Raw genomic sequence first — 57,671 nt, forward strand, 5'->3', positions numbered from 1 at the left:
CAGGTACATTGGTTAAAGACGGCAACTCTGCATTTCCCATACTATAGCAGCGAGCATGACTAGATTACCCCTGCCAACTCCCCATCAAGTTTGTCGAGCTTGGCGATCAAATATTTAGTCTATTACTGCCGGAATAATACATTCCTTAATCAGTGTCCATCTATCACGAGGATTCATCATGAATTCGGATGCAATGGCTACGACCAGGTCTTTGTCTGGAATGCAACAAATGACATTACCGCCATCGCCTAGTGCTGAGTATGCATACACGCCGTCCTCTTCGCGTAACCACCATAGATAACCGTAATGATTGGTGTTCATCGCTATTGATTCGTCAATCCATGTCCCCGACATAATCTGGTTATTGTCCCAAATGCCACGGTTCAGGTAGAGAACACCAAAACGTGCCATATCACGTGGACTTAGCGTAAGCCCCCATCCTCCTGTGGAGTTATGGTTTGGGTCTTTCACCCACCCTTTCACATTCTTCCCGAATAAATCCTCAAACCCGAATGACTTCATTTCATAATCCGGGATTTCTTTCATGCCGATGGGTGTAAATAAGCGTTCGTTGGCAAACTCACGGGCACTTTGTCCTGTGCTGCGAGTGATGATGGCTGAAAGCAGATGCGCCCCTGCGGTGGAATACTTAAAAGCTCCAATACTTCCTTTTTGGCCTAGCATATCCAGCGTATACGTTACCCAGTCAGGCTGCATACACATCTTGTCCAGCGGTTCGTGCCAGTCCTCAAATGGATAAGGAGCCGTCATCGTGAGAAGATGGCGTATGGTGATTTCTTGTTTCTGCTTATCAGCAGCATCGGGTACATATTCGGGGAAAAAATCCAGCACCTTCTGATCTACATTTTTTATATATCCAGCATCTATGGCAATACCAATAAGGGCAGATATTATACTTTTCGTTACAGATGCCACATGGTACGTATCATCCGGGCCATAGCCATTATAATATCTTTCATAAGCAATAGATGCATTTCTCACAACAACAATACCGTTTATATTGCTGTACTCGGCTTTTATCATAGGTTCAAGCTCTGACAGCTTTTCAGGGTCTATTCTCAAGGTTGCCGGCGCTACGGCTTGCCATTCTGTCGTTGGCCAGTTGTTTATGTTCATTATAGGTAGTACCTCTCTTAAAGAGTTTTTTTAGCAAGCGTTAAGGAAAATGTCAGGTCTTGCTTCTATTTTTTCTTTACAGGAAAATACACCTCGGTAACCATATCCTTATGAACGGTGGCTTGAATGGGGTCGGTTACATATACTTCATATGGTGATTTCACCAATTCATATCCTTCCTTTTCTACCCATTCCCTCAGCTTGGCATATACCGATGTCAATTCTTCATATGAACCCTTTACAACAGACTTCGCACAAAGGCCTCCAGGCAAATCTCTCGTTCCCTTTACAGCCTCTTCTATCGGGATAGCAAACTCTGTATCATTGCCGGCAGGATTGTATTCAGGGCTGTGATAAATCGTCATTGGAGTACCTAGCAAGATGAGTTTTTCAGCAGCAATCTTTTCATAGAGCCTGCTAAAATACTTTCCATATCCTGCAGCATAGTCATCGCTACTCATCATCCGGCGCATATAAAGGATATTCATTGGCTGGGTTTCAACAAGTTGTACTTCTATATTGTCAAGGTATGACATAATCGGTGTGCCCTTCTCTAAAGTTAAAATATCATGAGTCATTAGTTTGAGGATATGTTCAAGAGCATTCAGCTCTTGCTGTATTTCCCTTCTCTTGCGATTAAGGGCGGAACAAAGAATCTCTTCGGATTGATCCTCTTCCCATTCCAGAATGGATTTAATTTCTTCCAGAGAAAAATGATAAGATTTCAATCGGTTAATAAAGAGCATCTTTTTTAGTTGCCGGATGGAATAATACCGATAACCGCTTTCAGGATTTATCTCATCAGGATGAATTAATCCAATTTCATCATAATATCGAAGCGTTTTTGTAGATACTCCGCATATCTTTGAGAATTCTCCAATCGATAGCAAGAGGTCACCTCCATTCTTCGTAGTTTTACACGGACTACATGCTTTCCAGATCTTTGTTCCATTTCACTGTACACCTTCCCCTAATGGAAAAGTCAAATGCAAAAGTATTGAGTTTGGAGATTTTCACAAATAATAAAAAGTGGAAATTGACATGCTATATGTGATGAATCGCAAGAGAGTCCAGAGCAACCCCGGAGACTTTACCGTAGCAGTCGGAAGGGCACTCTTTGGGGGTTAGGCTCCTTATGTTCATCCTAGAGACAGTAGAAATTCAGTAGTGGAGGATTACATGATGCGAAAAAAATCAAACATTGCCCTGATTCTTCTGCTCTCCATCCTGCTCATCCTATCAGGATGCGGAAACGTAAGCAAGAAACCGGAGAAGAACGCGGGCACGAACAACACTGCGCAAAAAGAGAAGGATAAAGGGAAAAAAGATGCTGCGTCGGGTGCATCGATGGCGAGTTATACGCCGCTTGAGGAGCTAAAAAAGAGTTACGACATCGTGATCGTTGGCGCGGGCGGCGCAGGCATGACTGCCGCGCTTGAAGCCAAAGCCGCAGGCATGAATCCAGTCATTCTCGAGAAAATGCCGGTTGCAGGCGGCAATACAAGCAAAGCGTCTTCCGGCATGAACGCATCGGGAACGAAATTCCAAAAGGAGCAGGGCATTTCGGACAATAATGATTTATTTTACGAAGAGACATTAAAAGGTGGACATAACACGAACAATAAGGATATGCTTCACTTTTTCGTCGACAATTCAGCCAAAGCCATCGAGTGGCTGGATTCCATCGGCATCACATTGAACAATATCACGATCACGGGCGGCATGAGCGAGAAACGCACCCATCGTCCCAAAGACGGCTCCGCCGTTGGCCAGTATCTTGTGACCGGCTTACTGAAGAACGTTCAAGAGAAGAGCATCCCGATATTCGTCAATGCCAATGTCAAAGAAATTACGAAACAAGCTGGAAAAGCGAACGGGGTGAAAGTTGTCTTCGGTCAGAATGGCGAAAAAACGATCGCTGCGAAATCCGTCGTGATCACGGCTGGAGGATTTGGCGCCAACATGGACATCATCGCCAAGGTTCGGCCAGATCTAGAAGGCTATGTGACGACTAACCAAAAAGGAAGCACCGGCGACGGCATAAAAATGATCGAAAAAATGGGAGGCAACACGGTCGATATGGAACAGATCCAGGTTCACCCGACGGTGCAGCAGGAAAACTCCTACCTCATCGGCGAAGCGGTACGCGGTGAAGGCGCAATTCTCATAACGAGCAAAGGCAAACGGTTCATTAACGAGATGGCTGCTCGTGACAGCGTAACCGAGGCGATCACTAAGCTGCCGGAGAAAAACGCTTTCCTTGTATTCGATTCAGGCGTCAAATCACGCTCCAAAGCCGTCGAACAATATGAAAAAATGGGCTTTGTGAAGACAAAGGACACAATCAAGGCGCTGGCTGAAGAAATCGGCGTACCGGCGGATCAATTACAAAAGACCCTCGATAGCTGGAACAGTGCGGTAAAAAATAAAAAAGACGCCGAGTTCGGCAGAAAGACGGGAATGGATTATGACCTTACCGCTGCGCCGTACTACGCCATCAAAATCGGCCCAGGAATTCACTACACGATGGGCGGTGTGCGAATCAACACGAATACGGAAGTGTTGGACAAAGACGGAAAAGCGATTCCGGGTCTTTTTTCCGCGGGTGAAGTTACTGGAGGTCTGCACGGAGAGAACCGAATCGGTGGTAATTCAGTCGCGGAAATCATCATATTCGGCCGTCAAGCCGGTATTAAGTCCTCTGAATACGCCAAAATGGTAAAATAAGAGATTAAAACTGATAAAAGGGAGCTCCGCAGCGTACAGCGGGTGAGCTCCCTTTTATAAACTGTCAGCTATATAACCAAGTCGCGTCGAACGGATTGGAAAATACGGTGTAAATCATCGTCTATAAATATTGCGCTGTAACTGAGCGCTTACAATCCAGAATACCCAGTGGTGGCCCTTCGTATAAGATTTCTCCGCCACCAGTACCACCATCTGGGCCCAAGTCAATGATCCAATCACTATTCCGGATTACGTCCAAGTTATGTTCAATGACAACAACTGTATTGCCCTTCTCCACGAATTTATTGATGCTCCTCAGGATATTGGAGACATCTGACCTATGCAATCCAGTCGTCGGTTCTTCAAGAATATAGATGTTCCCCTTTGTGTTTAGTTCCTTTGCCAGCTCGAGCCGTTGGCATTCCCCACCGGATAACGTGTCCAGCGGCTGCCCTAACGAGAGATAGCCAAGACCGACTGTCTCCAGGCTTTTTAACTTTCTCCGAATGTCTTTCGCTTCAAAAAATTCCAAAGCATCTACCACGGACATCTCCATGATCTCAACATTATTCTTGCCATTGTACAAGTATTGGAGCACCTCTTGTTTGAAACGGCTACCTTGACAATCGCTGCATTACGGATGGATGACATCATGTCAGTAAAGGTCGCCGGATTGGAGCGGCTGTTGGCGTGCACCGGGCTTTGGTCAATGCGGATTGCCTCAGGGAAATCTTTAGCAAAAATTTCGTTTACGAGTGTGCTTTTACCAGACCCGGCAACTCCCGTAACAGCAGTGAACACACCTTTCAAATTATGAAGGCTGCTTTTTTGGCTTTCAAGAAACTCGGAAACCGGCCTTGGTGTTGTATTTATTTCTGCTTGACTGCTTACATATTTGGCTGTAAGCGTACCTGAAGACAATAATCCCTGGTAACTGCCGCTATACATAATTCTTCCGCCACCGGAGCCTGCATTCGGTCCAACATCTATGATATGATCTGCAATTTGAATGACATCAGGATCATGTCAGCAGAAAATAAAGTATTAGACTGGATGGCTTTATTCCACGCGGCTTTTCTAATTGTCATACCGTCAAACTCCATAAAATAAGTTATAGACTGAACCTTGAAATTGAAACAGCGACAGCCAAGGACGAGAAAATAAAGTCCTAGACTGTCGCTGTTTTATTGAACTAACGTCCCTCTATGAAGAATCACCTTTCTCTTAAATGCTCGCGTTTTCTTAGAATTTGACCATGTTGCATAGTTAAAAGACAACTTATTCATGGATTTGATTTGAAGGTGATGTAAATTATGGGGCTACAGGAAGCGCAAAAACATCCTCACCTAAACCTCTTCTCTGTAAAAAGTGGTTAATTCGGTAAAGTATGGTTGCACCTATGGATCCCCACATTGGCTCATGGTGGTCAACCCTCCCATGTCTCACAGAGTCTACGCTCCCACATTCCTTCATTCAACCTGTCCATGAGGTGGAGGTCAGATATGCTGCCCGACAGGATCTTCGTCCGTATGTTAGTGCCGTTCCGACTCATCCGTGCTTTAGTTGTCAGTTGTTTGTTACGACTTCAATTTCTAAGAAGATGCTGCTGTATTTAAGCTGCTAGTGGTACTTCCATGAATCGAGGGATATCCTGCATCATTTTTTCTTCACTGAATTCATGTCCCTTTTTCATGATGCCGAACAGGATCCGAATAAGCTTGTTACACAGGGCGATGAGAGATTGCATCTTTTTCAGCGGATTATCTGGCCGCTTGGTATAATACTCGTGCAATGCTTTAAAAGCTCCGTTCTTCGCTACCAGTGGCATCACGACACGGAAGAGCAAGGCTCGAAGTCGCTTCCTGCCTCTCTTCGTAATTTTGGTCTGTCCTTTGTGTTTGCCCGATGTATTTTCCCTTAAGTTTAATCCTGCGAGTTTTACGATCTGCTTGGGATGTCGGTACTGACGGATGTCACCAACTTTAGCCAGGAATCCGGCTATTGTATCCCGACCAATCCCTTTAATCGCCAGCAATTTCTGAACATATGGGATTTGCTTCATCAGCTCTTCCAACTTTGCATCAAGCTCTTCGAACTTACATTGGAGCAGTTCGTACTGTACCAATAGTAGCTGAAGCTCCATCTTGGCTAGCTCTGCACCTTGTTTCATGCCTATTGAACGACTGGCCGCGGCTTTCAGGCTCTTCACGCGTCCCAGGCCGAGTCCACGCTTGGCAGCTTCCCTTAGATGTCCCAGCAAAAACTCGTCTGACCTTGAAACAAGTTCATGCGGCAGCAAATAAAGGCTGAGCATTTGAAGGGCCGACTTGCATTCCCAATCCTTAAAAACTGTAAGTAATTCCGGAAAGTACCGATCCAGCCAGTTATGAACACGTCCTTGTACTACACGCAGGTCAGTCGATAGATGATCGCGAATTTTCATGGCTTCCCGCAGCTCTGCATAGATACCTTGGGGAAGATTCGGTACGGCGTATCTTCCATCTTTGACTAGCTGTGCGATGACTTTAGCGTCTTTAGTGTCATTCTTGGTCGGTGAGTTGTCATCCAGTTCTTTGCTTTTCTTCACATGCAGTGGGTTCACCACGACGCATAAAACTTGTTGTTCTTTTAGGTAATGTGCAAGGTTCAACCAGTAATGACCAGTCGGTTCCATACCGACTATGACCTCCTTGCAGGTCTGTTCTTTCATGATCTTCTGATACCAGCCTACGAATAACTCAAACCCTTCCCGACTGTTCTCAAAAGTAATTGGCTTCCCATACTCGACTCCGCGGAAGTCTTGTGCGCGAGCCACATGTTTGAACTTTGCAATATCTACACCCACGATGAGTGTAGTAGAAGTGATTTGATTAATTCGTTCATTTTGAGTAGAATGCATCTTGTAGTCTCCTTGGTTTGTTTTTGGTTCCGGTCGCTGGCCAGCATATGGGACCCATAAACATCATACCAAGGAGTCTTTTTGTTTCTCAAATCTCATATTTCTTCATTATAGGAATGCTGCCCGTTAGCGTAATGGGGCGTTACTAGTCTAATACTTTATTTTCTTTTGACAGATCATGCTCCACGACTAATACGGTATTTCCCTTGTCACGCAATTTGACAAGTAATTCATTTAATCGGTATACATCGCTTGGATGAAGGCCCGTGCTTGGTTCATCAAAAATATACATTAACCCTGTCAAGGTACTAGACAAATATTTCATCATTTTTACCCTTTGGGATTCACCGTCGGATAAAGTTGGTGTTTCTCTTGTCAGCGTCAAATAACTCAGCCCAACATCACAAAGATTTTTTAACCGTTCCACAATGCCGTGCACAATGGGTTTAGCCATAGGCACATTGATCTTCTGAAGAGCCTCAATTAACTCATCTAACTGCATGGATGTTAGATCGTAAATGGAATACCCCATAAGTTGGGAAGACATAACTTTCTCATGATATCGTGACCCGCCGCATGCAGGACATGTGCAAGTTGACCACGACTTTTTGGGGTTCCGCAAAAGTCCATACCATGAGCATGTCCCATAAAGGAACGCCTGCCGATGGTCCCCCATCAAACATTTCATTTCACAATAAAACTCTAGTATATTCTATCTCTCGAGAGGTTCCCCACTTCAATCATTTAAATAGACAATATACAAGTACATGGACTATTATAATTCTATTCGCATTCAATCGATACTAAATAACCCGTCGATCGATTGTTTATCGACGACGGGTATTTAAACAACTTACAAATTATTAATCCCTGTCTCACAATCGGGGATCATTCCCTAATGAGTTGAGGGGGCAACTTTAAAGCATTAGAACACTTGGGACAACAGCAGATGAGCAAGCAAAATTTAATTTCGGTAAATATGTCCGATTTCTTATCTTGTGCATAGATAACAGTAAGAAATACTGACACAACGATTCCTCATTTTTCATCACCGAACAATAGCCGTCGGTTGATAAAAATGTTATGTTGTTTACACTGAATAAGATTAATTCAGAGCGTCTAGCAATCTTTTTAACTCCGCTTCTTCCCTCAGTTTTATGGTTTCAAATGTCTCAATAATATTAATAATATAAGAGACGTCATTAGTTATATTATATTTTATAGCAGAGTTCCTCATATTTAATACTTCCTCTTCAATTCCTTTAAATTTGTTATATAACTCATTATTGTCAGTGGTGATAATGTTATTTTTAGCTAAATAATTTATTCTTTCAAGCATAAGCTTTTTGTGCTCCCACAAAACATGCAGGCTTCTTAAGAATCCTCCCTTATGTACATCAGTACCATCAAGAATACGTTCATAATATTGTTTCAAATAATTATATGTCTCTAAACCAAAGACATTATTATCATTATTATAATTTAAATAACCTACATTAGATTTTGAGTTTAAGTATTCATAAATTTGTTTGGAAACAGCATTTTTATCAAAAACATAATTATGATTCTCGTTAAATTTCAACAAAAAATTGGAGTTATCAGGATTATCCTTGAGTTCTCCGTTGGATAATAACTTTTCAATCGAATTATAGGCTACTGCAATTTCATCGAATGGAATCAAACTAGTCACAAATTGCATTTCGTTATTGAATCCGTATGTATAAAATACTTTTTCGTGTAGATTATACCCAAAAATTAATAAATGATGGGGAAGATGATTTTTCTTAAATGTTGGTTTGTTATGGATATAATACTCATCAATAAAAGCAACTACATAATAACCAAGATTAATACACTCGATGTAGAAATCCACAATATCATTTGTAATATTTCTCAAAATATCATTACCTAATCTTGTAGTAATAAGGAATGGATTGTTGTAAAATTCATATTGACGTCCTCTAAAAAAATTAAAATTGAATTCAGATTTATTTTCATAATAATGTTTATTCACAAAAACTTGTATGAAATTCGAATAAAACCATTGAATCGTTTTTTCTTCTGTGGCTGTAATCGATAAGGTATATGGCCATCTCAAGAAACCTACTAATGGTGACTCATTAATAGGTAATACTTTACTGTAATTCATCATAATATATTCTCCTTTTATGACAGCTTTGGTCTTATTGCATTTAGATAAAGTACGGTATTTACTTTTCAATGAGCTGATAGATATGATCCCCTTACGGTTAATAATCAAGGGTGGTTAGCATAATTTCTTTTACAATATATTTGCGCCCCTTGCAGATATGTACATATTCTTCAATACATATCATTCAATTCTTCTTTTAAATACTAAGTTTCAAATATCCCCACCCTTCCTACACTGGACATGAGCAGGGATTTTTAAAACTTTGTTAAACACTAAAAGGTTTACAATTCCTCCAATTCTTCTTCATTGTACATTTATTTACTTTATGTTTGAAGCAATTACATATTTACTTTTTACTAACGAAGTTAACCATTCATTTGTAGTGTTAAAATTAAAGCCTTTATTCTTTGCATAAGAATTACACATGTACCATGAAAATTCACTGTCATAAGGACCTTTGTTTTGAGCAATTAGGTTTTGAGACAGTTTAATCTCTTTCCCCATAGTGTTAGCAATTGCTGTTAAGAATCCTTGTGTCGTCAAGGCCTCATCGGAACAAGCATTTATTGGCCCATCTATGTCTCTGTTATTAAACAACCAAGTTAAAAAATCCGAAGCTTCCTCAGAAGAAATGAAAGACATCTTAGCCTGTAAATTTGAAACATTAATTCGGGTTTCATTTCTTATATGGTTAACATAAAAATCAAGTCTATTGGAGTAATCATCTCTTCCTAGAATATAAGGAAATCTCACTGATGTAACTGGGAACGTAGCCTTCTGTCTGAAAACTGCTTCCGCTGATTTTTTGCCCTCAATGTAATCATAATCAAACCTATTCTTCCATTGAAATTGGTATGTGGAAGAATCAAAGTCGGATTCTTTTAATGGTTGATTATAGAATCCGTATACTGCCTGAGAGGAAATATTGAAATAATGGTTTATTCTTTCTTTAAATATTTCAACTGACTCTAAAGCATCCACTGCATTAAAACATACAAAATCGCATACAATGTCCCATTCCTTATTACCTAGGGCCTCTTGCATAGAATTAGTGTCACACCGATCTACGATAATTCGCTTAACTGTATCCCCAAAACTATCAACTGTTATTCCTCTATTAGCAATAGTTACATCATAGTCTTTAAGCAAAAGCTTCTCTACAAGTAATTTCCCTACAAAACGAGTACCACCTAGCACAAGTACTTTCTGCATATTACCTCCATTTTTTATGACAGTGCAAACCAAAAGAAACTAAGTTGTTATAAATATTTTAGTATGATTATAAATTACCTCTTCGTGCTTGTTCTCGTTCTACTGCTTCGAACAAAGCTTTAATATTTCCATTTCCGAATCCCCTCGAACCTTTCCTTTGTATAATCTCAAAGAACAAAGTAGGACGGTTAGTAATTGGCTTACCAAAAATCTGGAGTAAGTATCCTTCCTCATCGCGGTCGACAAGAACTTGAAGTCGTCTTAAATCATTAATTGATTCATCTATTTCCCCAACCCTTGAGTTAAGTGCTTCATAATATTCTTTTGGAACATATAGGAATTCAACTCCATTTTTCTTTAAAGAATTAATACACTGGATAATATCGTCTGTTAACAAAGCTATGTGTTGAATACCAGGACCGTTATGATATTGTAAAAACTCATTTATTTGTGAATTTTTCTTTCCTACTGCCGGTTCAATAATAGAGAGTTTTACACGTTCACTACCATTCTTTAAGATTTTTGTCATCAATGACGAAGATTTCGAGCTAATCTCATCTTTAGTAAATGAATTTAATAAATCGAATCCAAAAATTTGTTCATAATAGTTAATCCATTCGTTCATATTTTCTACGCATATAGCAAGATGATCGACCCTTAAGAGATTGGGTTGCTCTTTATCACTAACAATTGAATCGTCAATCGCAACAAAACCTGGCGCAAAAACTCCGGAGTAATTTTTCTTTTCAACAAAGGTATGCACCACTTCACCAAAAGCTTTTATTTTTGCATATGCATAATATCCTTCGCCTTCCATAATTGATACTGGCTCTTCTACTACAATAGCTCCCTTATGTACTGCAAATTCGTATGCTTTAGACAGATTCTCGACGGTGAACGCAATATTACTAATGCTATCCCCATGTTTTTTTACATAATCCGCAATGTAACAGTCTGATGTATTCGCAGCTGTAACTACTATAGTAATTTCATTGTTTGAGAGAACATAGGATGTATGTTCTCTGTTCCCCGTTTCCAAACTACTATACGCAATAGTTTTAAAACCAAAAAGTTTTTGAAAGAAAAAAGCTGCTTGTTTAGCATTCCCTACATAAAGTTCAAGATAGTCAATATCATCAATTGCAATTTGTTTTTTCTTATCAGAATTAATTCCCATACTAACATCTCCTTTTATTAAACTGAGATAAGTTGTTGAAAAACTCCATTGACTTTTCGCAATTGTTCAGGCTTACCTTCTTGAACAATTTGCCCAGAATCAAGAACATAAATTTGATCAGCACTCAGCATTGTTTTCAATCCATGCGTGATAACGATCAAGCATTTAGATAAGGATAACTGTTTAATTGCCAAGTTTATTAGTTCTTCTGATTTAGCATCTAAAGCAGAAGTAGCCTCGTCTAAAATTATTATTGATGAGTTTCTGACTAAGGCCCTTGCTAACGCAATTCGCTGTCTTTGTCCTCCTGACAAATTAAAACCATTCTCTCCAATTTCAGTTGAGTAACCATTCTCTAGTGCCTCAATAAATTCATGTGCGTTAGCAGCAATTGCAGCTGAAACTATTTCCTCACGACTAGCCTCTAAATTACCCAATCGAATATTTTCTTCTATACTGCCATTAAATAAAAATGCATTTTGGGGAACAAACGATATTTCCTCTCGAATCTCTTGTGTTGATATATTACTATAGGAAACATCATTAAGATAAATGTCACCCGCAGTTGGGGCATGAACACCCATTAATAACTTAGCTATGGTTGATTTTCCACTTCCACTCTCCCCCACTAGTGCGATCATCCCCCTTTCTGGGAATGTTATATTTACATTATTTAGTACTTGTTTTTCGGAATTCAAATAATTGAAACTAACATTATTAAATCTAAGACTTACACTAGCAGTTGAGATTACCTTTGGCTTCTCAAGGAGAATATCCTCTTGTTCTAAAAAAAGCTGTTCTAGTCGTCTCGAACCAGCAAGCGAAGTTTGTAATTGCGCAAAAACTCCTCCTATTTGCAAGAAAGAGGACGACACACTTATGCTTAACTGCACTAATGCCGTAAGTGTTCCTAAACCAATACTACCATTAGAGAGCATTATTGCACCCACTGCAAATGCTCCACCAAAGTTTATAAATCCAATCAAGTAATTCGCACATTCCAGTTTAGCAACCTTTTTACCTCGAGATACTTCTAAGCACACATTTCCTTTATTCACCCTATTAAATTGTCCAACAACAATGGAGGATAAATTAAACATCTTTATAACATTTACTCCTGCTATTATATCGAGCAATCGAGCAGTCCTAACAGCAAGTCTCCTTTGTATGGAATCACTTATTGAACGTAGTTGTTTTGAATAAAAGCTAATGACTATTGCAGAAAGTACTCCAATGCTAATTAGAAATAATCCAATTTTCCAATTAAGTAATAACATTGAAATAATAGAACTAAGACTAATTATGATATGAAATACAATTGCTTTAATTTGTGAAGTGAATAAAGTTTCAATTGCTCTAATATCATTATTAAAGAGAGAAAGTAGGTTTCCGCTGTGATGTTGTTGAAGATAGTCGCTCGGCATGCAATTAATTTTTCTGAATGTTGCCAACATAATGGAATTCATTATTTTTTTCACTGATCGTTGATATAAATAATAAAAGATAGGTGAGATAGTCACTAGAAGAATGATTGGAACTAAGAAAAACAATGAACTTCTGATTAACAAGTCTCCACTTAACGTAACTGATGCATCAAATAAATCCTTCCATGCAAATGCTTGCAAAACAATTAAACTTGCAGTGACAGCACAGTCCCCTACTATGCCAAATGAATACACAAACAATTGAGGTTTTAAAAATGACCATAAGCTATATTTTTGATGGTTCATGCACCAACCTCCTATTATCTCATGCAAAAGAAGAACACAATTGTTGATATAGCTTACATGAACGTAACAACTCTTCGTGGGAACCTCGCGAAATAATCCTTCCCTTATCCATTACGTAAATCTCATCTGCCTGCATTATTGTAGATAATCTATGTGTGACAATAACTATTGTTCGACTCCCACGTAATTGTGAAATCGAATTTTGTATGTATTCCTCTGAAATTTTGTCAAGTGAAGAAGTAGGTTCATCAAAAACTATGATCGAAGAGTTTCTTACTAAAGCCCTTGCTACTCCTATTCTTTGTTTCTGGCCGCCTGATAAGTTAACTCCATTTTCCAGAATCTTTGTTTCAAATGCATTTTCCATTTCCATAATAAAATCTGATGCATTGGAAGCCTGTGCAGCATTCATAATCTCCGATTCAGAAGCATTTAATTTTCCATAACGAATGTTCTCTGAGATCGAGACAGGGAATAAAAAGGTTTCCTGTGGCACGAAAGAAACTTTTTCCCTTAGTATTGCAAATGTATCTTTACTAAATTCTGTACCAAATATCTTAACTGTCCCTTCTTCTGGTTCATAAAGCCCACACATTATTTTAATTAATGTACTTTTTCCACTTCCACTTGGACCTACGATAGCTATCATATGATTAGCACTAACATGTAAATCAATTTTATTCAGAACTCTGTTTGAGTCATTATAGGTGTAAGAAACCCCATCTAACATAAGTGAAAAATTTGCCGCTTCTTGATCATTCGCCATTGTTGTTCTCTTTTTTTCGTCCCATTCTTCTGGAAGACGGATAATTTCACTTATACGCTTGAAAGCTGAGGATGCTTGCCTTAAATTACTCAACAACCAAGGTAATGTGACAGGAGGCCTAACCAAATATTTTAACAAATATATAAAGGCTAGTAATTGTCCTGGATTCAGCTCATTATGTAAAGTTAAGTAACCACCATACAAAATTGTAATTGCATATGGAACAGCTTGTGAAACCATACTAATAGGTGGTATAAGTGAACGCAGCCGTTCGATTTTTAGAAAAGAATCCATTGAACTATTTAAGCTTTTTTCGAAATTTTTAATTCTATGATTTTGTAAATTAAATGTATTAATTACTTCCATTCCATCGATACTTTCTTTTACAAATGCGCTTACATCCCCCATACGAATTTGATATGTTTCTGTTGATTTTCCAATGAATTTACTAATGTAATTGGCTAAAAACATAAACGTTGGTATAATGATCACGCTAACAATCAGCATTTTCCAGTTAATAAATAATAAATAGCAAAAGGCCGCTATAAATACAAGAGGTTGATAAAGTAGATTCATTAAGTCATTCTTCAAAAAATTCTCAATTAAAGAAGTATCATTGGATAACTTTGAAGCAATATCCCCTGATTTTTGTTTTTCTATGTAAGACAAAGGGACTCTTGGTATTTTAGCAACGAGTACTTCCCTCAAATCTTTTATAGTGAGTGTTGCGGTACGAATACTATAGTATTTAGAAAAATATGTTGTAAATACCCCTATAATTACCGTACCAATTAATATAGCTATTATTACCCATAATTCTTGATCAATCGAAAGTGCTTTTTCAATCATCCTATTGATTAAATCTCCTACAATCACATCAAGAATAACCGTAACTAGCAACGATCCGGATGCTAAAATGGTCCACTTTTTGTAGGGTCGGAGATATGAGATAATTCCCCTTGCAAATTCTGATAATTCCGAATTCACTAATGTTTGCTCCTCTCATAAGAGATTGGGGTGAACCACTTTACGAGGTTCCCCCCCCATGTGTCCTGTTCGTGATTAAACCTTCATTTTTTCTTTTATGTGGTTGGCAAGATTTTTTATTGTTGAGTACTTATAAATTGCCAAATTATCAAACTTCAATTTCCTTTTCTCTAGTTCTAACTCTAATCTAACTGCCCCAATCGAGTTCCCTCCAATTTCAAAAAACTTATCATTCGTACTAAAATTATTGATTCCAAGAATTCCTCCCCAAATTTCGTATAAAGTAAATTCTAAGTCATCCATTTTTTCGTTCTGATTAAATTCAACCTTTTCTACTGGAAGAGGTAGTTGGCCAATATCGATCTTTCCGTTTTTATTTAGGGGCAGATCACTCAAAAACACATAAAAAGAAGGAATCATATAATTGGGCAAATATTTTGAAAGATACTCACGTATAGTTTTTTCGGTTATTGCATTCCTGCTCACTATATAAGCACAGATTGATTCCTCACCAGATACAATCACTTTAGTGACAAAGGTTTTTCTAATAAAGGTATTCGACATTAGAATATGTTCAATCTCGCCAAGTTCAATTCGATATCCCCTAATTTTCACTTGGTGATCTATCCGCCCTAAGTACTCAATACTGCCATCCGGCAGCCACTTACCTAAATCACCCGTTTTATATAACTTTCCAGCCATTAAAGAGGGATCATTAACAAATTTTTGATTTGTTAACTTTTCATTATTTAAATAACCAAGAGCTAAACCAATTCCTCCAATATATATTTCTCCTGGTATCCCTATCGGTTGTAATTGACCATGATGATTAAAAATAAACAACTTTTTCCCTGGAATTGGTTCACCAATTGGTATTTGTTCAGAATATTGATTTTCTTGATTACAGTCCCACACAGTCGTAATGACTGTTGATTCTGTTGGCCCATATGCATTTACAAGTTTTACCTTACCTGCCCATTTATCCACAAGATCCTTGTTTAGCTTGGAGCTTCCAACCACTACTTTACTTAAAGTCTTAATTTTCTCTGGATCCATATAAGTTAAATACGTTGGGGGCAAATGCATAATCGATATCTTATTCTCATTAATATAATTAGCCATAAGACTAGGAGAATTAATGATATCTTTCTTCATTAAATATATAGTTGTCCCCGTTGTTAAACTCAGATATATATCTAGTACAGCAGCATCAAATGAAAAGCTAAAAATCTGACCAAATCGTTCGCTTTCACCTTTCAGTTCTAACTTATTTTTGAAATATGTTATTAGATTCATGATACCTTCATGCTTGACCAATACCCCCTTAGGTCTTCCTGTAGTTCCAGACGTATAAATGATATAAGCTAAGTCATCTTGATGTAACTCAATTGAAGTAGTTCGAAGTAATTCATCACAACGAATATCCTCAATATTGACTAAATTCTCTGATATGCCCAACTCTTTAGAAATACTTGATGATGAAAGTGTGACAATAGAAGCACTGTCATCAATCATATATTTGATTCTATCAACTGGTTGTTCTGGATCAATCGGCAGATAAGCTCCACCAGCCTTAAGAACTCCGAGTATTCCAGTAACAAAATCAATTGATTTTTCTAAAATAATGGCCACAACTTTGTTTTTTGATACTCCTCTCTCTCGTAAACTATGTGCTATTTGTTCGGCTTTGTTGTTTAATTCTTCATACGTAATACTGCGTTCACCACTGACAATTGCGACTTTTTTATTTAATGTACGGCTTTTTTCCTCAAATACACTGATTACTGTCTCTATTTCTTCAAATTCAGTTTTTTCTACCATTTTAATTGAGTTGTTATAGAGAAATTCTGTTTCTGCAGTAGAAAGAATATTGGTATCTTGAATTGTCTGTAAAGGATTAATTGTTACTGCATTAAGAATATTAATAAAATGACCTAACATTCGTTCAATAGTTTCTTTCCTGAACAACGCTGAAACAAACTCAAAGCTTATTTGGGCGCCACTTTTCAACTCACTTACATTTATGCTAATGTCACATACGCATGTTCCTCTGTTAAAATCTACTGATGATACAGAAAGATCTCCAAAATGTAATTTTTCGAATTGCTGGTTCTGGAGTGTAAGCATGACGTCAAAAATCGGATTTCTTGTAATATCCCTTTCTTTCTCAACCTTTTCAACTATTAATTCGAACGGATATTCTTGGTTATCAAATGCTGTCATAGCACGCTTGGTTACATTGGTTAGGAAGTCTGCAAAACTTTTATTAGCCTCAGGATAATTCCTTAATACTATTGTATTTACAAATAACCCTACCATTTCAGAAACATCAGCATGTCTTCTCCCAGACACAGGAGAACCTACTATAATATCTTCTTGACCTGTATATTTTGATAAAAGAACATTCAGAGTTGACAATAAGACAAGGTATACCGTCGAATTATATTTTTTAGCCAAATCTACAATGGAGGTATATAAATCACTTCCGATCTCACAAACTACACGATCACCAATAAACTCTTGTACATTTGGCCTTGTATAATCTATTGGTAAGTTTAATCTAGGTAATTCAGAATTTAATTCTTTTAACCAAAACTCTTCAGATAGAGTAAGTTCATTATTATCTAATAAATTTTGTTGAAATTCTGCGTAGTCTTTGTATTGTACTCCATTATCAGGTAAATTCTTCGATTCGTAGATATCCATTATGTCTTTAATTAATATGTTGGATGAGATGCCATCAGAAATAATATGATGGATATCAAAAAGTAGTAAATGTTTTTTCTCATCTACTTTTACTATTTCCATTCGTAAAAGCGGGGCTTCATCTAAACGGAAAGGCCTAACAAAATTCTTCATTAGTTGGTCAGTGCTACATCCTAAAATTTCCGAATAAGGCACTTCAAACTGAACATTATCATTAACCTTTTGATAAATAGCACCATCTTCAATATGAAAACTCGTACGAAGAATCTCATGTTTGTCAACTAAGCGCTGAAAGACTTCACAAAAATATGATGTATCCAAATCACCTTCAATCATCATTATATTAGGCATGTTATATACAAGTTGATCAGAATTCAGATGATGGAGAACATACATTCTGTGTTGTGATGAAGATAGTCGGTAAGCTTTTTTATTTTCTGTTTTCGGAATAGACTTGAAAATTGATTTGTGTTCGTTATCAATAATATGAGACAACTCTAATATGGTTGGATTTGTAAACACCTCTCTAACTGCAAGTTCTAAATGAAATTCTTTATGAATTTTGCTTACAAGTCTTGTCGCTGTTAAAGAGTGTCCTCCTAATTCGAAAAAATTATCATCGATTCCGATATGATCAATTTTTATTATTTCTTTCCATATTCGAATTAAACGATCCTGAACAGCTGTCACTGGAGCGATTATTTTGCGTAATTCTCTATGTTGACTTTGACTAATAGATGGTTCAGGCAAATTAGACCTGTCGATTTTACCATTAATCGTCAATGGAAGTTTGTTTAATTTAATAAAAAATGATGGAATCATGTATCTTGGAAGCTGCTCCGATAGATATTGAAATAATTCAGAAGAAATGTCTTCTTCATGACTATAATAAGCACAAAGATACTTTTCTCCTGTTATATCAATTTTATCCACAATCACAACTTCTTTTAATCCAGGATATTTAAAGAGTTTACTTTCAATTTCACCCAGCTCAACACGATATCCCCTTATTTTAACTTGATGATCTATTCTACCTAAAAACTCTATTTCTCCGCTTGGGAGATATCTCCCCTTATCCCCCGTTTTATAAATCATACCTTTTCCAATTAGATGATTTGGGAAGAACGCATTCTTGGTTTTAATCTGCTCACCATTGTAGCCTCGTGATATACCTACACCGCCAATATACAGTTCTCCACAAACCCCTTTAGGCACAATTTCTTGATTATCATCTAGGATATAAAAATAAGTATTATCTATTGGTTTACCATAAGGAATGCTTGTGAAGTATTCCTTGCTGAAATCAACAATATGAAAGTTTGACCAAATTGTTGCTTCTGTCGCCCCTCCCAGGCAAACTACCTCCGCTTTTGGGAAAAAATTATTAATTTTTGTTGGTAGTTTAACAGGAATCCAGTCACCGCTAAGAAATACCAAACGTAAACTATGCTGTTTATGAACCAGACTACTATTATCCTCAAATAATTGTATAATCTGATTTAATGTACTTGGCGTAGAGTCCCAAAAGGTGATTTGATATTCCATAATCATGTTTTTTAGAAGCGCAAGATCATTACTTTCTTCTTTTGTGGACATCACAATTTTTCCACCAACCGAAAGAATTCCGAAAATGTCATATACAGATAAATCAAAACATATAGAGGTTATAAATAACATTACATCTTTTTCATTTATATTAAATGTTCGATTTACCCAATAAATCAAGTTGACTACAGAATGATGTTCGATCATTACACCTTTTGGGCGACCAGTTGATCCTGAGGTATATATAATATAAGCAAGTTGATGTGAGTCAATTTGTAAATCTAAATTATGTGAATCAAAAAGAGATAATTCAAAATCGTTAAACTTTATAGTCCCAGCATTCTTAAAGTCCTCATTTGATATGACATATTTAATATTAGCATTCTCTATAATGTCACATTTTCTTGTTTTGGGATAATCTGGTTCTAAAGGTACATAGGTAGCACCAATTTTCAAAATAGCTAGCAATGTTCCTATCAGATCTATACTCCGTTCAAGACAAACGCCGATATTGTCACCAATGTTCACCCCATAATTCAACATAAACCTAGCAAGTCTATTGGAGTGTAAATTTAATTCATGATAGGTTATCTCTTTTTGATTGCAAATTATTGCAACGTTATTAGGATTCTCTAGTGCTTGTTTTTCAAATAATTGATGTAAGGTTAGAGATTTTTCATAAGGATAGTCTGTATCGTTTTTTTCAAATAGAAGTTCTTCTTTTTCGAACTCTGATACAAGAAGTTCTTGGTTGAATATCTCTCTTTTGCTATGTATTAATTCCTTAAGAATTCTTTCATACAACACAGTTGCTTGTGATATATCATCTGATTTGAAATATGCCGGCGCATATTTAATTTGAAACCCAAAATACTCTGGTGTTTTCAAAACTTCAAAATCAAACAAAGTATTAGTCATTTCATTCCTTATCAAATTTAATCCAATATTTGCACTTCGAATCAAATTACTATTTCTCAAACCATCCATTACATGGAAATCCATGTAATTAAATAATGTATCAAAAATAGGATTATATTGACCATTACCAGACTCGCCAACAAGAGTTGAAATATCAGCTAAAAATAATTCATTACTTTTGATACTCTTAATGTGATTTTTAACTACCTTCAAAAAGTTTAGTTTATCCAAATCCTTATCAATTTGAACACGAATTGGGATTGTATTCAAGAAACATCCCAATATTTTCTCACCGTCTTCAATTGCAGGTCGATTGTGTGTAACAATGCCTGTAACTATATCCTTCTCAGAACCAATTACATGTAATAAATATAAATATGCACCTAGACAAAGTTCTTGAATTGTACAATCGTGATTTGAGCAAAATTCAACAAGTTTATCATACAAATCAGTTCCAAGTGGAATTGAAGTAATTAATCTACCATTTTTATGACTGATTTGTTTATTCGTATAATTAAATGGAAGTTTATTTCTTGTGTAATTATTCATATATTCTAACCAAAAGGACTCTAATTCCCTTTGATTTTTATAGGATAAATTAGACAATACATAATCTCTATAAGAGGACTTTAATTTATTTTGTCTTAGCTCCCTCCCATCAATTACATTGCTATAACAATTCAATAATTCCGTGTATAGTGATGCAATACTCCAACCATCAAGAATAGCGTGATGACAAGAAAAAATTATACATACTTTATCTTTAGATAATTGAAAAACTTTTACCCGCCATAACAATTTGTCAAAAGAATAACCTTCCTCCAAATCTTGCTTTAAAAAAGCATTTATTATTAATTCCTGTTTTGTTTCATCCATACTTGATAAATCATCATATGTAATTATTGGAGATATATTATGGTGAACAAGTTGAAATTGCTCTTCAGTAATAAACGTAGTCTTTAAAATTTCGTGTTTGTTCGCCAACTCTTCCATAACTTGTTTGAAAACCTTAAAATTAAAATCTACTACTTCGATAGGAAATGTAAATTGATCATGGTAAATGGGCTCATTCGGTTTTAATAATGAGTAATAGACCATACTTTGTTGAATATTGCTCATTGGGTATATATCAACAACATTTTCGAATGCAATATTATTTCCAGCTAAAATATCACGTTTCTGTTCTGAACTTATTTCATGAATGCATGCTTCCTCTGGATAATTCACTTCAATTTTTTCACGAACAAAAACAGATAATTGTTGAATTGTCTGATGTTTATAAATATCTTTAGTAGATATCTTACAGGTAAATGTTTTATTTATTAACGCAACTAGCCTGATCACACGTATAGAATCCCCACCACTATCAAAAAATCCCGTTTGAGGGAGTATATGCTCTAATTTCAGAACATCTTTCCATATGAGAACTAATTTCTTAGTTATTTCATCCTTAATCCAATCATTTGAGTCAGTATCAAAAGACTGCTCTGGTATCAATAGTGATGCTAGTTTTTTTCGATCTATTTTTCCATTGTTTGTAATTGGCATTTCGACTATTCGCTCAAACAAGCTCGGTATCATATAGCTAGGTAAGATTTTCTGTAAAAATTGTGTTATTAATTCTTTCTTTACTTCTTCTTTAGACACATAGTAACAATATAATACTTTATCTCCTGTTTGATATTCTTTAAGAGTAACAACTGCTTCACGTATACTTTCATATCTAACTATTGCTTTCTCTATCTCTCCAACTTCAATTCGGTACCCTCTTACCTTAACTTGCTCATCACTTCTACCAACGTATATAATCTCTCCATTAGGCATCCTTCTTACCAAATCACCAGTTTTATACATCAATTGTCCAGGTTTAAAGGGGTTAGAGATAAATCTTTCTTCAGTTAATTCAGGGCGATTTAAATACCCACGTGAAACTCCTTCACCAGCTACATATAGTTCCCCAATAGTATTTATAGGACACAACTTATTATTTTTATTCAGTACATAAACTTGTAAAGTTGAAATAGGCCTACCAATATTGCTAATGTTATTCGTAATAGTTTCATCATCAAGTTTTTTATATGTTACATGAATTGTTGTCTCAGTAATTCCATACATATTTATTAACTCAACATTAGGGTACATATCTTTGAAAGGCTTAATAAGAATAGGATTAAGTGCCTCACCTCCAAAAATCACACATCTTACACAAAGATCCAATTTTGTATCGGGTAAACCATGATTTATTAAACTATAAAAGAATGTAGGAGTTTGATTTAAAACCGTTACTTTTTCCCGTTCTAATAGATATGCAAATTCTACAGGATCGCGAACTATATTATCCGGAACTATAACTAAACGTCCCCCATACAATAAAGCTCCAAACATTTCCCATACAGAAAAATCGAACGAAAAAGAGTGAAACATTGTCCAAACGTCTTGATTATTAAAGTCAAATCTGTTTCTATCGTTAAATAATAAGCTAACCACATTTCTATGAGTTATTTGCACACCTTTCGGATTTCCTGTTGTGCCAGAAGTATAAATGATATAGGCAAGACTTTCTGCTTTTGAATGGTCAATGCAACCCAGCGGAATGTCACTTAAAACTACATTTTTACATTCCTCAATCAATAATCGCTCAATTGAAAAATTAATTTTTTCGTTATAGTGTTGATTAGTAATAATTAATTTTGCTTTACTGTCAACCAACATATAATTGACACGTTCATTCGGAAAATTCGGATCTATAGGCAAATAAGTCGCCCCTATTTTTAGAACTCCTAATACACTAACTATCATATCCAAGGAACGGTTAAGCATAATGCCTACAATATCCCCATTTTTTATTCCCTTTAAATAAAGGCTATTCGCCAATTCTGTTGCTTTAGTATTTAGCTCCTCGAAAGATAATTTTTCGTTCTCAAAAACGACAGCTGTTCTATTACCATTTCTCGTTACTTGTTTTTCAAATAAACGGTTGATTGTCATCTCTTTATCAAAAGAGGCCATCTCTTGATTAGATATATTTTCTTGCTCTTGTTGCGATACTATTTCCAAATTCATTAATTTTTCATCGTAATTAAGAACAACGTGTTGAAGAAAAGAAATCAGATTATTTGTAATGTTAACGATATACTCATTACTATAATGATTTGAATTATATTCAGAGATAAGATGTATATTATCATCCGTTTTTATAAACTGAAACATGAGTTGATGCTTATATTCTCCCTTTTTGTGTACAGTTTCTTCGTTATTAGCTAAACTGACCACTGTATCATAACTATCTTCATGTATAGTTGTTTTCTTTACATATATATCTCGTAAGTTTAATATTAGTTGCTTAAAAGTAATGCTCTCTTCAATATCACAATGTACTGGGATAAAAACTCGATCAAGTTCTAAACCAAGTTGTATATTATTATCATCTGTATAACGATGGAGCAGGTAGGCGATTGCTGCTGATAGCGCTATCAGCAGTGAATCGTTAGAATTATTAGTTAATTTATTTAATACATCAACTAACTCAGGAGTTAGAATCTTGTTGTGATTAATGTACGCAAACTCATTTTTCTTAATATTCAAATCAAAGGGAAAATGACTGGTTTTCTGTATAGAATAACCAGTAATCGTTTTTTGTTCTTCTATCTTATGCAATGTACACTCCTCCGAACACTAGAAATTAAATACAATATCAGTTTTTTTATCCATTTCATTCCTCAAGTATAAAGTACTTATTTCGAACTGAGAAATATTCAACTCTGAACTAGTTGTTAGGAATTTTAGAGCTGCAACATAGTTGTTTGCTAGTTCTTCAATAGTTCTTTTCTCCCAGAGTGACGTTGAAAAATCAATTTTCAAATTTAAGCCCTTTTCATTTGGTTGTACCGTAAAAATAAGATCATACTTCGCAAGCTCTAAGTCTGGTTGGAAGTAGTTGATATTTGCTCCTGCGATCCTCAGCCCCTCAAACTCGAAATTTTGAAATACGAGCATAACATCAAATATCGGCGTCCGATCAAGTCTACCCTCATCTTTATATATCTTATTAATCAACTTCAAGAATGGATAATTTCGATGAGTCAAAGCTTGTGATAAATTATTATTTACATCATCTAGAAGGTGTCTCGCATTTTTAATCGGTTCAATAAATTGTCTAATTGCAATTGTATTCGTGAACATTCCAATCACACTTGAAAGTTCGTCATGCGGCCTTACCATCACAGGCGTGCCGATTACAATGTCACTTTGTCCACTATATTTGTATAAAAGTAAGTACAATGCAGATAACAGGCTCGTAAATATTGTCTGACTGTTTGTATTGACACTATCATTTAGTTTTTCAATCCAATTAGCAGTTAAGTTAACATTGACAACGCTGCCTTTCAATTCTCTGATTAGAGGCCGCTTAAAATTTGTCGGAATATCGAGTTGAGGAATGACTCCATCGAACCGACGAATCCAATAATTTTCATCATTTTGATTATATATAGCGTTTTTAGCGACCCAAGTAGAGTAATCAGTAAATTGTATCCGCTGTTGAGTCAATTCCTCTCCTTCATATATTTTGTTTATTTCTTCAAAAAAGATCTTCATTGAAACTCCATCAGATATTATATGGTGCATGTCGAACATTACGACCGTCTCAGTTTTCATAACATGTATGGATGACCTTACCAACGGCCCTTTAAATAGATCAAATGGTTTTATAAATGTTCTTACTGCTTCTTCTTTGTTTTTAGCTTCTTCATGGTGTATTTCAACATTAAAATGATAATGTCTATTTATTTTATGAACAATTTCCTCGTCTTCCCAATCAAAATATGTTCTAAAAATAGCATGTCTATTCAGAACTTTTAGAATGGCATTTCGTAATTTGTTGACATCAATAGTTTGTTGCACCTCAAAGACTATCGGCAAGTTATATGCTAACTCAGTACTGTCATAACTCGTTGCTCCAATTATCAACTTTTGCTCATTCGACAATGGATAGTAATCGCGCGTACCAGCAGATTCTATTCTAGTGGCACTACTCGACTTAATTTGATCAACCTGTTTGCTGAAAGATGAAACAGTAGGATGTTCATACAGGGTACTCAACGGAATAAATTTCCCTATCTTATCTTGTAGACGATAAATGAATGCTGTACCTCTAAAAGAGTTACCACCTAATTCAAAAAAATTATCTTGTATTCCAATTGGTTTGACATTTAAAATATCTTCCCATATTGTAACTATCGTTTCATGTAATTTGGTTTCAGCGGGTCGAAACTTTCTGCCAACTTTTTTCTTAAGCACAGGTTTAGGAAGTTGGTTTTTATCAATCTTTCCACTTGGTGTCAATGGTATTTTTTCCACTTGAACAAAATAACTTGGTACCATATAAACCGGCAGTTTCATAGATAAATATCGTTCGATCTCAGCAAGATCCGTTTTTTTCTTAGACACATAATATGTGCATATTGTTTTTTCATCATAATCATCGATAATTACTGTTACAGCATTATCTACATGTTTTCCTTGAAGCAACAAGTTGCTAATCTCATCCAACTCGATCCTAAAACCCCGGATTTTCACCTGATTATCTAACCTACCAAGACACTCAATATCGCCATTTTCTAACCATATCCCCCGGTCACCCGATGCATACATTTTTGTACCCGGTCTAAAAGGATTATCAATAAATTTCGTTCTTGTTAAATGTGGTTGATTTAAGTATTCTTTGGCGAGTCCATCACCAGATATGTATATTTCGCCAGGAACTCCAATAGGCTGCATATTAAGCCCCTCGTCTAATATATAAACCTCCATATTTTGAATTGGTTTCCCAATTGTTATACTACTTTCATTGTCAATTCGTTTAATTGTGCACCAAACAGTAGCTTCTGTCGGCCCGTAAACATTAAATATCTCAGTATTAGATAAGTAAGAAATGGTGTCAAACAATGATTTGGTAAAAGACTCCCCACCTATAATAAGTTTTTTTAAGTTAGATAAATATGCCTTATTCGCTTCACTTTTTAATAATAATTGCAGACGTGACGGTGTTATTTGCAATACGCTGATGTTTTTTTCTTCGATTAATTTTGCGATTTCATTTACATCCTTCTGTTGCATTTGGTTAGTCATAACTATGGATGCACCGTAAATTAACGATAATAATGTTTCTACAATAATAGGATCAAATGAAATTGTTGTTATGGATAGCACAGCGTCCTTTTCCTGTATACCGACTGCACTATTAAAACTATGAATGAAATTATTAACCGCTTTATGTGTAACTACAACTCCTTTAGGTTTACCTGTAGAGCCAGACGTATAGTAAATATATAGTGGATCATCAGCATCATTAATATTTATACATTTCTGTATAGTCTGCTGCTCATAGCAAACACATTTTAAATCAATTACATCTTTAACAGGTAAATTATATTTAGAAATAAGAACAGTATCTGAAATAATAGCTTGCACGTTACTATCATATAGCATAAAGTTCACACGATCGTTTGGTAAATCTGGATCAATAGGCAAGAATGCAGCTCCAGATTTAATAATTCCTAGCATAGCAATTATCATATCCCCGGAGCGTTCAAGTAAGATTGCTACTATTTGATTCCGACCAATTCCCATCTTTCTTAATGAATTAGCAATTGCATTGGAACACTCGTCTAGTTCAATGTAAGATAATTGCTGGTTTCCATGTAAGATCGCTGTAAAACCTGGGGATTTTGTAACGCGCTCTTGGAATAACTCTTGAATGACTTTTTTCTCAGGATATGCTGCATGCGATGCTTCTTTTAAGAGCATGCTTTTTTCATTCTCATCAGTCAAACATATTTCTCGAATCGTTAAATCATTCTCATCCAAAACTTGTTTTAGAATGTTTATATAGTGGTACATTAGTCTCTGCATTGTTGTAGATTTATAGAGCTTTGAACAGTACTCCAAGATAAACTCGATATAGCCTTCTTTTTCTATAGCGTATAGTGTAATATCAACTTTTGATCCAACAATGACATTATCAGTTGAAACTAACTCTAATTCACTACCCTCTTTTAATTTGATTACATTATCATAGTTTTGATAAACAAACATCGTATCAAAGATTGGATTTCTATTTACCTGAGTGTGATCTAGCTTTTCAACTAACATATCAAATGGATATTCGTGATTACTTAAGGAGCCAACAAGAAGAGCCTTTAATTCACCCAAATACATACTTACTTTTTTTGATTTCTTTGGGTAAGATTTGATTGGAAGTGTATTTGTAAACGGCCCAAGCATAGCCAAAGTTTCGGCTTTCGTTCTTCCATTAACAAGAGTACCTACAACCAGTTCTTCGTTACCAGAGTACTTAGCTAATAATAAATTAAAAGTCATGAAAAGAAGCGAAAATACCGTAATACCTGTTTCTTTAGCCTTTTGTTGTAATTTGTTATACAACTCATATGATATTCTTTCAGATAGTAAACCGCCTTCAAAACTCTGAGACATTCCCCTTCGAAAGTCCAAATGTAAATCCAAGTTTTGTGTTGGAGAGTTATGCATTTGCATCCAGAACTCTTCCTGCTTTTGAAGCTTTTCAGAATTTATATAGTCTTTCTGCCAAACAGAATAATCTTTATAGTGTAGAGTTGGATCAATTAATGTCTGACCATCATATAGCTTGAAAACTTCATTAAGCAATAATGTTTGACTTGGTCCGTCGGTTATCACATGATGCATATCAACAATTAAAACAAACTTGCCCATCACATTCTCAAGAAGCATACATCGTATTAGTGGTGGTTTATCTAATATAAATGGACGTACAAACTGGTTTATTAGATCACTTTGCATTACTTCATTCTCAACAAAGCAATATTCTATTTTAAAGGAAACGCTTTCATATACTTTTTGAACATAATCCCCATCTTGAAAATAGAATGACGTTCTTAATAATTCATGTCTATTAAGTAACATTTTAAAAGCGTTTTCTAAGTTAGTTCTATTAATCTTACCTTGAATATTAACAACAAGGGGGTTATTGTAACTACACCCTACACCATCCATCTCATTTATTAACAGCATTCTTTTTTGGAAAGATGAAACAGGATATTGAGTACTATACTTAGATTTTTCTATCTGATGTATTGTATTTTCGTCCGATTGTTCAATTCTTTTCGCTATTAAATCCAATCTTTGAAGTTCAAAAATTGAATCTATTTGTAAATTCACTTGGAATATTCGATTTATTTCAGCGATTAGCATGAAAGCATGGATTGAATTCCCTCCTACTTCAAAAAATGAATCCTGAATTTCTAAATTACTTATACCAAGAATTTTTTGCGCAATATTCACCAAGTCAATTTGTAATTGTGTTAAAGTATCTTCTTTAGATGAAATGACTTTAATATTGTCATTATAAACACGTAAACGCTCAATAATTGTATCGTATTCTCCATTAAGATACTTGGTAGCCAGTTCTGTTCTTTTTATTTTTCCAATTGATGTCTTACCAATTTGTTCTTTTTCAACGGGAATGATTTGAGATGGACGTAATCTAAACATTTCTATCAGTTTTTTTTCAATTTTCTTCATCTGTTTATAGACTTCTTCTATTTGTTTTTCCTCAGTACAATAGAAAATTAACAAACTATCAGTATTCGAGTCACGTTCTCTCACACTGACTGCAGCAGTATACGAGATCAGCACAGATTCGACAGATTCTACAATATGCTCTATCTCAGAATTGCTGTAGTTATTCCCATTTACAATAATGACATCCTTCATTCTTCCGGTTATTGTTAATTTTTTATCACTTATAAAGCCAATATCTCCTGTGTCGAACCACTTATCATCTGTAAATGCTTGTCTATTCGCTTCATCATTATTAAAGTAGCCGTTCGTTACATTTTTACCCTTAATTTGTAGGTTTCCGATAATATTTCCTCTAACTACTTGTCCATTGGTATCTACAATACGAATCGCAGCCCCTGGTATAGGGGTACCTAATTGAACAAATTGTACAGCAGAGCTCGAGTCTAATGATAGTTTTACCGTTTCACCGTAATTATACGATTCTAAGTAATGAATACCAGAATCACTCGCAAAATGATGCGAATATACAGTACCAGAGCTCGTTTCAGACATTCCCCAAGAAGGGAACATACAGTTTGTAGATAATCCGAATGGGGACAATAGCTTTAGAAATCTTTTAGTATTATCCGGATTAATTGCTTCACCACCATTGAGAATAAACTTCATATTCTTCAGATTCCAATTAAATGTATTCGTAGCCTTTTCTATCTGGTTATTTACTAATGAATAAGCAAAATTCGGTGCCCAGGTTACTGTCGCCTTGTAATCCGACATCGCTTGAACCCATCTTAATGGATCAGCTAAAATGTAATCTTTCCGTATTAATATTTGCTCTGCTCCACAAAATACGTCTCTTATATGAAACATTACAATTCCACCCACATGCTCAAGAGGCATCCAATTGATTGATATATCTTCAGCATTAAAACCATTCATTTGAACTACTGCTTTTTCTAAACTCACGATATTATCATGCGAAAGTCTAATTCCTTTTGGAATCCCAGTACTACCCGATGTAAACAAAATGATAGCATCGTCGTTACGATTTACTGAAACTACACTTTCATTAGATTTTGTTGACTCCAGATCATTAAAACTTAAAATTTGTTTTTCACATTGTTGTTCTTGAAGGAATGAGGATAGAGCATCATTTAAACTATTACTTGTAATGACGATCGAATTATCAATTAAATTTAATACATTTAACAATGCCTTATTATCTGTATTTAACTCTTTGAATGTCATTGGTACATTTAATAATACTGGTACTATTCCACCTAGAATACATGCCCAAAATGTAATCACAAACTCATAAGTATTATTTAATTGCAGAATTAGTCGATCCCCAACTAATATTCCGTTCCTATTCAATCCACCTAAGTACCGATGAGCTTCCTCTAAAAGTGAAGAATAAGTAATCTTCCGAGCTTCCCCGTCTTCCCCTATAAATGTTATCCCATGATCAGGATTTTCATTTACCGTATTTTTTAACAGGTCTACTAAAGTTAAAGGATATAAATTTTCCTTTACAATATCTTCACCATAACTAATAGCAATATTTTCGTTTTTTTTCACCATCTATCCTCCTCGCAGTGTCTAGCTCTACCTAGCCATTAAGTATTAGAACTTTACTCCATTTTCCAGAACTACGAGTCGGAATTTTTCGAGTAACTGTTTTGCTATTTCTCCAGGTTTGCCTTGCCCTATTATCCTTCCATCAACATGAGTAACAGAAATAATTTCCGCAGCAGTTCCAGTCATAAACACCTCATCAGCTGTATAAATATCATATCTTGTTAATATAGACTCTCTAACAGTTATACCTAACGATTTGGCAATCTCTATAACAACATTTCTTGTAATACCTTCAAGTGCTCCTAAATAGCATGGCGGTGTTAGTAACACACCATTTTTATAAATAAAAATATTTTGTGTCGTTGCCTCAGTTACGTACCCCTCGCTGTTTAACATTAAACCATCTTTTGCTCCCGCTTGAATCGACTCCATTTTTACCATAATGTTATTAAGATAATTCAAGGATTTGATTTGTGGGCTCAGCATGTCACTCCTTATTCTCCTAGAGGGAACTGTGACTATTTCAACACCAGTTTTATAAAGTTCACTTGAGAATGCTTCAAAAGGTTGTGTTATTACTATGAATTGTGGCTGCTTACAAACGAAAGGATCCAAATTGAAACCAGCACCGACTCCTCTAGAAGCAATAATCCTAATATAGGCTGTTCTATGATTGTTTTTCTTCAATGTATTAGTAACAATTTCTCTCACTTGTTCCTCTGTATATGGTATATCAAGCAATATTGCTTTTGCAGATTGAAACAATCTACTAATATGCTCTTTTAGCATAAATACATTTCCACTATATGCCCGTATTCCTTCAAAAACACCGTCACCAAATAAATATCCCCTATCGAAAACAGACACTTTAGCATCCTCTTCTTTTACGAATCCATCGTTAATATAAATAAATTGGCTCATCCTACATTCCCCCTATTTTAAAAATATTTTCCCAGAATTCAATATATTATTTGGGTCAAAAAGATTCTTTATTTTCTTCATGTACTCTACACTAGCGCCATGTTCTAACACTAAATGCTCTCTTTTACCAATGCCTATACCATGTTCACCTGATATTGTTCCATTGTTCTTAATAGCGAGATCTATGATTAAATCATTAATATGTTTTACCTTGGCAAGTTCTTGTGTATCCTTATCATTAACCACTAATGCTGCATGGAAATTACCATCCCCCACATGACCAATTAATACGCCATCGATATTATGGGTATCCATAATAATTCTTGTCTCCTTAAATACCAAAGGAAGTTTTGATAATGGAACAGAAATATCAGTTACAAGCACATTTTTCTTATAATAGCTTTTTAAAGCTAAGGCTATCCCACGGCGAAGACTCCAGAGCTCTTCACTTTTTTCAAATTCATATGTCAAAATATTATCAAAAGGAACAACTCTACCTAAATTCTCCAGTAGCAACTGAAATTCTCTTGATATAATTAACTGATCTATCCCTCCAATTTCAATCATTAGTGAAGGGCTTAATGTTAATTTGGTCCCATTATATGAATTAATAACTTCTATAGCATTACAGTCAACAATCTCTAATTTACGAATATTTAACCCACATCCAAGAATATCGAGGGCAGTTTTTACAGCTTCAGCCTCATCCCCAAAAGATACCAGTAATGATTTTGAATGTTTGTTTAGTGGTGAAATTTTCAGTGTTAACTCCGTAAAAATTCCTAATGTACCTTCTGATCCAACAAATAAATTAGTCAGATTGTACCCTGAAGAAGACTTCAGAGTTTTCCCACCAGTTTGAATTATGTCACCATTTGCCAATACGACTTCTAATCCAGTTATATTATTTTTCATACTCCCGTAATATAAACCATTTGAACCACTTGCATTTGTCGCCGCCATTCCACCAATAGTTGCATCAACACCAGGATCAATTGGAAAGAACAATTTATATTCCTGCAGAAAATCATTAAGTGCTCTCCTTTTGACTCCGGGCTGTACTCTAATTAGATTATCTTCAGGTCTAAACTCTATAATTTTATTCATTAATTTAAAATCCAATGTAATTGATCGTTTAAGGGGCACAATTTGCCCTTCTACACTAGTACCAAGACCATAAGGTATTATTGTTACTCCAGATTCATTGGCAATAGAAACAAGTGCACTAACTTCACTTTTATTTGTTGGAAATACAACTAATTCAGGAACTTTAGCTTCATGATAAGATGTCGCATCTTTGGAATATAGAATAAGTTGGTTTTTTTCGGTTATTATTCTATCACTATCTAACACCTTTTTAATTTTCTCTAATAGCTCCATACTATTTTTTAGCACCACCTTATAAAGCTATTTTAGTAAAGTATTTATTACACTTATTACTTCCCTCTGACTGCTATGTATAAAAAAATGTCCACCTGAAAAGGTACTATAGTTGATCTCATCAGATCTTGCACCTTTTCCTGCTAATTCAATTGGTAAAATAGATATATTTCTATCAATATACTTTCCCCATTGATAATAGAATGCGCCCGATGCCATGAAGTTATCATCATGATTAGGCAATGAAAAATGTAATAAACGAAACTGGATTGGGCATTTCAATATTGTTTTAACATGACTATGTTTCCCTCTAATCGTTACGAGCTATAATAGCTTACGCAAATTGATATATAACGAGAGGTCATTTATTTCGGTTTAATTTTTTAGTTATCCAACCCACAGAATTATAAGCACCAACAAATCTTATAACTAAAGAGTGATATTTCGTTAGTTTGCCTTTTAAGATATATGGGAAACGTTTTCACAACCACTTATGCTGATCCCCGTTCAACATCAACCTCCTATAGATTGTAATTTTTTTAGAAGACTTTACCTGATTATAATAGGTGAATAGCCATTTGAAAAGTTATTTCATAATATTTTTTAAAAAAGTGTAATAAAATTTTATTACAAAAATCTTTTTTGTGATTTATCTCATTGCTCTGATACTTTCTAAAGCAACGCTGTTTTGTGAAGCTTATAGTAAAAAAAGCAAGAATGCAGCAGAGCTCCCAATCGTCTGACAGGAAAAAAAACAGAAAACTCCAATAAATAAAGGATGCCTAGCCCTATCGATGATGAAATAACAAAAAAGGATAGGGATATCAACGATCATGATCTCCCTATCCTTTAAAAAAAATATTTAACGCAACAATCTTTCTCTTACTAAAAAATACCAAGCAAAAAGAGTGGAATAAATGCCGCGGCAAGCTACTCCACTCTCGTTCTTTCTTCGTTAGCAAAATAATTTAGAATTCACATTATTTTATTACATTGTGACGACAAATCCTAAATCATAATTATGACGGAAAGTGATTTGATATTTTTCAGTTTTCTTGTCTACCTCGTTATTAAAATCCTGTGAACTTGTATGCTAAATAGAAATGTTGACGATACTGCTCATTAAAGTAATTAATAGGGCCGGATGGTATTTTATGTGGAGTTCGATAAGTAGTAATGACCAACTGATTATGAATATGTTCAATATAGCTTTACAGTTGGAAGAACCCTGGAAACTTGCACATATTGAATTTGAAGGCCGAGATCAAGCTTGGCATCTGTACATCGACTTCGAGCGAGGAACCACATTCTCCTGTCCCTTTTGCGGATCTGCTTGTAAGGAGTATGATACCGAGAAGAAGCAATGGAGACACCTCGACTTCTGGAATTGGAAAACCTTCATGCATGCCAGATTACCACGAGTAAAATGCAGATCGTGCAACAAGGTGACGCAAGTGCCAGTAAAATGGGCTCGGGCGCTGTCTCATTTGTCTAATGTAAAACGAATTGCCATCGATGAAACATCTTCGCGACCAGGGCATCGCTACGACATCGATGTTTGCGGCAGTAGGATGTAACAATTTCCTTGTTAACCGACACGTCTTCTACTCGCTACAATTAGGATAAAAAGTTGCTGACCCGATCCTTATACTTCGATCTGCTGCCTTCATAATCCGCATACAGGCGATTATTCACAACCGAGCTGTTCCCAAAGAAGAAACGCTCGTAGACGGTCTGCCTGCCGCCAAACGAACTGACACTTAGCTCCCATGCCAATCTTGATAACTGTACGCTCTTTTTGGCATCAAGATCGATGCTCTTCATGTAACGGTACAATTGTTCGTGAATGTCGGTATCAAAATCCTTTTCATCTGGAATCATGATTAAATTGCTGGCACCGATCAATTGAACGATTTCAATCATGCGCGGATATATCTTTTGAAAATAAACATTCGCGGCAAGCAGAGGCTTTCGATTAGGAAGCATGCTGCCCCATCGATCTACAGCTGCCCCTTTCTCGGCTGCAAGCTGAAATGCCTTGAGCGTCTCTAAGGCTACAATTACCTCCGTAACCTTCTCAATGATGTGGTCATGATGATTTAAACCGGCGGCATCAACCAGCATCTCAATAGTTCCTAACAGAAACTCCGTTTTAGCAATGTTTTTGCAAATAATTTGTGTGCCAGCATGGGTATGAAAATGACTTTCTCCCATGAGTTGGTACGCCATCTTCTCGTCGCCGCATACAAATACACGATCCCATGGTACGGTAACATCATTAAAAACAACAAGCGTATCCATTTCTTCGAACCTGGAGCTTAGCGGATAATTATATGGGGATTCACCACCTACGAAGCTTTCCCTGCAAATAAAACTTATGCCTTCTAGATTGCTGGGAACAGCAAAAACGAATGAGTAAGGATTATCTTCAGTCTCTGATAAAGAGAAAGGCGTGGGGAATACTAGTATTTCGTCCGAAGTTGCTCCTTGTGTATCTAAAAGAAAGGCTCCCCGAATGATGATGCCGTCCTTGTTTTTCTCTGTTATCTGAGCGGCCTCCGGCTCTTCGAATGTGCGAAGAAACGTAGATACTCTTCCTGCCTTTGGCTGAATGAACACGTGGGAAAGCGTAACATCTTTTTCTCGGCAATATTCGTAGTATCGCTTCAAGTTGGAAGCATACTCAGGCTATTTAGGTTCAAGCAGTCCTGCTGCAGAAGAGAATGCCATAATGGCGGTGTTCATATAATCGGGAGCACGTCCGAGGAAGCCGTGATGGATGCTTGCCCATGTCTGCATCATCTGTCTGCGCAGCGCAAGATCTTTCTTTGATGTCGGTTGTTTGAAGGATAGACCAACCGGATCGCCTGTTAAGGATGAGGAATATAGCATTGCTGCCTTCGATTCTTCGGCATATTGCAAGTCGTACATCGAGGCTTGTGTCGCTATGAGTCCTTTGAAGGCCTTATGTTCCGAAACAGCTCCGTACACTCTCTCACCCGCGATCCAGATGTCGGGAAGATTATTGTTTATCCGCTCTATATACTCTCTGCCGCTCTTAGCTGGCATTGCAATCGCCTCCATCGCTGGCTCGTTCCTATAAGGATACTGTATTCGCCGCAAGACGGATTTGAATGAACGAGTACCTAATGCACACAGCGTTTAGCAAAATATAACGAGCGACTACGTCCTGATTCTCATCCTTTCCCGAATGATACGCGGTTGCTCCTCCATCTGAAGTTATGTAAGGAATCCCATGAACTTTTTAACATGGTTTGCATTTTCTGTGGAAGTAAGTGATTCAAGGTTGTCGCATTTCTTCCTTGTAGAACGCCGCTTCTGCCAAGCGGTAAAGCCCCTACACAAATCGATGCAATGTTCTTCCCTTGTCTATCGAATTCTCGGATAAATTCAAGCACATCGGGGCGAAAGGCATCCTTGTAAAATCCTGCCTCTTCAAAGCCGCCTGGTAATGCTAGCGCGTCGAATTCCTGGACGGTCACCTCTGAAATTACCTTATCGGGTAATACGGTAAAATTCCAGGTGCATGTTAATTGTGAATCATATGATACAACGATTTATTGTAGAATATAGCAGATGTCCGGTTCTCTAGCAAGCTGGTTCTTCCCACTCTTTTCACCGGTCTAGGCTTTCAATACACTATAAAAAATCGGACATAATTCCCTATTTATGATAAAATTAACTAAAAACTAAAGAGGCGTATGAAGAAAGAGAAAAACAGCAAAGGCATTTTATAACATCCCGATTACGCGGTAAAGGGGTAGTTCAATAATGTCGAAAAAAGAGTATATTCCGGCGATGAAATTCCATTGGTTGACCCCCATATACGATCCTTTGTTAAAACGGGGAATGAAGGAAGCGAAGTTTAAAAGCCATTTGATTCATCAAGCTGACCTGAGGCCTGGGCAACGGGTTTTGGATTTAGCTTGCGGAACGGGAACATTGACGCTGATGATAAAGCAAGCGCAATCGGAAGCGGAAATTATCGGACTGGATGCAGACCCTGAGGTTTTAGCCATTGCTAAAACGAAAGCAGAACAGAACAAGTTAGATATTACTTTTCAAAAAGGAATGTCACTAGCTCTGCCCTTTCCGGAGGCGCATCTGGATCATATTTTTTCAAGTCTTTTTTTTCATCATTTAACCTTCGAGATGAAGCGCAAAACCTTAGAGGAGCTGCTTCGCACCTTACGTCCCGGAGGACAAATCAATATTATTGATTTTGAAAAACCACAAAATCTCTGGATGCGGATCGCGTTTTTGCCTATTCAATTACTTGATGGATTTGAAACCACCAAAGATCATGCTAAGGGAATACTTCCACAATTATTTCGTGAAAGTGGTTTTGAACATGTTCAACAAACCGGTCAGTTTGCGACCATTTTTGGGACATTGCGCTCATACCGTGCACAGAAACCGGAATAACTCAAACTGTATACAGACTCAGCATATTGAGACAATCCTAGCGAGCCATCGAAGCTGCCCCGAATCCCAAGAATGGGAAATGGGTTACCTCCTTTTCAAAGCGTATAAAAAAACGACTCTAATCGCATCAATTGCGACAGAGTCGTTTTTACGCTTCTGAATTAAAATACTTTCGTCGTCCAAGATTCACAGTTCCATGTTTCCGTTACGACATCACGATAGAATTCAGGCTCGTGGGAAATTAGCAGGATGCTGCCTTTGTATGCCTTGAGTGCACGCTTCAGTTCTTCCTTCGCATCGACATCCAGATGGTTCGTCGGCTCATCGAGTACGAGCAGGTTGGTCTCGATGTTAACGAGCTTACAGAGGCGAACCTTCGCCTTCTCGCCACCGCTTAATACAGCAACCTTACTCTCGATATGCTTCGTAGTCAGTCCACACTTTGCTAGTGCCGCACGAACCTCGAATTGTGTGAATGAAGGGAACTCCTTCCAGATCTCTTCGATACACGTATTATAGTTCGTATCTTTTACTTCCTGTTCGAAATAGCCGATATCCAGATTGTCTCCGCGTTCAACAGAACCAGATATCGCTGGAATCTCACCCAGAATACTGCGCAGCAGCGTCGTCTTACCGATCCCGTTCGCACCGACAAATGCGATCTTCTGACCGCGCTCCATACGGAGGTTCAATGGACGGGACAACGGCTCGTCGTAACCGATGACCAGATCTTTTGTCTCAAACACCAGCTTGCTGGAAGCGCGGGAATCTTTGAAGTTGAACTGCGGTTTCGGCTTTTCCTTCGCCAGTTCGATAATCTCCATCTTATCCAGCTTCTTCTGCCTCGACATCGCCATGTTGCGTGTAGCGACACTCGCCTTGTTGCGTGCGACGAAGTCCTTCAGGTCGGCAATCTCCTGCTGCTGGCGCTTATAAGCAGATTCCAGCTGCTGCTTCTTCATTTCATAGACTTGTTGGAACTTGTCATAGTCACCGACATAGCGGGTTAGCTCTTGGTTCTCCATATGGTAGATCAGGTTAATAACGCTGTTCAGGAACGGAATATCGTGTGATATGAGAATAAATGCATTCTCATATACTTGCAGATATCGCTTCAACCACTCGATATGCTGTTCATCCAGATAGTTCGTCGGCTCGTCCAATAGCAGGATGTCCGGCTTCTCGAGTAATAGCTTCGCCAGCAACACCTTAGTACGCTGACCACCGCTTAAATCGTTTACGTCCTTATCCAGACCGATATCATTCAGTCCGAGCCCACGAGCGGTCTCTTCGACCTTGGCATCAATCATATAGAAATCTTGATTGGTCAACATGTCTTGGATCGTACCGACATCCTCAAGAAGTTTCTCCAGTTCTTCTGGAGTTACGTCCCCCATCTTGCCATACATGTCGTTCATTTCTTGTTCCAGGTCAAATAAATATTGGAAGGCTCCCCTCAAGACATCACGGATCGTTGAGCCCTTGCTAAGTACGGCATGCTGATCGAGATAGCCGACACGTACACGCTTGGACCATTCAACCTTGCCTTCATCTGGCTGAAGCTTGCCTGTAATAATATTCATAAATGTGGACTTGCCTTCTCCGTTGGCACCGATCAGTCCAATGTGCTCGCCTTTGAGCAGGCGGAAGGATACGTCCTTGAAGATCGCACGGTCTCCAAAGCCGTGGCTTAGTCGTTCTACGTTTAGTATGCTCATCCATGACACCTTTTCTTATATACTTTGTACTTGAAATATTATAAACGTTACCGGGCCTAAAAGTAAGCATAAAATAGCCCACCCGTATTATGAATGAGATATTTTAAGTGCAATTTTTCATATTATGGTGACTAAAAAATGCTGAAATGATTACAGGAAATCACTTTTGATTTAATCAAAAATATGAAAATGTACATCCGCTACATTTTTTATGAACTTCTTATCATGTGAGACAAATATGATGGTTCCTTCATATGCAGCTACAAACCGTTCTAATGCTTCAATGGCATGGATATCTAAAAAATTGGTCGGTTCGTCTAACAATAAAATGTTATATTCCCCTAAGAACAGCTGACAAAGTTGGAGGCGAATCGCTTCTCCACCGCTTAATGACTTCACACTTTTTCGTATATCTGTACCAACAAACTGCATCGAATGTAACACGCTTCGTAAAAATCCTTCATCATACTCTCCAATAATACGTTATCCTCCAACTGGAGAGTAAGTCTATCAGCGATAATTGGAAACTTATTATGCAATTCCAAGTACTTCCCAAATCGTTGTGACGAGTTCGTCAAGTACAGAACGGTCATGACTAATTAACACAAGCGCTCCATAGTAATATCGCAGATGCGGTCAAATTGATGGACAGCTAATCGTTCAATCTTTAATACCTCTTTATCTAAATAAGTCACTTCGACATTTTCTAATTCAAAGCATATGTGTTCCATCTATGCTACCTCTGAAGTGTTGTGATTTCGTATCGATAGCCATAGGATCGATACGAGCTTCTATGTCAAGAAGCTCGTATTAAAAGAATAATAAGAAGTGCACGCTTTCCCCTCCATCTTCGCCTTCAGAGCTACAACTGATGTGACTCAACATTTAAAGATATAGGAATATCATACCATCGTCAACTAAAAGAAAGAAAGCCCGCTAAGAAGCAGGGCTTTCATGTCAAACTGAGACCTCGTGCAACAAGGCCTCGTGCTTATCGATTGATTTGCAGCTCTGCCACCGCATACAAAACGGCAGTTCCGCTAATTTTGACCCGATCTCCAACGTACTGGCAATATAATGTTCCGCCTCGGCTGGAGAACTGCCTTGCTATCATGCTCTCCTTACCCAGGCGCCCGGCCCAGTAAGGAATGAAATTGCAATGGGCAGAACCGCATACGGGATCTTCATTGACATTTAATTTTGGAAAAAAGCTTCTGGACACGAAATCATACTTCGTCCCCCGTGCCGTGATCGAGACACCCAATCCGTCAGGCAAATGTTTTAATTTTGAAAAATCAGGAGCTGCGTTTTGCACATCTTCCTCTTTCTCCAGCACGAACATGAGATCCCTGTCCAGATAAGTTTCAACTGGAGTGACCCCGAGTGCTTCCACCATTTGTTCGGTCAGCGTATATGGCTTAGGCATTCTGCTCGGGAAATCCATCTCGTACCGTTCTTCTCTTTTGAGAACTACCAGTTCCCCACTCATTGTCTGAAATGTTAACCGTTCTACGTTTTTTTCATAATGATTGGCGATGACATATGCTGTGGCCAGAGTGGCATGCCCGCAAAGATCGATTTCTTTTGCTGGGGTAAACCATCTTAAACGGTAATCTTCCCCCTTCTTTACGGCAAAGGCCGTTTCGGAAAGGTTGTTCTCGGAAGCAATTTTTTGCATCAGCTCGTCTGCAATCCAATTCTCCATAATGCAGACCCCGGCGGGATTTCCTTCAAATATGCGTTCTGCAAATGCGTCTACTACGTAATATTTCATCTTCTTAGCCTCCTACCGAGATGACTTGGAATGGTATCCATTACTCTAACATCAACATTGTATGGTTTCAATGTTATAATTGTATGCAATACAATATTGGGAGGATTATGATGCCTATTAATTCATTTGAAAACTATCCAATGTCCTGGGCGCCAGATCGCAAAAAATTGCTCCCCCCTATTTATCGTTCCATCGCCAATTTGTTGGAATATGATATTTTGAACGGCTTTTTAGCGCCGAATACGAAGCTTCCGCCTCAGCGGGAATTGGCAGATTATCTGGATATTAATTTGAGTACCGTAACACGTGCCTTTAAAATATGTGAAGGTAAGGGTTTAATTTATGCGGTTACGGGTCGAGGCACCTTTGTTGCTCCTAATGTGAGAAATGCTATTTTTAAAGCGGAAAATGACGATGAAAATGGTTGGATCGAAATGGGAATTATTCAACCGCTTGATGGGTGCAATACACAGGTCGCAGAAATCGTTCAACAAATCGCGGGGAAAAGTTATCTTGAAACGTTGTTGGATTACAGACATCCGCTAGGAATGCCATATCACAGAATGGCGGCCAGAACGTGGATGCAGCAGTTTGCGATGGATGTGCCTGTCGAGAATATTGCCATAACGTCTGGAGCGCAGAATGCTCTCACGCTAACCTTAATGTCTCTTTTCCATCCTGGAGATAAAATTGCCGTGGATGAATATACGTATCCGAATTTCATTGAATTAGCGAATATACTCCATATTCAACTCATTCCCGTTGCAGGTGACGAAGCAGGCATGCTTCCGGAAAGCTTGGATGCGGTATGCGCAATGAACGTATTACAGGGAATATATCTCGTTCCATCCTGCAATAATCCGACCGCAATCCTAATGGATGCCGGGCGGAGAAAAGAGATATCCCGGATCATCAATAAACACAAGTTGATTTTGATAGAAGACGACATCTATTCGTTTCTGACGCCGCCGGGCTATTTGCCCGTTTCTCATTTTGTGCCTGATAGGTATGTGTACATCCTGAGTACGTCCAAATCGCTCAGCTCCGGTATGAGAGTAGCATTCATCGCTTATGCCAATCCATTTGTCGAGAAAATGACGTACGGAATCTTTAACATCAACATCAAAACCTCTGCCTTGAACGCGGAAGTTATTACGGAATGCATTCATACTGGAGTGGCGGATCAGATCATTCGCGCCAAGAGAGCTATTTCGGAAGAGCGCAATTTGCTTTATCGATCTTACTTTCAAATCGATAACCCTCATGAGAATCCGCTCAGTTTTTTTCGGTGGCTCCCGCTATCCGGGGAATATCAGCTGCAGGAGATTGAGCAAATCGCTTTGGCAGAGGGAATCCATATTTATCATTCTCAGCGATTCCTGACCCGAAAGGATGCCGAAGAGCAGTTTATTCGAATTTCGCTAACCTCTGTCAGAGATTCGGAGGAATTACATCAAGGACTTAGGCTGCTTAAAAAGCTTTTGGTAACAAGCATTTGAAGCAGCGTGCCGCTAACTCAAACGCATTTTTATTTGCTCTTAGTATAAGGAGGTCTGCTATGAAAAGAAATGTTATCATGCCAATATTAACGTTGGCACTTATGATAGGAACCGTTCTTTTGTTGGAACAGGCACGGTAGGCGTTTCTATGTGGCGCTCTGCCGCTTGCCTGTTCTTTTCTTTCACGGTTCGATAAGTATGCATTAGTCACACGTGAACTTTTTAATAAATTTTTTTTGATCCTTTGTAAACATATAGCCACGACTTTCGTAGAAATTATGAGCATGTTTTCGACTCGGGTGGGATAACAGTTTAATCCCTGAAAATCCATTGATTCTTCCCCAATGTTCAAGGCGTTCAACAACATGCTGCCTACACCTTGATTTCTATATCTGCGTCGTATTAAAAATCAAACACCGATGTTGCTTTTTTGATGTGGATTCTGCCTTTGGTGTCTTTTAAAGACGAAACAGCTGCCGGGAGGAAGCCGCCTTGCCTTTCGCCTTCATGATAGGTTCTTTTCATAGATTAATATCTCTTTGCTGTTGCCGTTTGTTTTCGAATTGATCCTTTTGAATCCTTGCCGCATCCAGAACAGATGGGCCCGCGTATTTTTCGTAATGACTCCGATCCTGTACTTGCTAATTCCCTGGTTCCTCATATCTTCTTCAAATAAAAGCACTGCCTGTGAACCGTATCCCTTCGACTGGAGTTCTCCGCTAATCAGCAGCACCCCCAGCCATGTACATTGATCGGCCGGATTGACAGGCAAGTACTCCAGGATGCCAATATAGTCCTGATTCTCTTTCAATAGCATCCGCTGAGCCCCGATGCGTTGGGCCTGCCGAATATCATCAAGCACTTCTTCCGTTGAAATCATCTCCTTATTTCTGGATATCAAATTAAATAAGGGGTTGGAATTGATAATTGCTTCTTCGGCATCCACTAGCTCCGCCGATGATTTCTGAAACGATAACATGATCTTCATCCTCTCGAATCATTCAATTGGGGCATGCTGCATATCATATCTGTCAGTTCATCGCCGGATAAAAATCCAAGATTCGAGTATAACTTCTCCGGCTCATTCCCGGAAGTGACAAATAGGCGCAGTACGGAATAGGTATCATTCATCTGATGTACCGCTCTGCTGAACATATACTTGCCCAGCCCCTGCCCCTGATAGGCAGGCTTAACGGCATTGAAGCAATGGCAATCGTTGCCTCTCTCATCATTTGCTGAAAAGCGTCCCAGATCGGTCTGAACGATAGTTTTTTTCAATAGGTTGCAAATGCTTGAAATAAGTTCTAGCGTCGGCCGGGATTAAATAATAACTCGTTTTGTGGTTTAAGAGTACGATAGTAACAATTGATAAAATTTTCTAAGTAAGATTTTATCCTACTTATCACTAAAATACTACGTTCTTGCCTCGTTATTCCGATAGTCCTCACTTGTCTCCTTGAAATAACGCCAGTTACCATCTGATTTCTGACAGATCAACAGACGGACCCCGTGAAACAGATATTTCTTTTGATAATCATCTTTGCTGATCGTCATAGTAAGTCTCGGTTTTCATATTCTACCATTTTCAGCGGCTGTCCTTAACATATCGGCAATGAATATCATATCAATATAGAGTAGAGTGAGCAGCGTTGCACGCATGAAGGCGGTGTTAAAAATGACTAGTATATTATATTTGGCAGAGATTGGTTACAAAAACGCAGGGGACCAAGTAATGTGGGATGTCTTTCGGCATCACTTCAACAAGAACCTCGAAGCCGACCGTTTCCACGTCGTCGGATCAATAGCCGACAACGCTGACCCCTTGGCATTCGATGCCGTTGTGCTTGGAGGGGGATCTTTAATCGCCCCCACCTATCTTGCGATGCTTGAAAAGGCGCGTAAAGGCAACAAACCGTATTATATTTGGGGTTCCGGCGTGGATAAACTCATACCTAAAAAAGGTCTGGATGCAATGCTTGGCGGCAGCCCGTTGCCTGCCGATCTCATAGCCCAAGGTATCCAATGCGATTTATTCCGAGACGCCCGCTTTGCGGCAGTCCGAGGTCCTCTCAGTCAGGCATTTCTCCAAATAGCGGGAGTCGATGCGGAAAACATTGCGGTGAGTGGCGACCCCGCTTTACTCCTCACGCCCGAGGAAGCGAAGCCCGTCTCGTACGAGCCGCCCCTTCTAGGTGACAGGCCCTTTATTGGAATCAACTGGGGTACAGCGATGAATCAAGTCTTCGGCAATGACGAGGCTTCCGTTGAGGACAAGTTGGTCACGGCCGCCAAGGAATGGATCATGCAAGGCTATTCCATTCTTATGTTCGTCATGTGGCCTCGCGATATACCCGCCAGCCGAAGACTGATGCACAAAATAGGATATAAGAATCGCGTGCGTTTGTTTGAAACAGTAAATCCGTACGAATTGATGAGCATTATAGGCCAATGTAAATTTACGGTTGATTTCAAATTACACGCTGCTGTGCTCTCGGCCGTCATGCGGGTACCTTTTATCGCCCTTGGATACCGTTTCAAGGTGTTCGATTTCGCCGCTTCAATCGATGCCATCCCTTACGTAATCTCGATCGATAGCCCGACCCTTAGCCATGAGCTATTGCATTTATCAAACCGCATCGAAGAGAACCATACTGAAACGGTCACCTCAATCGATAAACAAGTCATCCAATATCAAAAAATGAATATGTTAGCGGAACCTTTCTTCGGCAGGCTACAAAAGGAGGTTGGAACAAATTGAGTATTCAACCGGAGCGCATATTGATGTGTTACGGAAAAACCCCATACACACCGGGCAGCTATTTGGAAAGAGCATTTGTTAATATTGGTGTCGGCGTCGATGTGATCAAAGATGTCGCCGATTTCTCCGCCCTAGATACAAAAAAGTACGCAGCGGTTCTGTTCGTTGAGAGCCCTTCTCGCCCTCGGATTGACATTAAACACAGGGAGCAGGTCCAAGCGCCCGTTCTCTTCTGGTTCCATCACGGAGAAAATCGCCTCGCGGACAACCTGGAGATGTGCGAAATGTATCGTCCCGATATCCTGCTTATGTCTCATTCTTTGCATCTTGCATCTCGCTTCCCGATACCGGTCCGATTCTTCCCATTCGGGGTAGATCCCCATTTGTTTCATTCGGACATCCCCTATTCGATGCGCCGTTTCGACGTTTCTTTCGTAGGTACGCGCGGACATGAAATTTATAAAAGTCGGGATGAAAGTCTCCGCTTCATTGAAACGAAATTTCAAGGGCAGGCGAATCTGTCGCTCCGGAAAAATATATATCTGGAAGATCTTAGTGCGCATTATGGAAATTCGAAAATCGTCTTCAACCAAACCGCCGATAAATTTAAATCTTTTAACATGAGAATCTTCGAAGGGATGGGGTGCGGCGCATTGGTCCTAACGGATAATACTCCCGAACAATCTGAATTGTTTGAGAACGGACTCCATTATGTTATCTATGATTCGAAGGAAGATATGCTTGAGAAGCTGCGGTATTATTTAAGCCATCCGGACCAAGCCGCAAAGATCGCAGCAGAAGGGCAACGACATGCCGTCCGTTATCATACGTATGAACATCGAGCCCGGCAAATGCTTGAAGTTATCATGTCTTCGTAGAAAGAGGCAAACCGGGATTAGGAACAAAGCTTGCAGCGCTGTTTCTTTGTTCTCCAAGGTCTTATACAATAGTTGCTTGAACAACTCTATTATAACGAATAGGCATAAGGTGATTTTTTACTATAAGCTGGACTAAACCACTGGTCATACCCTGTCAAGTAGACAGATGAAAAAAGCTATGCAGCCAGCGCGTGCCGATACTCAATTGGCGCGCGCTGTTTGAGTTTGGCTTGAAAGCGCTGATAATTATAAAAGTAGATTTTCCTTTTCCCAAAGCCACCCAAGCAAAGGTCGATTTCCCCGAAAAGAAAATATCGAGTTTGGAAAATAATGTTGCAATTATGATTGCGATAACATTACAATACGCAACCATTGGTTCGTCTCGCTCACCTTATGCTAGAAGTTAATGAGGTAACGGACATAAGCTGCTCTTTCAGGTGAAAATATAAAAGGCAAGCCTGAAGCGCTCCCTTTATCCGGGAGAAGCTCCAGGCTCGTCTCGCGGGTGGCGGCGATTTTGTTGTTCATCCTCGTCATCCTCTCTGGAGTTCAATAAGTTCAGGCTTATCATGACTCTAATTGCGCAATTGGTTGCCAGCCTATTCACTTTCCCAGACGGAGATATCCGCCATAAGGTTGCAGGAAGGGGATGCCATTATACCCCATTCGCATATTTGCACAAAAGAACCACAATGCGGGGATTTGCCGCATTGTGGCTGGACGGGCAGCGGCAGCGCAGCTGTCACCGCCCGCAAACGAATGGATCTGATTGAAAATTTCCGCTTTTGCTGCCCGAGTTAGGACTGTTGTCAGAAAGCGAAGTGTTTTTATTGATTTCCCGATATAAACCGCTTCAGTCCCTCCAAGGACATGACTCCGACTTTTTTATTGACCGGTTCGCCATTTTTGAACAAAATCGTGGCCGGAATGCCCATAATTCCAAACAACGCGGCGGTCTCCGCATTTTCGTCTACATTGACTTTGAGAATCTTGGCGCCGTTGCTCCCTTCCGCGTCATACGCTTCAAGAATGGGAGCAAACATTCGGCAAGGTCCGCACCAAGTCGCCCAAAAATTGACGACGGTCAATCCTTCGCTTTGCAGTTCGTTGTGAAATGTGGCATCTGTAACATGGTAAATCGTCATTCGTATCTTCCTCTCTCCTTGGTTTGTACTTTATTTTTCCATTGAACATCCAGGTGTCATGCCAATCGCGATTTCGAGCCGATTCCAACAGTTAATCACATTAATCACCATCACGAGATCGATGTACTGTTGTTCATTAAAATGAGCGCGGACTTGTTCGTATACATGATCAGGCACCCCGTGCCCGGATACTCGCGTAATATGATCCGCAAGTTCGAGTGCCGCTCTTTCTTGGCTGCTATAGTTAGGCGCGTCCCGCCATACGTCCAGGAGTAAAATGCGCTCGAAATTATCTCCTTTGTCATAGAGAATTCTGCCGTTGACATTCATGCAGTAGGAGCTGCCATTCATTTGAGAAACTCTTAACTTGATGAGATCAATGATGGACGCATCCAAACCGCATGTCATGATATACGCTTCGAGTCCCATCATCGCCTCGTAAGCTGCTGGATTGACTTCATAGTGAACCATTCTTAATTCCATTCTGAATCCCTCCCAATTCAATTCGTATACAATTTCGTTAATAAAGGTAGGATCATGTAACCGAAGACCCGCCTAAAAATTAGTCCCGGAGGGGGCACGCCGGGTCAGCATGGTTGCGACAACTGCGGCGACCATATAGACCGGTCAGCCGTACCGAAAGCCCACGCGTAGCCTCGTACGGCATCCGCCTGCAGCGAAGCCACGGACATCAGGACCGCCAGCCCCAATGTCGGGCCAAGTTCCATGGATGTGTTCATCACGCCGCCGGCGAGACCCGCTTGGTGCTCCGCAACGGTGACCCGTGCGCCGAATCGCCCCACAAGGGCAGGGGCAGCCAGATTCGCAACAATCAGGGCGACGGACTCAAGGCGAACCTACTGGCAATCTTCAGCAGCGGAATCATGATCAACGAGATCGTGAAGATAAGCGTCGCCTGGACGATCGCCAGGATCGTGAATGAGAGTCGATTTTTGCGGTTTGTCATTTGAAATCTTCCTCCGTCAAGTCCATATTTACGCCCATAGCGGTTCGACTGCCGCTGGCCGCGGCAAAAACCACTTGGGAAGGCATGAAATAGGAAGCATCCCCCGCGGAATATAAACCAGGTATCGAGGTTCTTCCCAATTTATCCGTCCAGATCCCGCCCAGCTCTGTCCTTTCACAGCCCAGACATTCTCCGAACGGCGCGCTTTGCGCAAATTGGGGAATCACGAAGCCGCCGGTCCTCGGGACTTGCGTCCCATCTGCAAAACGGACATGCTTAAGCCGCCCATTTTGGCCGATGAAGGCCGCAACAGAATGCTCCATCACCAAGATTCCCTTGGATTGAAGCCACTCTTTTTTCTCGTCCGGCAGGGACGCCTTCCCGTTCGTGCAGACAATCAAATCCTTGCTCCAATTGAGGAGCAGCTTGGCCGTATGAAATACGGACGGAGATTCGGAAACAACGACAAGCGGTTGATCCCGCAGCTCCCAGCCGTCGCAATAAGGGCAATTGAACAAACTTTTCCCGTATAGCGGATAAAAGCCTTCGATTTCGGGAAAGATTTCCTTTACGCCCGTCGCCAAGATCAGCTTGCGCGCTTGAATGCGAAGGCCCGTCGAATCCAGCGCCTCAAATCCGGATTCGGTTTTGTCAACCGAAACAACCTCGGTTTGCAAATGATCGACAGTTGGATAACGACGCACCTCCTCATAAGCAATGCGGCGGAACTCGGCAGGCGTTACGCTATCTCTCGTAATAAAGCCGTGAGACTCATGCGTAACGGCATTTCTGGGCCGATTGCTGTCGATCAAAGCCACGCTTCGCCTTGCCCTGCCAAGCACAAGGGCTGCATTCAAGCCGGCGGGGCCTCCGCCAATAATGGCGCAATCGTATATCATGATGCTCATCTCCCCTAAATCAGATATTACAGACTTATTATATCTATAATAAGCCAAAAAAAAGCTTATTATGCGCTGCGAGCCGTATGCCCTTTTTCCACATAAGCGACTCGCCTTAACCTTGCTTTCCATTACCTTATTTTCTTAATACAAGTTGAATGACATGGGCTAAACCGGTGTGCGCCTTTCCTTCTACTCGCTCTTGTTCTCCATAGAAGAAATGGATCACCTCATGACCTTCGCACCAAGTAAGAATTTCTTTTGGTTCGTAAAGCATACCAAGATCTGCGGGTCCGCCTGTACCATAATTTAATTGGTCTTTGGAGTACACCTCAAGCATAATAATCCCTTCAGACTTTATAGCATTTTTCATTTTATTAAGTACCATTTTCTGAGCATCTCTATAAAAATGTCCAAATACCATGATTGCAGCATCATATTCCTCGTTTGGCACGCTATCTGCCAATAGGTCTACTTTTTTTGTATGCACGTCAACAGCATACTTCTGAGCTAGTTTTTTAGTTTTTTGCAGGCCACTCTCCGCATAGTCAATTGCTGTCACTTCATGATCTCTTTGTGCTAAAAAAACAGCATTCCTGCCTTCACCCTCTGCAAATGCTATAACTTTTTTACATTTGTCTAATCGAAAGGCTTGTTGTTGAATAAATACGTTAGGTTCTTCCCCATACCAATATTCCTCTGAATTAAAACGCTCATGCCATGTACTTTCCATACCCAATAGCCTCCTGTGACTAACGCATTACTATCACTATGCCTATCTATCGCTCCCTAAAACTTAGGAAATTAAATAAAATGGATTTGGCACCTAAAGCTAATAAATAAATGGCAAAGCAATTCAACGGGGCGCTAAATCATGACACTCACCTCCTCTTAACCGGATATTAAAGACTTATTATATCTGTAATAATGCGAAAAAACCAATTATTATACGTAGCGAACCGAACTTTTCCTTTCGACATAAAGCGACTCGCCTTAACCTTGCGATAGCTTTTGGGCCAGATCCGCTATTTTCGTTGTTTTGAGATGCGACTCCATTTTCTCTTCCGCTTCCTTCATTACCGCTTGAATCAAGCATTCGTCGCCGTGGAAAAAATCACATTCAAATAAGGAGGCATTGCCCTCGATGGCATGGATAATATCCAAAAACGTAATGTCCTCTTTTTTGCGGGATAACCGGTAGCCTCCATTGGCTCCGGATACCGATTCGATCATCCCTGCTTTCACAAGCCTCGTTAAAATTTTGGAAAGATAAGTAGGTGAAACGCCTTGGGGTTCCGCCAACTGCTGGACGCCTACCGGCTTCACCGGAGAAGCGGCAACGAGCGCGAGCATGGTATGCAGAGCATAGTTCGTCGCTTTTGTAAATCTCATGATAGCACCTCATTCAAAGACTTATTGTATCTATAATATCCTCGAAGTCGCTAATGTGTCAAGTTTCTGCTTTTCATAAAAAATCTACCCGTTAATTATACCGTTCGAGCAGTTACCATAGAACGCAGATCCGCCCTCCATATGGAATGCTCCGCCGCAAAATGCGGCGGAACAGCGAGTCGCTCCATGTACATATGCTGAAACCTGTTAGTCATATTCGAAATTAGGTTCTCCATTTTTCCACATAATGTACTGTTTAACCGCTATATCAGGTACCGCAAAAGGTTCTGTAAGGACGGGTTGATAACGCAGGCAGCGTGGAGTAATCAGCCTGTTCGGTGGAATGCGCGTAAGGGCTCGAAAGAACATCGAGAAGCCGTTCCATCAAGCTGTAGTCTCCTTGCTTCACCGCAGCTTCTAGTGCGTCTTCTACCCGGTGGTTGCGCGGAATTAGCGCGGGATTGCTATTTCGCATCAACTGATGCGAAGAGGCTTCTGATTCCTGCTGCCTGACTAGTCTCGCCTGCCATAGCTCATGCCACTGAGCAAATTCCGTGGTTCCAAACAGAGCAGTATCCTCCGGCTTATCAAAAGTTAATGCACGGAAGGTATTGGTATAGTCCGCACGATAATTCTGCATCATACCGAGTAAGTCTTCAATAAGGGATTCATCCTGTAACTCTTCGTTAAAGATTCCCAATTTCGCCCTCATTCCCGCGATCCATTTACGATGATACAACTCGGAAAAATCTGAAATCGCATCCTCGGCCAGTTGAACAGCCTGCACCTCGTTGACATGCAGCAGCGGCAATAGTGTTTCCGCAAATCTAGCGAGATTCCACGCGGCAATATGCGGCTGATTGCCATAGGCATAGCGGCCATGAATGTCAATGGAACTGAATACCGTTGCTGGGTCATAAGCATCCATAAAGGCGCAAGGACCATAATCAATGGTTTCTCCGCTAAGAGCCATGTTATCGGTGTTCATCACCCCGTGAATAAAGCCAACAAGCTGCCATTTGGCAATCAGTGCAGCTTGAAGCTTAATCACTTCCCGAAGCAGGAAAAGATAGCGATTCTCTTCATCGGACACTTCTGGAAAATGTCTTTGCAAGGTGTAATCAGCCAGGGCCCGGAGATCATGGGCAGTGCCCCATTTTGAAACGTATTGAAAGGTGCCGACGCGCAAGTGGCTGGCAGCTACGCGAGTCAGGATAGCACCGGGTTGCTCGGTTTCGCGGATTACTGATTCACCGGTTGTTACCACCGCTAGGCTGCGGGTGGTAGCAATACCAAGCGCATGCATTGCTTCGCTGATGATATATTCACGCAGCATCGGTCCAAGTGCCGCTCGACCATCGCCTCGGCGGGAGTATGGCGTTTTACCTGAACCCTTAAGCTGAATATCAACCCGCTCACCCAAAGGAGTGATCTGTTCGCCAAGCAGTAGAGCACGGCCGTCCCCTAACATGGTAAAATGTCCGAATTGATGCCCTGCATAAGCTTGGGCAAGAGGCAAAGCGCCTTCGGGAATCTGATTACCAGCAAGCACCGTTACCCCTTCAGTGCTTTGCACCGCTTGGACGTTCAACCCCAGGGATGTTGCTAACGGACCATTAAGAATGATCAACTTCGGTGAGCATACAGGGGTAGGGTTAAGCCTTGTAAAAAATGATTTCGGAAGAGAAGCATAACTGTTATCGAAGTTCCATCCTGTTTCTATGATTTCTTTTTTCTCTGTCATCATATCTCCTTTTTCCTTTTGTCTTTTAGCATCTTAGGTTTTCTTAGGGTTTGCTTCTGCAAATTTATTATACCTTAAATAGCCCTGCTGACTGTTTCGGACGGAGGGGGAATTTTGTATTGTATCGTCTATTTTGAAGAAGTACAATAGTCGGAGATACAACGAAGTTATTTGCACATAATCTCACTAATATTCGCTTTTCATTCTTTTTTTGAAAGCTAATATCGCAACAATAAAGATGATGATTGCCTAACCGCAGAGCAGCGAAAGAATAAGGGCTAAAATAAGCGGCATAGCGATACCGAGTAATGCTGTAAGTGGATCACGAGTAATTTCTTTGCGATTGCGTGTTGCAAAATAGGAGTATCTCATTGCATAGCCCTCCTTTGTGTAAGTTCTACAAAGGCGTCCTCCAAATATCCGCACCCGTCTGAGCTTTTAGCCCGCAACCGTACCAATTGCGATGAGTTTGCCTCTATTCATAATACCTATTCTGTCCGAGAGTCGGCTCGTCAAGAAAAAGAATTTGCGGATTTGAAATCAGTGCCATTGCGATGCTTAAACACCGCTGCATACCGCCGGACAAACTTGGGAATCACAATTTGTCCTTTTTCGCCAACCTTAACGGTTCCGAAAATATACTTTTTTCCCATCAGGTGATTTCATTTATTTCACTCCCACAAGTATGATAAGTATTATTTTCCTTACCTTTAATACTTATCGCAAAACATTGTGTCAATCATATTTCTCCAATTATATATAGAAATAGAGAGGCATCGACCTCTCTTTTACTTGGCTAGTGGAATGATCGAATGCGTATCGGGCATGATAGGTGTTAAATACACGATTTAAAATTTGAGGTGCTAGAAAATGAATAATGGAATCAGTATATGGACACTAAAAAAAATGCCGATGCAGCATGTGGTTCGATACATTGAGGAGAACAGTGGTATCGACTTTCAAGCTCGGATGGCAAATATGAGCCATAACAATTACGAGAAATTAACTTCCGCTCAAGCGCAGGAACAACTGGCGGCTGCCATCTCACGAATGAATGAGGAACAGTATACGGAGTACTTGTTAGAATTGATAGACGAGTAAAGAAAAATCCGTCAAAGCGTTCAGCACGTTGACGGATTACCTTGTACATATGTTCATATACTTCATTTAATTTATTTTCTTTTCTAGCTCGCCTTCTTCGCTTCATGTGCTTTTAGCAGCGCTTCTTGTCCCTTCTCTTCCAGTTCGGCAATCGCTTCATCTAACGTTTTTTGATTATCAATGATTGCTTGCAGCGCTTCTGACAATAGAGGCCGGAATAGGCCAATGAAATCTTCAGGAACATTTTTGTTGCCCCATAATCCTTCATAAGCAGATACTGCCTTCGGCTTCAGAAGATAGAATGCTTCTGTGCTCCTCCCTTCAAGCTCCTTAAAATAGTCAATGCGTGTAGGCAATCTTCCGTCGTTCGTCTTCGAAGTGGCCCGGGCCATGTCCGTGCCATTCACGAACTTGACCAATTCCCATGCCGCTCGCTTATTCTGGGAATCAGCAGCTACCGCATAAATTTCCGACAAGCGCACATTCGCGGATTCATCGGGAGTTGAGGGATCAACTGGAGTTGTAACGATGTCCCAGTCGATCTTCATTGCTGTCTCTTCATAGAGTGGACGGTCCTTCAACTCTCTCGTAAACCAAGGTCGATGGAACATCATCGCAGCTTGTCCCTTGAAAAAGAGCTCATACCCCTGACTCAGCCGATTGCCATTCTCATCTTGAGGCGGAATGTATACAGACTTGTTGCGCGCAGCATCTGTTGCCAGCTTAATTGCCTCCTTCCAGCCGTCCGAGTTAATGAGCAGCTTTTCTGCCTTTGCGTCGAACAGCCTCAACCCGGAGGAAGCAACAATCTCATACATCAATTGTTCGGGACCGCCGTAATCTTGATAAAATCCATACACTTGATCGTCGCCCGATCCAATATTGGAGAATCTACCGGCCAAATCTATTAATTCCTTCCAGCTCATCTTGTTTCTTGGTAGTTCAATATGATGCTCCTTGAATATTTCACGGTTGTAATACAATACAGTTGTTTCGAAATAGGGAGCCAGCCCATACAACTTCCCATTGCCCTTCGCTCTAATCCTGTCGATAAGTCCAGACATGAAACCTTCAATATCATATTTATCTTGAAGAATGGCCGCTTCAATATTGTACAGCTTTCCTTCTTGCGCAAGGACTTCGAACATGCTCTCATCCAGCAACAATACATCCGGCTTATACTTATCTAGTAATTTTCTTCTTTCTTCATCAAAGTCAAAAGATTCACCCTGTCCAAATTTGGCAAAAAGTTCGGTTTGGCTTATGACTTCTATATCAATATCAGGGTATTTCATTTTAAAGAAGTTTCCGTAATCGCGGTAGAACGCATCTTCATCCTGATAGACGACCTTGATCTCTCCTTTGCCCTCTTTTAATGGCTCCAGCTCTGATGTCCCCCCGAAGCAGCCGCTTAGCAAAGACATGATCGTCAGCAGCATGATTCCGATTCTCCCGATTCGCCATTTCTTCTGCACGTTTAGCTCTCCTATACCGTAAATTCGTATTCTACTTTATTTATTTTGCCTTCTTCGCTTCACGCGCTTTTAGCAGCGCTTCTTGCCCCTTTGTTTCCAGCGCGACAACCGCTTCATCTATCGTCTTCTTATTATCGATGACTGCTTGCAGCTCTTCTAACAATGGTTTATCGAATAAGCTAAAGAAATCTCTGGGGACATTTTTGTTGCTGAACACGCCTTCTACTTCTTTCGGCTTCAGAAGATAGAACGCTTCCGTGCTTCTACCATCAATTTCCTTCATATAGCCATTGCGTGTAGGCAACTTTCCGTTAGTCGTTCGCGAATAAGCTTGGGCCATTTCCGTTCCATTCACGAACTTGACCAATTCCCATGCCGCTCGCTTATTCTGGGAATCAGCAGCTACCGCATAAATGTCTGGCAAAGTTATACTCGCAGATTCATCCGAAGGATCTACTGGAGTTGTAACCACTCCCCAATCTATCTCCTTTTCTCCCTCTACATAAGTTGGACGCTGCTTTAACTCTAACGTAAGAAATGGGGAATTGAACATCATCGCAGCTTGTCCCTTGAAAAAGGGCTCCTTCTGGCTATACATTTGATCTTGAGGGTGAAAAAATAGGGACTTGTTGCGCACTGCGTCTGTTGCCAGCTTGATTGCGTTTTTCCAGCCGTCTGAGTTAATGAGCACCTTTTCTCCCTTCGGATCGAACAGCCTCAGCCCGGAGGAAGAGCCGATCCGGTACATTAACCTTCCGGGATCACCGAAAGCCTCATACAATCCATACACTGGATTGTCGCCCGATCCAACCTTGGAGAATCTTCCGGACAAATCGAACAATTCCTGCCAGCTCATCTTGTTGGTTGGCAGTTCGATATGATGCTCCTTGAATAATGCGCGATTGTAATAAAGTACTTCCCTCTCAAAATGGGGGGCCAACCCATACAACTTCCCTTCTCCCCTCGCTTTAATCCTGTCGATAAGACCAGGCATGAATCCTTCAATATCATAGTCATCTTGCTGGATGGCCGCTTCAATATTGTACAGTTTTCCTTCTTGTGCAAAGGTCTCGAACAGGAGCTCATCCAGAAGCAATACATCTGGCTTATGCTTCTCCAAGAACTTCTTCCTTTCTGCATAAAGGTCATCAATAGTTCCACCCTTTGGCAGGTTTAGGAACGTTTCAGTTTGGCTGATGACTTCAATTTCAATCTGAGGGTATTTCATATTAAAAAGTTTTCCGTAATCGCGGTAGAACGCATCTTCATCCTGATAGACAACCTTGATCGTGCCCGCTTGCAGTGGCTCCAGTACTTGCTTCTTCCCGAAACAGCCGCTTAACAAAGATATGATCGTCAGCAGCATGATTCCGACTCTCCATTTCTTCCTCATACTTTCCTCTCCCTCTGCTTTGTTTCCATGTTCATCGAACAGATCAGCATTGATGTTTACGCTTATGAATAATTGCTGTCTCTGTTCCTTTTCCCCGGGGTTGGAATGTTCCACAGGTTCACCTCCCATCCGCCTTCATCCTATATAACAATCCAAATCTTCGAATTGTGACATTCGTCCAAATGCTATTCAAAAAAACAGAAAGCGCCAACCGAATGGTTGTCCATAATCCTCCGCCTAAGTCCCCATTAGGGAATGTACTGTATCGCCATGGGAACCCCCTTGTTTTAAAAAATATATAAAAAAAGCCTCCTCACTAATCAATAGTGGGAAGCTTCTATTTCGGCAAGTTAATCGAGAGGAACGACAACTATAGTTTTTTATGTATTGGGCAAACCCTATCGTATATAACGGATCTCATATTCACAATGATCATCCCCGCATACGTTGCACATAACTTCTCGCACGGATACCTTGTCTTTCCATATTTTATTGATAGCCCCTTCTAATATGGCTCCTTCCAAATCACAGACCATCTTCCCTTCCATCACCGGAAGCCCCTTGCAGAAACATTCCTCAACTGCTATCCGAAGCTTATGCTCATCCTGATATACAACTTTAGGAATACCAATCTGAAGCTCTTCGAACAGAACCAAGATATCCTCTAACGTGGATACAGGCAGCGATTCTCCTATTTTGCGGCCAATTGTGACGGTAGTTCCCTTCCCGCCCATAGGCAGTGCTTGATGTAAGCCAATCAAGCGGATTGTCCGGAACAACTCCAGTGGCACCTGGGTTCCCAACTTCTCCCGACCGATTAACTTCATGTCTTAGTAAGTAAATGCTTCTTTCATGCCTGCTGCGCCTCTCTTTGCTTACTTTATAGGGTACGGCTATAGTTTAACATTTCAGTATAATAAGAGAGTGATCCTGCACACATTTATGAATAACAGTGACTCTAATTTGAGATTACATAGTATTTTGTACATATGTAATTAAATCGGATTCATCCCTTATACCAAGCCTTTAACAAGAACGGCGAATTTAAAAAGGACGCTCGCCTGAGAGCGCCCTTCATTCGCAACAAATATAATGGTAAGGTAACAGTACCATCATTTGCGCATCGTTAATCCATAAAATCAAGCTTTTCCGCCTGCCCACACGTCTTTGACATAATGTCCTTCAACCTCGAGACGATCCAGCCATTTTTTTGCTTCTGTTTCGCTAACGCCGCGAACAACTTGATAAGATTTTTGCAGGGTTGCCTCTACATCTGGGGCCATCTTGCTCCCGTCTCCGCACACATAGAACCGTCCTCCCTGATCCAAGATGCCGATTAGCTCCTGCTCACGCTGTTTCATCAGATGTTGAACATAAGTTTTCGGCTGCCCTTTAATCCGTGAAAATGCGGTGTGTACGGTAACAAGCCCCTCTTGTTGGTACTGCTCCAGCTCTTCTTCGTATATATGATCCATTGCATCGCGGCAGCCGAAATAGAGATGCGCTGTGCCGAGATGAACTCCATCTCGCTTGAGTGCGCGACGTGCCTGAAGAAACCCGCGGAACGGCGCGACCCCAACCCCCGGTCCTACCATAATAATCGGAGTCCCTGGATCTTCAGGAAGCTGGAAGCCCGACTGCGGCGTACGCACGAACATCACGATCGAATCTCCCGGCTGCATGTCGGCAAGATAATTGGAAGCAACCCCTCGATATTCATGTTGGCCGCTCCATGCAGGTCCGCGCACAACGCCAACGGTAATGCTGGCCTCCTGCGGCTGTATGCGAGGAGAACTGGAAATCGAATAGTATCTAAATTTAAGAGGAGGCAAAAGCTCCAAAAAGCGTTCGAACGACATTTCGCATGCCTCGTATTTTTCCAACAGGTCAAGGATCGAAATCCGTTTCTGAAGGACGTTCAATTTGTATGCTTCTTCCCCCATCATAGCTTCCAGCTCTAGCTTATGCGGCGGACATATGGTCAATGCGGCAAGCTCCCGAATCTGCGCTCGAGTTGCGGCCTCTTGCAATTCCACGCTGCGGCTCAGCAGGTCGTATAGCTTTACAGGG

At 39.5% G+C, this 57,671-nt stretch carries 42 protein-coding genes and 4 pseudogenes (1 of these 46 cut by a window edge); 8 read left to right on the forward strand and 38 right to left on the reverse strand.

The window, feature by feature from the left end:
• Positions 1 to 114 precede the first annotated feature (114 nt).
• Entirely contained in the window at positions 115 to 1,137 is a 1,023-nt protein-coding gene (locus tag M3650_RS19430; protein WP_251577015.1) for a serine hydrolase domain-containing protein, read from the reverse strand.
• Positions 1,138 to 1,202: 65 nt separating this feature from the next.
• Complete coding sequence (locus M3650_RS19435) at positions 1,203 to 2,027, reverse strand: MerR family transcriptional regulator (protein ID WP_251577016.1); 825 nt, start codon at positions 2,025 to 2,027, stop codon at positions 1,203 to 1,205.
• A gap of 292 nt (positions 2,028 to 2,319) precedes the next feature.
• Between M3650_RS19435 and M3650_RS19440 the strand changes: the two genes are divergently transcribed.
• Complete coding sequence (locus tag M3650_RS19440) at positions 2,320 to 3,864, forward strand: flavocytochrome c (RefSeq protein WP_251577017.1); 1,545 nt, start codon at positions 2,320 to 2,322, stop codon at positions 3,862 to 3,864.
• Between the two features lie 121 nt (positions 3,865 to 3,985).
• Here the strand turns inward: M3650_RS19440 and M3650_RS33180 are convergent.
• The 13 genes and pseudogenes from M3650_RS33180 to M3650_RS19510 form a co-directional block, all read right to left on the reverse strand.
• Positions 3,986 to 4,707 (reverse strand): annotated as a pseudogene (locus tag M3650_RS33180) (ATP-binding cassette domain-containing protein); the annotation flags it as partial.
• 769 nt (positions 4,708 to 5,476) lie between these two features.
• Positions 5,477 to 6,763, reverse strand: a complete 1,287-nt coding sequence (locus M3650_RS19455) for an IS110 family RNA-guided transposase (protein ID WP_251577020.1) — start codon at positions 6,761 to 6,763, stop codon at positions 5,477 to 5,479.
• Between the two features lie 145 nt (positions 6,764 to 6,908).
• Positions 6,909 to 7,217, reverse strand: coding sequence for an excinuclease ABC subunit UvrA (locus M3650_RS19460; RefSeq protein WP_251577021.1), 309 nt, complete (start codon positions 7,215 to 7,217; stop codon positions 6,909 to 6,911).
• 651 nt (positions 7,218 to 7,868) lie between these two features.
• Positions 7,869 to 8,912, reverse strand: coding sequence for a hypothetical protein (locus M3650_RS19465; protein ID WP_251577022.1), 1,044 nt, complete (start codon positions 8,910 to 8,912; stop codon positions 7,869 to 7,871).
• A 321-nt stretch (positions 8,913 to 9,233) separates the two neighbouring features.
• The gene (locus M3650_RS19470) at positions 9,234 to 10,127 is read right to left on the reverse strand and encodes an NAD-dependent epimerase/dehydratase family protein (protein WP_251577023.1); all 894 of its coding nucleotides are present in this window, start codon (positions 10,125 to 10,127) and stop codon (positions 9,234 to 9,236) included.
• Between the two features lie 67 nt (positions 10,128 to 10,194).
• Positions 10,195 to 11,304 carry a 4-hydroxyphenylpyruvate dioxygenase gene (hppD, locus tag M3650_RS19475; RefSeq protein ID WP_251577024.1) on the reverse strand — a complete coding sequence of 370 codons (1,110 nt, stop codon included), beginning with the start codon at positions 11,302 to 11,304 and terminating at the stop codon, positions 10,195 to 10,197.
• A gap of 17 nt (positions 11,305 to 11,321) precedes the next feature.
• Positions 11,322 to 13,034 (reverse strand): ABC transporter ATP-binding protein, encoded by a 1,713-nt coding sequence (locus tag M3650_RS19480; protein WP_251577025.1) that lies wholly within the window; start codon positions 13,032 to 13,034, stop codon positions 11,322 to 11,324.
• Positions 13,035 to 13,053: 19 nt separating this feature from the next.
• On the reverse strand, positions 13,054 to 14,787 hold the full coding sequence (locus tag M3650_RS19485; protein ID WP_251577026.1) for an ABC transporter ATP-binding protein: 1,734 nt from the start codon (positions 14,785 to 14,787) through the stop codon (positions 13,054 to 13,056).
• A 75-nt stretch (positions 14,788 to 14,862) separates the two neighbouring features.
• The gene (locus tag M3650_RS19490; RefSeq protein ID WP_251577027.1) at positions 14,863 to 23,613 is read right to left on the reverse strand and encodes a non-ribosomal peptide synthetase; all 8,751 of its coding nucleotides are present in this window, start codon (positions 23,611 to 23,613) and stop codon (positions 14,863 to 14,865) included.
• 18 nt (positions 23,614 to 23,631) lie between these two features.
• Entirely contained in the window at positions 23,632 to 30,111 is a 6,480-nt protein-coding gene (locus M3650_RS19495) for a non-ribosomal peptide synthetase (protein WP_251577028.1), read from the reverse strand.
• 45 nt (positions 30,112 to 30,156) lie between these two features.
• A complete protein-coding gene (gene ilvE / locus M3650_RS19500) occupies positions 30,157 to 31,032 on the reverse strand; it encodes a branched-chain-amino-acid transaminase (RefSeq protein WP_251577029.1) in 876 nt (291 codons plus the stop codon).
• Between the two features lie 12 nt (positions 31,033 to 31,044).
• A complete protein-coding gene (locus tag M3650_RS19505) occupies positions 31,045 to 32,412 on the reverse strand; it encodes an FAD-binding oxidoreductase (protein WP_251577030.1) in 1,368 nt (455 codons plus the stop codon).
• Between the two features lie 27 nt (positions 32,413 to 32,439).
• Entirely contained in the window at positions 32,440 to 32,631 is a 192-nt protein-coding gene (locus M3650_RS19510) for a hypothetical protein (RefSeq protein WP_251577031.1), read from the reverse strand.
• Between the two features lie 977 nt (positions 32,632 to 33,608).
• Between M3650_RS19510 and M3650_RS32695 the strand changes: the two genes are divergently transcribed.
• Positions 33,609 to 33,989: a transposase family protein gene (locus M3650_RS32695; protein ID WP_369011136.1), complete on the forward strand. Its 381-nt coding sequence runs from the start codon at positions 33,609 to 33,611 to the stop codon at positions 33,987 to 33,989.
• 40 nt (positions 33,990 to 34,029) lie between these two features.
• Here M3650_RS32695 and M3650_RS19515 read toward each other — a convergent pair whose 3' ends face one another.
• The 3 genes and pseudogenes from M3650_RS19515 to M3650_RS19525 all read right to left on the reverse strand — a co-directional run bounded on the left by M3650_RS19515 (position 34,030) and on the right by M3650_RS19525 (position 35,990).
• On the reverse strand, positions 34,030 to 34,641 hold the full coding sequence (locus M3650_RS19515) for a 4-hydroxyphenylacetate 3-hydroxylase C-terminal domain-containing protein (RefSeq protein WP_311295109.1): 612 nt from the start codon (positions 34,639 to 34,641) through the stop codon (positions 34,030 to 34,032).
• 27 nt (positions 34,642 to 34,668) lie between these two features.
• A pseudogene (locus tag M3650_RS19520) lies at positions 34,669 to 35,496 on the reverse strand (4-hydroxyphenylacetate 3-hydroxylase N-terminal domain-containing protein); the annotation flags it as partial.
• Between the two features lie 113 nt (positions 35,497 to 35,609).
• On the reverse strand, positions 35,610 to 35,990 hold the full coding sequence (locus M3650_RS19525) for a DJ-1/PfpI family protein (protein ID WP_483311765.1): 381 nt from the start codon (positions 35,988 to 35,990) through the stop codon (positions 35,610 to 35,612).
• Positions 35,991 to 36,204: 214 nt separating this feature from the next.
• On the opposite strand from M3650_RS19525, the gene M3650_RS19530 reads away from it, so the two are divergent.
• Positions 36,205 to 36,858, forward strand: a complete 654-nt coding sequence (locus M3650_RS19530; protein WP_251577033.1) for a class I SAM-dependent methyltransferase — start codon at positions 36,205 to 36,207, stop codon at positions 36,856 to 36,858.
• Positions 36,859 to 37,019: 161 nt separating this feature from the next.
• Here M3650_RS19530 and M3650_RS19535 read toward each other — a convergent pair whose 3' ends face one another.
• The 3 genes and pseudogenes from M3650_RS19535 to M3650_RS19545 form a co-directional block, all read right to left on the reverse strand.
• The gene (locus M3650_RS19535) at positions 37,020 to 38,576 is read right to left on the reverse strand and encodes an ABC-F family ATP-binding cassette domain-containing protein (protein ID WP_251577034.1); all 1,557 of its coding nucleotides are present in this window, start codon (positions 38,574 to 38,576) and stop codon (positions 37,020 to 37,022) included.
• A gap of 171 nt (positions 38,577 to 38,747) precedes the next feature.
• Positions 38,748 to 39,047 (reverse strand): annotated as a pseudogene (locus M3650_RS33185) (ATP-binding cassette domain-containing protein); the annotation flags it as partial.
• Positions 39,048 to 39,567: 520 nt separating this feature from the next.
• The gene (locus M3650_RS19545) at positions 39,568 to 40,350 is read right to left on the reverse strand and encodes a PhzF family phenazine biosynthesis protein (protein WP_251577035.1); all 783 of its coding nucleotides are present in this window, start codon (positions 40,348 to 40,350) and stop codon (positions 39,568 to 39,570) included.
• Between the two features lie 140 nt (positions 40,351 to 40,490).
• Between M3650_RS19545 and M3650_RS19550 the strand changes: the two genes are divergently transcribed.
• Complete coding sequence (locus M3650_RS19550; RefSeq protein ID WP_251577036.1) at positions 40,491 to 41,849, forward strand: aminotransferase-like domain-containing protein; 1,359 nt, start codon at positions 40,491 to 40,493, stop codon at positions 41,847 to 41,849.
• A 505-nt stretch (positions 41,850 to 42,354) separates the two neighbouring features.
• Here M3650_RS19550 and M3650_RS19555 read toward each other — a convergent pair.
• Entirely contained in the window at positions 42,355 to 42,828 is a 474-nt protein-coding gene (locus M3650_RS19555; protein ID WP_251577037.1) for a GNAT family N-acetyltransferase, read from the reverse strand.
• Positions 42,829 to 42,833: 5 nt separating this feature from the next.
• A complete protein-coding gene (locus M3650_RS19560) occupies positions 42,834 to 43,127 on the reverse strand; it encodes a GNAT family N-acetyltransferase (protein WP_251577038.1) in 294 nt (97 codons plus the stop codon).
• Between the two features lie 361 nt (positions 43,128 to 43,488).
• Here M3650_RS19560 and M3650_RS19565 point away from each other — a divergent pair, with 361 nt between their 5' ends.
• On the forward strand, positions 43,489 to 44,607 hold the full coding sequence (locus M3650_RS19565) for a polysaccharide pyruvyl transferase family protein (RefSeq protein ID WP_251577039.1): 1,119 nt from the start codon (positions 43,489 to 43,491) through the stop codon (positions 44,605 to 44,607).
• A complete protein-coding gene (locus M3650_RS19570; protein WP_251577040.1) occupies positions 44,604 to 45,485 on the forward strand; it encodes a CgeB family protein in 882 nt (293 codons plus the stop codon). The genes M3650_RS19565 and M3650_RS19570 overlap by 4 nt, the downstream gene beginning before the upstream one ends.
• Before the next feature lie 154 nt (positions 45,486 to 45,639).
• Here M3650_RS19570 and M3650_RS33190 read toward each other — a convergent pair whose 3' ends face one another.
• The 5 genes from M3650_RS33190 to M3650_RS19590 form a co-directional block, all read right to left on the reverse strand.
• On the reverse strand, positions 45,640 to 45,858 hold the full coding sequence (locus M3650_RS33190; RefSeq protein ID WP_251577041.1) for a hypothetical protein: 219 nt from the start codon (positions 45,856 to 45,858) through the stop codon (positions 45,640 to 45,642).
• A 23-nt stretch (positions 45,859 to 45,881) separates the two neighbouring features.
• A complete protein-coding gene (locus M3650_RS32025; RefSeq protein WP_285848552.1) occupies positions 45,882 to 46,013 on the reverse strand; it encodes a hypothetical protein in 132 nt (43 codons plus the stop codon).
• Between the two features lie 299 nt (positions 46,014 to 46,312).
• Positions 46,313 to 46,630 (reverse strand): thioredoxin, encoded by a 318-nt coding sequence (gene trxA / locus M3650_RS19580; RefSeq protein ID WP_251577042.1) that lies wholly within the window; start codon positions 46,628 to 46,630, stop codon positions 46,313 to 46,315.
• 30 nt (positions 46,631 to 46,660) lie between these two features.
• Positions 46,661 to 47,113, reverse strand: a complete 453-nt coding sequence (locus tag M3650_RS19585) for a carboxymuconolactone decarboxylase family protein (RefSeq protein ID WP_251577043.1) — start codon at positions 47,111 to 47,113, stop codon at positions 46,661 to 46,663.
• A 104-nt stretch (positions 47,114 to 47,217) separates the two neighbouring features.
• Entirely contained in the window at positions 47,218 to 47,370 is a 153-nt protein-coding gene (locus M3650_RS19590) for a hypothetical protein (RefSeq protein ID WP_251577044.1), read from the reverse strand.
• 21 nt (positions 47,371 to 47,391) lie between these two features.
• Here M3650_RS19590 and M3650_RS19595 point away from each other — a divergent pair, with 21 nt between their 5' ends.
• Positions 47,392 to 47,601 carry a hypothetical protein gene (locus M3650_RS19595; protein WP_251577045.1) on the forward strand — a complete coding sequence of 70 codons (210 nt, stop codon included), beginning with the start codon at positions 47,392 to 47,394 and terminating at the stop codon, positions 47,599 to 47,601.
• Here M3650_RS19595 and M3650_RS19600 read toward each other — a convergent pair.
• The 6 genes and pseudogenes from M3650_RS19600 to M3650_RS32705 form a co-directional block, all read right to left on the reverse strand.
• Complete coding sequence (locus tag M3650_RS19600; RefSeq protein WP_251577046.1) at positions 47,594 to 48,496, reverse strand: NAD(P)/FAD-dependent oxidoreductase; 903 nt, start codon at positions 48,494 to 48,496, stop codon at positions 47,594 to 47,596. The genes M3650_RS19595 and M3650_RS19600 overlap by 8 nt on opposite strands.
• Positions 48,497 to 48,632: 136 nt before the next feature.
• A complete protein-coding gene (locus tag M3650_RS19605) occupies positions 48,633 to 49,229 on the reverse strand; it encodes a class I SAM-dependent methyltransferase (RefSeq protein WP_251577047.1) in 597 nt (198 codons plus the stop codon).
• A gap of 260 nt (positions 49,230 to 49,489) precedes the next feature.
• A complete protein-coding gene (locus tag M3650_RS19610; protein ID WP_251577048.1) occupies positions 49,490 to 49,888 on the reverse strand; it encodes an Rrf2 family transcriptional regulator in 399 nt (132 codons plus the stop codon).
• A 268-nt stretch (positions 49,889 to 50,156) separates the two neighbouring features.
• The gene (locus M3650_RS19615; RefSeq protein ID WP_251577049.1) at positions 50,157 to 51,632 is read right to left on the reverse strand and encodes a protein adenylyltransferase SelO; all 1,476 of its coding nucleotides are present in this window, start codon (positions 51,630 to 51,632) and stop codon (positions 50,157 to 50,159) included.
• 249 nt (positions 51,633 to 51,881) lie between these two features.
• On the reverse strand, positions 51,882 to 52,004 hold the full coding sequence (locus M3650_RS32030; protein ID WP_285848553.1) for a hypothetical protein: 123 nt from the start codon (positions 52,002 to 52,004) through the stop codon (positions 51,882 to 51,884).
• Between the two features lie 124 nt (positions 52,005 to 52,128).
• Positions 52,129 to 52,221: pseudogene (locus M3650_RS32705) on the reverse strand (ATP-binding cassette domain-containing protein); the annotation flags it as partial.
• A gap of 281 nt (positions 52,222 to 52,502) precedes the next feature.
• Between M3650_RS32705 and M3650_RS19625 the strand changes: the two are divergent.
• The gene (locus M3650_RS19625) at positions 52,503 to 52,733 is read left to right on the forward strand and encodes a hypothetical protein (protein ID WP_251577051.1); all 231 of its coding nucleotides are present in this window, start codon (positions 52,503 to 52,505) and stop codon (positions 52,731 to 52,733) included.
• 83 nt (positions 52,734 to 52,816) lie between these two features.
• Here the strand turns inward: M3650_RS19625 and M3650_RS19630 are convergent, their stop codons facing one another.
• The 4 genes from M3650_RS19630 to M3650_RS19645 all read right to left on the reverse strand — a co-directional run.
• Positions 52,817 to 54,208, reverse strand: a complete 1,392-nt coding sequence (locus tag M3650_RS19630) for an ABC transporter substrate-binding protein (RefSeq protein WP_251577052.1) — start codon at positions 54,206 to 54,208, stop codon at positions 52,817 to 52,819.
• Between the two features lie 40 nt (positions 54,209 to 54,248).
• Positions 54,249 to 55,715 carry an ABC transporter substrate-binding protein gene (locus M3650_RS19635; protein WP_483311764.1) on the reverse strand — a complete coding sequence of 489 codons (1,467 nt, stop codon included), beginning with the start codon at positions 55,713 to 55,715 and terminating at the stop codon, positions 54,249 to 54,251.
• 284 nt (positions 55,716 to 55,999) lie between these two features.
• Positions 56,000 to 56,428 carry a V4R domain-containing protein gene (locus tag M3650_RS19640; protein ID WP_251577053.1) on the reverse strand — a complete coding sequence of 143 codons (429 nt, stop codon included), beginning with the start codon at positions 56,426 to 56,428 and terminating at the stop codon, positions 56,000 to 56,002.
• A 312-nt stretch (positions 56,429 to 56,740) separates the two neighbouring features.
• Positions 56,741 to 57,671, reverse strand: partial view of a bifunctional cytochrome P450/NADPH--P450 reductase gene (locus tag M3650_RS19645; protein WP_251577054.1) — the 3' end only. It continues 2,255 nt past the right edge of the window; 931 of the gene's 3,186 nt are visible here — the last part of the coding sequence; the start codon falls outside the window, past its right edge; its stop codon occupies positions 56,741 to 56,743.

Origin of the sequence: Paenibacillus sp. MER TA 81-3 (genome assembly GCF_023713585.1) — a bacterium.
Lineage (GTDB): Bacteria > Bacillota > Bacilli > Paenibacillales > Paenibacillaceae > Paenibacillus_B > Paenibacillus_B profundus.

Bases quoted from the DNA above. Each gene is read 5' to 3' on its own strand.
- M3650_RS19640 (WP_251577053.1), bottom strand. From the start codon at position 56,428: ATGAAGTTAATCGGTCGGGAGAAGTTGGGAACCCAGGTGCCACTGGAG.
- M3650_RS19470 (WP_251577023.1), bottom strand. From the start codon at position 10,127: ATGCAGAAAGTACTTGTGCTAGGTGGTACTCGTTTTGTAGGGAAATTA.
- M3650_RS19440 (WP_251577017.1), top strand. From the start codon at position 2,320: ATGCGAAAAAAATCAAACATTGCCCTGATTCTTCTGCTCTCCATCCTG.
- M3650_RS19430 (WP_251577015.1), bottom strand. From the start codon at position 1,137: ATGAACATAAACAACTGGCCAACGACAGAATGGCAAGCCGTAGCGCCG.
- M3650_RS19555 (WP_251577037.1), bottom strand. From the start codon at position 42,828: ATGTTATCGTTTCAGAAATCATCGGCGGAGCTAGTGGATGCCGAAGAA.
- M3650_RS33190 (WP_251577041.1), bottom strand. From the start codon at position 45,858: ATGGTTGCGTATTGTAATGTTATCGCAATCATAATTGCAACATTATTT.
- M3650_RS19585 (WP_251577043.1), bottom strand. From the start codon at position 47,113: ATGGAATTAAGAATGGTTCACTATGAAGTCAATCCAGCAGCTTACGAG.
- M3650_RS19505 (WP_251577030.1), bottom strand. From the start codon at position 32,412: ATGGAGCTATTAGAGAAAATTAAAAAGGTGTTAGATAGTGATAGAATA.
- trxA (WP_251577042.1), bottom strand. From the start codon at position 46,630: ATGACGATTTACCATGTTACAGATGCCACATTTCACAACGAACTGCAA.
- M3650_RS19600 (WP_251577046.1), bottom strand. From the start codon at position 48,496: ATGATATACGATTGCGCCATTATTGGCGGAGGCCCCGCCGGCTTGAAT.
- M3650_RS19455 (WP_251577020.1), bottom strand. From the start codon at position 6,763: ATGCATTCTACTCAAAATGAACGAATTAATCAAATCACTTCTACTACA.
- M3650_RS19530 (WP_251577033.1), top strand. From the start codon at position 36,205: ATGTCGAAAAAAGAGTATATTCCGGCGATGAAATTCCATTGGTTGACC.
- M3650_RS19510 (WP_251577031.1), bottom strand. From the start codon at position 32,631: ATGGCATCGGGCGCATTCTATTATCAATGGGGAAAGTATATTGATAGA.
- M3650_RS32025 (WP_285848552.1), bottom strand. From the start codon at position 46,013: ATGAACAACAAAATCGCCGCCACCCGCGAGACGAGCCTGGAGCTTCTC.
- M3650_RS19545 (WP_251577035.1), bottom strand. From the start codon at position 40,350: ATGAAATATTACGTAGTAGACGCATTTGCAGAACGCATATTTGAAGGA.
- M3650_RS32030 (WP_285848553.1), bottom strand. From the start codon at position 52,004: ATGAGATACTCCTATTTTGCAACACGCAATCGCAAAGAAATTACTCGT.
- M3650_RS19610 (WP_251577048.1), bottom strand. From the start codon at position 49,888: ATGAGATTTACAAAAGCGACGAACTATGCTCTGCATACCATGCTCGCG.
- M3650_RS19465 (WP_251577022.1), bottom strand. From the start codon at position 8,912: ATGAATTACAGTAAAGTATTACCTATTAATGAGTCACCATTAGTAGGT.
- ilvE (WP_251577029.1), bottom strand. From the start codon at position 31,032: ATGAGCCAATTTATTTATATTAACGATGGATTCGTAAAAGAAGAGGAT.
- M3650_RS19515 (WP_311295109.1), bottom strand. From the start codon at position 34,641: ATGGCGTACCAACTCATGGGAGAAAGTCATTTTCATACCCATGCTGGC.
- M3650_RS19460 (WP_251577021.1), bottom strand. From the start codon at position 7,217: ATGGCTAAACCCATTGTGCACGGCATTGTGGAACGGTTAAAAAATCTT.
- M3650_RS19590 (WP_251577044.1), bottom strand. From the start codon at position 47,370: ATGAACACATCCATGGAACTTGGCCCGACATTGGGGCTGGCGGTCCTG.
- M3650_RS19480 (WP_251577025.1), bottom strand. From the start codon at position 13,034: ATGAACCATCAAAAATATAGCTTATGGTCATTTTTAAAACCTCAATTG.
- hppD (WP_251577024.1), bottom strand. From the start codon at position 11,304: ATGGGAATTAATTCTGATAAGAAAAAACAAATTGCAATTGATGATATT.
- M3650_RS19550 (WP_251577036.1), top strand. From the start codon at position 40,491: ATGTCCTGGGCGCCAGATCGCAAAAAATTGCTCCCCCCTATTTATCGT.
- M3650_RS19605 (WP_251577047.1), bottom strand. From the start codon at position 49,229: ATGGAAAGTACATGGCATGAGCGTTTTAATTCAGAGGAATATTGGTAT.
- M3650_RS32695 (WP_369011136.1), top strand. From the start codon at position 33,609: ATGTTCAATATAGCTTTACAGTTGGAAGAACCCTGGAAACTTGCACAT.
- M3650_RS19615 (WP_251577049.1), bottom strand. From the start codon at position 51,632: ATGACAGAGAAAAAAGAAATCATAGAAACAGGATGGAACTTCGATAAC.
- M3650_RS19625 (WP_251577051.1), top strand. From the start codon at position 52,503: ATGAATAATGGAATCAGTATATGGACACTAAAAAAAATGCCGATGCAG.
- M3650_RS19535 (WP_251577034.1), bottom strand. From the start codon at position 38,576: ATGAGCATACTAAACGTAGAACGACTAAGCCACGGCTTTGGAGACCGT.